The 57,285-nt window shown below is 66.6% G+C and carries 50 protein-coding genes (2 of these 50 running past the window's edge); 17 read left to right on the forward strand and 33 right to left on the reverse strand.

What is annotated here, in order from left to right; translation table 11 throughout:
* Together AZKH_RS19400 and AZKH_RS19405 are read right to left on the reverse strand one after the other, a co-directional pair.
* Positions 1-1,177 carry the 5' portion of a heavy metal sensor histidine kinase gene (locus AZKH_RS19400; protein WP_015437500.1) on the reverse strand. 311 nt of this gene lie to the left of the window's left edge, so the window shows 1,177 of its 1,488 coding nt (coding positions 1-1,177); it begins with the start codon at positions 1,175-1,177; its stop codon lies beyond the left edge, outside the window.
* Complete coding sequence (locus tag AZKH_RS19405; protein WP_041656411.1) at positions 1,177-1,848, reverse strand: heavy metal response regulator transcription factor; 672 nt, start codon at positions 1,846-1,848, stop codon at positions 1,177-1,179. The genes AZKH_RS19400 and AZKH_RS19405 overlap by 1 nt, the downstream gene beginning before the upstream one ends.
* A 205-nt stretch (positions 1,849-2,053) precedes the next feature.
* Between AZKH_RS19405 and AZKH_RS19410 the strand changes: the two genes are divergently transcribed.
* The 9 genes from AZKH_RS19410 (at position 2,054) to AZKH_RS19450 (ending at position 14,981) form a co-directional block, all read left to right on the forward strand.
* Positions 2,054-2,395, forward strand: a complete 342-nt coding sequence (locus AZKH_RS19410; RefSeq protein ID WP_015437502.1) for a copper-binding protein — start codon at positions 2,054-2,056, stop codon at positions 2,393-2,395.
* Between the two features lie 102 nt (positions 2,396-2,497).
* Positions 2,498-3,835: a TolC family protein gene (locus AZKH_RS19415; protein ID WP_015437503.1), complete on the forward strand. Its 1,338-nt coding sequence runs from the start codon at positions 2,498-2,500 to the stop codon at positions 3,833-3,835.
* The gene (locus AZKH_RS19420; RefSeq protein WP_015437504.1) at positions 3,832-5,376 is read left to right on the forward strand and encodes an efflux RND transporter periplasmic adaptor subunit; all 1,545 of its coding nucleotides are present in this window, start codon (positions 3,832-3,834) and stop codon (positions 5,374-5,376) included. The genes AZKH_RS19415 and AZKH_RS19420 overlap by 4 nt, the downstream gene beginning before the upstream one ends.
* A gap of 1 nt (position 5,377) precedes the next feature.
* Positions 5,378-8,542, forward strand: a complete 3,165-nt coding sequence (locus tag AZKH_RS19425) for an efflux RND transporter permease subunit (protein WP_015437505.1) — start codon at positions 5,378-5,380, stop codon at positions 8,540-8,542.
* A 765-nt stretch (positions 8,543-9,307) separates the two neighbouring features.
* Entirely contained in the window at positions 9,308-9,733 is a 426-nt protein-coding gene (locus tag AZKH_RS19430; RefSeq protein WP_015437506.1) for a pilin, read from the forward strand.
* A gap of 64 nt (positions 9,734-9,797) precedes the next feature.
* Positions 9,798-10,133, forward strand: coding sequence for a hypothetical protein (locus tag AZKH_RS19435; RefSeq protein WP_015437507.1), 336 nt, complete (start codon positions 9,798-9,800; stop codon positions 10,131-10,133).
* A 64-nt stretch (positions 10,134-10,197) separates the two neighbouring features.
* Entirely contained in the window at positions 10,198-13,140 is a 2,943-nt protein-coding gene (locus AZKH_RS26415) for a glycosyltransferase (protein ID WP_083903104.1), read from the forward strand.
* Positions 13,141-13,248: 108 nt separating this feature from the next.
* On the forward strand, positions 13,249-14,028 hold the full coding sequence (locus AZKH_RS19445; protein WP_015437509.1) for a TylF/MycF/NovP-related O-methyltransferase: 780 nt from the start codon (positions 13,249-13,251) through the stop codon (positions 14,026-14,028).
* Between the two features lie 308 nt (positions 14,029-14,336).
* Complete coding sequence (locus AZKH_RS19450; protein ID WP_156822133.1) at positions 14,337-14,981, forward strand: hypothetical protein; 645 nt, start codon at positions 14,337-14,339, stop codon at positions 14,979-14,981.
* Positions 14,982-14,992: 11 nt separating this feature from the next.
* Here AZKH_RS19450 and AZKH_RS19455 read toward each other — a convergent pair whose 3' ends face one another.
* The 4 genes from AZKH_RS19455 to AZKH_RS19470 are packed head-to-tail and all read right to left on the reverse strand — an operon-like array spanning position 14,993 to position 19,387.
* The gene (locus AZKH_RS19455) at positions 14,993-16,372 is read right to left on the reverse strand and encodes a sigma-54 dependent transcriptional regulator (protein ID WP_015437511.1); all 1,380 of its coding nucleotides are present in this window, start codon (positions 16,370-16,372) and stop codon (positions 14,993-14,995) included.
* The gene (locus tag AZKH_RS19460; RefSeq protein WP_015437512.1) at positions 16,369-17,922 is read right to left on the reverse strand and encodes a nitrogen regulation protein NR(II); all 1,554 of its coding nucleotides are present in this window, start codon (positions 17,920-17,922) and stop codon (positions 16,369-16,371) included. Before AZKH_RS19460 ends, AZKH_RS19455 begins: the two co-directional genes overlap by 4 nt.
* A 10-nt stretch (positions 17,923-17,932) precedes the next feature.
* Positions 17,933-18,178 carry a PP0621 family protein gene (locus AZKH_RS19465; protein WP_015437513.1) on the reverse strand — a complete coding sequence of 82 codons (246 nt, stop codon included), beginning with the start codon at positions 18,176-18,178 and terminating at the stop codon, positions 17,933-17,935.
* Positions 18,179-18,229: 51 nt separating this feature from the next.
* Complete coding sequence (locus AZKH_RS19470; protein WP_041657609.1) at positions 18,230-19,387, reverse strand: pyridoxal phosphate-dependent aminotransferase; 1,158 nt, start codon at positions 19,385-19,387, stop codon at positions 18,230-18,232.
* Between the two features lie 340 nt (positions 19,388-19,727).
* Here AZKH_RS19470 and mtnA point away from each other — a divergent pair, with 340 nt between their 5' ends.
* Complete coding sequence (gene mtnA, locus AZKH_RS19475) at positions 19,728-20,795, forward strand: S-methyl-5-thioribose-1-phosphate isomerase (RefSeq protein ID WP_015437515.1); 1,068 nt, start codon at positions 19,728-19,730, stop codon at positions 20,793-20,795.
* A complete protein-coding gene (locus AZKH_RS19480; protein WP_015437516.1) occupies positions 20,792-21,451 on the forward strand; it encodes a class II aldolase/adducin family protein in 660 nt (219 codons plus the stop codon). Before mtnA ends, AZKH_RS19480 begins: the two co-directional genes overlap by 4 nt.
* On the opposite strand, the gene AZKH_RS19485 is transcribed toward AZKH_RS19480, so the two are convergent.
* Positions 21,448-22,326 carry an NAD(P)-dependent oxidoreductase gene (locus AZKH_RS19485; protein WP_015437517.1) on the reverse strand — a complete coding sequence of 293 codons (879 nt, stop codon included), beginning with the start codon at positions 22,324-22,326 and terminating at the stop codon, positions 21,448-21,450. The genes AZKH_RS19480 and AZKH_RS19485 overlap by 4 nt on opposite strands.
* Complete coding sequence (locus AZKH_RS19490) at positions 22,326-23,213, reverse strand: 2-hydroxy-3-oxopropionate reductase (RefSeq protein WP_015437518.1); 888 nt, start codon at positions 23,211-23,213, stop codon at positions 22,326-22,328. Before AZKH_RS19490 ends, AZKH_RS19485 begins: the two co-directional genes overlap by 1 nt.
* Before the next feature lie 50 nt (positions 23,214-23,263).
* On the opposite strand from AZKH_RS19490, the gene ybiB reads away from it, so the two are divergent.
* Complete coding sequence (gene ybiB / locus AZKH_RS19495; protein ID WP_041657611.1) at positions 23,264-24,184, forward strand: DNA-binding protein YbiB; 921 nt, start codon at positions 23,264-23,266, stop codon at positions 24,182-24,184.
* Between the two features lie 117 nt (positions 24,185-24,301).
* Here ybiB and AZKH_RS19500 read toward each other — a convergent pair whose 3' ends face one another.
* Positions 24,302-25,195, reverse strand: coding sequence for a pirin family protein (locus AZKH_RS19500; protein ID WP_041656414.1), 894 nt, complete (start codon positions 25,193-25,195; stop codon positions 24,302-24,304).
* Between the two features lie 36 nt (positions 25,196-25,231).
* Positions 25,232-25,831 carry an FMN-dependent NADH-azoreductase gene (locus AZKH_RS19505; protein ID WP_015437521.1) on the reverse strand — a complete coding sequence of 200 codons (600 nt, stop codon included), beginning with the start codon at positions 25,829-25,831 and terminating at the stop codon, positions 25,232-25,234.
* A gap of 210 nt (positions 25,832-26,041) precedes the next feature.
* On the opposite strand from AZKH_RS19505, the gene AZKH_RS19510 reads away from it, so the two are divergent.
* Positions 26,042-26,548, forward strand: a complete 507-nt coding sequence (locus AZKH_RS19510; protein WP_015437522.1) for a disulfide bond formation protein B — start codon at positions 26,042-26,044, stop codon at positions 26,546-26,548.
* Positions 26,549-26,566: 18 nt separating this feature from the next.
* On the opposite strand, the gene AZKH_RS19515 is transcribed toward AZKH_RS19510, so the two are convergent.
* From AZKH_RS19515 to AZKH_RS19540, 6 genes are all read right to left on the reverse strand, one after another.
* A complete protein-coding gene (locus tag AZKH_RS19515; protein ID WP_015437523.1) occupies positions 26,567-26,875 on the reverse strand; it encodes a hypothetical protein in 309 nt (102 codons plus the stop codon).
* Positions 26,876-26,987: 112 nt separating this feature from the next.
* Entirely contained in the window at positions 26,988-27,212 is a 225-nt protein-coding gene (locus AZKH_RS19520; protein WP_015437524.1) for a DUF2892 domain-containing protein, read from the reverse strand.
* Complete coding sequence (locus AZKH_RS19525) at positions 27,209-30,463, reverse strand: efflux RND transporter permease subunit (protein ID WP_041656416.1); 3,255 nt, start codon at positions 30,461-30,463, stop codon at positions 27,209-27,211. The genes AZKH_RS19520 and AZKH_RS19525 overlap by 4 nt, the downstream gene beginning before the upstream one ends.
* A 10-nt stretch (positions 30,464-30,473) precedes the next feature.
* Positions 30,474-31,529: an efflux RND transporter periplasmic adaptor subunit gene (locus AZKH_RS19530; protein ID WP_172642473.1), complete on the reverse strand. Its 1,056-nt coding sequence runs from the start codon at positions 31,527-31,529 to the stop codon at positions 30,474-30,476.
* Between the two features lie 82 nt (positions 31,530-31,611).
* Positions 31,612-31,986 carry a sirohydrochlorin chelatase gene (locus AZKH_RS19535; RefSeq protein ID WP_015437527.1) on the reverse strand — a complete coding sequence of 125 codons (375 nt, stop codon included), beginning with the start codon at positions 31,984-31,986 and terminating at the stop codon, positions 31,612-31,614.
* Positions 31,983-32,804 (reverse strand): ThiF family adenylyltransferase, encoded by an 822-nt coding sequence (locus tag AZKH_RS19540; RefSeq protein WP_015437528.1) that lies wholly within the window; start codon positions 32,802-32,804, stop codon positions 31,983-31,985. Before AZKH_RS19540 ends, AZKH_RS19535 begins: the two co-directional genes overlap by 4 nt.
* Before the next feature lie 98 nt (positions 32,805-32,902).
* Between AZKH_RS19540 and AZKH_RS19545 the strand changes: the two genes are divergently transcribed.
* Positions 32,903-33,595, forward strand: a complete 693-nt coding sequence (locus AZKH_RS19545) for a tetratricopeptide repeat protein (RefSeq protein ID WP_015437529.1) — start codon at positions 32,903-32,905, stop codon at positions 33,593-33,595.
* A gap of 1 nt (position 33,596) precedes the next feature.
* Here the strand turns inward: AZKH_RS19545 and AZKH_RS19550 are convergent, their stop codons facing one another.
* On the reverse strand, positions 33,597-34,562 hold the full coding sequence (locus AZKH_RS19550; protein ID WP_015437530.1) for an MBL fold metallo-hydrolase: 966 nt from the start codon (positions 34,560-34,562) through the stop codon (positions 33,597-33,599).
* A 123-nt stretch (positions 34,563-34,685) separates the two neighbouring features.
* On the opposite strand from AZKH_RS19550, the gene AZKH_RS19555 reads away from it, so the two are divergent.
* From AZKH_RS19555 to AZKH_RS19565, 3 genes are all read left to right on the forward strand, one after another.
* The gene (locus AZKH_RS19555; RefSeq protein ID WP_015437531.1) at positions 34,686-35,852 is read left to right on the forward strand and encodes a MalY/PatB family protein; all 1,167 of its coding nucleotides are present in this window, start codon (positions 34,686-34,688) and stop codon (positions 35,850-35,852) included.
* Between the two features lie 218 nt (positions 35,853-36,070).
* Positions 36,071-37,921: a CHASE domain-containing protein gene (locus AZKH_RS19560; protein WP_015437532.1), complete on the forward strand. Its 1,851-nt coding sequence runs from the start codon at positions 36,071-36,073 to the stop codon at positions 37,919-37,921.
* Complete coding sequence (locus AZKH_RS19565; protein ID WP_015437533.1) at positions 37,896-38,354, forward strand: response regulator; 459 nt, start codon at positions 37,896-37,898, stop codon at positions 38,352-38,354. Before AZKH_RS19560 ends, AZKH_RS19565 begins: the two co-directional genes overlap by 26 nt.
* Here AZKH_RS19565 and AZKH_RS19570 read toward each other — a convergent pair.
* The 16 genes from AZKH_RS19570 to AZKH_RS19645 form a co-directional block, all read right to left on the reverse strand.
* Entirely contained in the window at positions 38,323-39,651 is a 1,329-nt protein-coding gene (locus tag AZKH_RS19570) for a sensor domain-containing diguanylate cyclase (protein ID WP_015437534.1), read from the reverse strand. The two genes, AZKH_RS19565 and AZKH_RS19570, sit on opposite strands and share 32 nt — an antisense overlap.
* 11 nt (positions 39,652-39,662) lie before the next feature.
* Positions 39,663-40,265 carry a YfiR family protein gene (locus AZKH_RS19575; RefSeq protein WP_083903105.1) on the reverse strand — a complete coding sequence of 201 codons (603 nt, stop codon included), beginning with the start codon at positions 40,263-40,265 and terminating at the stop codon, positions 39,663-39,665.
* Complete coding sequence (locus tag AZKH_RS19580; protein WP_083903106.1) at positions 40,237-40,818, reverse strand: spore coat U domain-containing protein; 582 nt, start codon at positions 40,816-40,818, stop codon at positions 40,237-40,239. The genes AZKH_RS19575 and AZKH_RS19580 overlap by 29 nt, the downstream gene beginning before the upstream one ends.
* Before the next feature lie 13 nt (positions 40,819-40,831).
* The gene (locus AZKH_RS19585; RefSeq protein ID WP_041656418.1) at positions 40,832-41,302 is read right to left on the reverse strand and encodes a spore coat U domain-containing protein; all 471 of its coding nucleotides are present in this window, start codon (positions 41,300-41,302) and stop codon (positions 40,832-40,834) included.
* Complete coding sequence (locus AZKH_RS19590) at positions 41,299-43,620, reverse strand: fimbria/pilus outer membrane usher protein (protein ID WP_015437537.1); 2,322 nt, start codon at positions 43,618-43,620, stop codon at positions 41,299-41,301. Before AZKH_RS19590 ends, AZKH_RS19585 begins: the two co-directional genes overlap by 4 nt.
* Positions 43,621-43,642: 22 nt before the next feature.
* Positions 43,643-44,386 carry a molecular chaperone gene (locus AZKH_RS19595; protein WP_051071702.1) on the reverse strand — a complete coding sequence of 248 codons (744 nt, stop codon included), beginning with the start codon at positions 44,384-44,386 and terminating at the stop codon, positions 43,643-43,645.
* A gap of 23 nt (positions 44,387-44,409) precedes the next feature.
* Positions 44,410-44,901, reverse strand: coding sequence for a spore coat U domain-containing protein (locus AZKH_RS19600; RefSeq protein WP_015437539.1), 492 nt, complete (start codon positions 44,899-44,901; stop codon positions 44,410-44,412).
* A gap of 20 nt (positions 44,902-44,921) precedes the next feature.
* Positions 44,922-46,046 carry an HD domain-containing phosphohydrolase gene (locus AZKH_RS19605; protein ID WP_015437540.1) on the reverse strand — a complete coding sequence of 375 codons (1,125 nt, stop codon included), beginning with the start codon at positions 46,044-46,046 and terminating at the stop codon, positions 44,922-44,924.
* A 152-nt stretch (positions 46,047-46,198) separates the two neighbouring features.
* The gene (locus tag AZKH_RS19610) at positions 46,199-46,819 is read right to left on the reverse strand and encodes a response regulator transcription factor (protein ID WP_015437541.1); all 621 of its coding nucleotides are present in this window, start codon (positions 46,817-46,819) and stop codon (positions 46,199-46,201) included.
* A 30-nt stretch (positions 46,820-46,849) separates the two neighbouring features.
* Positions 46,850-47,215: a response regulator gene (locus AZKH_RS19615; RefSeq protein WP_041656419.1), complete on the reverse strand. Its 366-nt coding sequence runs from the start codon at positions 47,213-47,215 to the stop codon at positions 46,850-46,852.
* Positions 47,216-47,226: 11 nt separating this feature from the next.
* Positions 47,227-48,396, reverse strand: coding sequence for a methyl-accepting chemotaxis protein (locus tag AZKH_RS27925; protein WP_015437543.1), 1,170 nt, complete (start codon positions 48,394-48,396; stop codon positions 47,227-47,229).
* A 155-nt stretch (positions 48,397-48,551) separates the two neighbouring features.
* The gene (locus AZKH_RS19625) at positions 48,552-50,159 is read right to left on the reverse strand and encodes a response regulator (protein WP_015437544.1); all 1,608 of its coding nucleotides are present in this window, start codon (positions 50,157-50,159) and stop codon (positions 48,552-48,554) included.
* A 129-nt stretch (positions 50,160-50,288) separates the two neighbouring features.
* The gene (locus AZKH_RS19630) at positions 50,289-52,265 is read right to left on the reverse strand and encodes a response regulator (RefSeq protein ID WP_015437545.1); all 1,977 of its coding nucleotides are present in this window, start codon (positions 52,263-52,265) and stop codon (positions 50,289-50,291) included.
* 107 nt (positions 52,266-52,372) lie between these two features.
* Complete coding sequence (locus AZKH_RS26420) at positions 52,373-55,630, reverse strand: PAS domain S-box protein (RefSeq protein WP_015437546.1); 3,258 nt, start codon at positions 55,628-55,630, stop codon at positions 52,373-52,375.
* 27 nt (positions 55,631-55,657) lie between these two features.
* Positions 55,658-56,797, reverse strand: a complete 1,140-nt coding sequence (locus AZKH_RS19640) for a chemotaxis response regulator protein-glutamate methylesterase (RefSeq protein ID WP_015437547.1) — start codon at positions 56,795-56,797, stop codon at positions 55,658-55,660.
* Between the two features lie 28 nt (positions 56,798-56,825).
* Positions 56,826-57,285, reverse strand: partial view of a PAS domain-containing methyl-accepting chemotaxis protein gene (locus AZKH_RS19645; RefSeq protein ID WP_015437548.1) — the 3' end only. 1,046 nt of this gene lie beyond the right edge of the window; the window shows 460 of its 1,506 coding nt (coding positions 1,047-1,506); the start codon falls outside the window, past its right edge; its stop codon occupies positions 56,826-56,828.

Here is a 57,285-nt window from a genome sequence, read left to right on the forward strand (position 1 = left end):
CGGCCAGCCGCGCCATGCCGTCATCGACGATGTCGATCGCGATCGTCACGGCCGCCCCGGCCGCCGTGTGACGCAGCGCGTTCGACAACAGGTTCGAGATCGCGCGGCGGAGCATCAGACGGTCGCCCGGCACGCGCGCATCGCCCGTCACCATCAGCCGTACGCCCTTCTCCTCGGCCAGCGCCTCGTAGAAATCGACCAGCGCATGCGCCTCGTCGGCGAGCGACAGCGTCTCGGCCGGGCGCGGCAGCAATCCGTTGTCCGCCTGAGCGAGGAACAGCATGTCGGCCACCATGCGCGCGAGGCGCTCGTATTCCTCGAGGTTCGACAACAGCACCTCGCGATACTCGTCGGCGCTGCGTACGCGGCCGAGCGCGACCTGGGTCTGCGTCATCAGGTTGCTGACGGGGGTGCGCAATTCGTGCGCGATGTCCGACGAAAACTCGGACAGGCGACGAAAGCCTTCTTCGAGGCGCGCCATCATCGCGTTGAATTCCGCTCCCAACGCCCTCAACTCCCCGGGCAGCGCCTCCACCGCGATGCGCTCGTGCAGCCGGCTCGCCGAGATCCGTCCCGCCACCGCCGCCATCTTGCGCAGCGGTGCAAGCCCGCCCCGTGCCGCAGCAGCCCCCAGCGCGCTCGTCGCGACGATCGCCAGCGCCACCGCGAGCCATAGCGAGCGCGTGAACTCGCGCATGAAGGCACGGTGGTGCTCGATGTCCATCGACACGACGACCCGCACGTCCGGCGCGCCGGCGACGCCAGTGGGTGCAGCCGCGACGATGCCGCGATAGACGTGTCCGTCCTGCTCCCACACGTGCGGCCCCGGATAGGCCTGCGCCTTCGATACCTCGCGGACGAGTTGGGCCGGGAAGCCGCCACCCGAGGATGCGAACAGGATCTCGCCGCCGTCGCGCACCACCGCGATCGAAAGGCTGTGATGCCCGACGAGTGCGGTATCGAGTTGCTGTGCGACGCCGGCGAAATCATCCTCGCCGCGCACCTGCGCGAGCACCGAGCGCACGAGTTCGAGCTTGCCGTGCAGTTCGACCAGGTCGCCTTCCTCAAAATGGCGCTCGACCGCCAACGAGATGAAGGCCCCGAGCCCGAGCAGCACCGCTGCGCACACGCTGCCGAACAGCAGGGTCAAGCGCAGCGTGAGCGACAGGCGCGGCATCACTGCGCCTCGAGCACGTAACCCATGCCGCGCACCGTATGGATGAGCTTGGGTTCGAACGGCTCATCGACCTTCGCGCGCAGGCGGCGCACGGCCACTTCGATGACATTGGTGTCGCTGTCGAAATTCATGTCCCACACCTGCGAGGCGATCAGCGAGCGCGGCAGCACCTCGCCCTGGCGTCGCAACAGCAACTCGAGCAGGCCGAATTCCTTCGCAGTGAGATCGATGCGCTGGCCAGCCCGCGTCACGCGCCGGCGCAGCAGGTCGAGCTCCAGGTCCGCCACGCGTAGCACCTCCGGCTCCTTCGACTTGCCACGGCGCAGGAGCGTTCGCACGCGGGCGAGCAGTTCGGAGAACGCAAAAGGCTTGACGAGATAATCGTCCGCACCGAGCTCCAGCCCGCGCACGCGGTCCTCGACCTGGTCGCGCGCCGTCAGGAACAGCACCGGGAACTCGCGTCCGGCACGCCGGACCGTCTGCAGCACGCTCCAGCCGTCGAGCCCGGGCAGCATCACGTCGAGGATCATCAGGTCGTACTCGCCGGTCAGCGCGTAATGCACGCCGTCCATGCCGTCGCGCACCAGATCGCAGACGAAGCCCGCCTCGACCAACCCCTGGCGGAGATAGTCGCCCGTCTTGAGTTCATCTTCGACGATCAGTATCTTCATTTCCGTTCCCTGATACCAACGGTCCATGCGGGGCATTGTGCCTGTCGTCGGGCGAGCCGGCCAAAGATTACAAAGATGTAATCGACGTGTCAGCTTGCCGTCCGCCGCCTCGCCGCATCATGCCAAACAGAACCAGCCACAGGGGCGGTTCTCGCGTCGATACGGCAACGCCGGCTGCCCCGACACAAGCCCAGAGGCCACGACCATGAACATCAAGCCCTTCCTCCTCGCCGCCGCGTTGTGCGTCGCCGCCCCCGCCGCCCTCGCAGAGAGCAGCCACGACGGACATCTCGCAGCGCCGACCGCCGCCGCGGGAAAGCCGGCGACCATGTCCAGCGGCACTGTGCGCAAGGTCGACAAGGGCGCCGGCAAGATCACAATCGCCCACGGTCCGCTCGAAAACCTGGGCATGCCGGGCATGACTATGGCATTCCGCGTTGGCGACGCGGCAATGCTGGACCAGGTCAAGGTCGGCGACAAGATCCGCTTCGTCGCCGAACGCGTGGAAGGCGTCTTCAGCGTCACGAAGCTCGAAGTCGCGCAGTAGAGGGGGACGGACGCCTCGGCGCGAAATCCCGCCGCACGGGGGCCAGGCCCGCGGATCTCACCTGTCGTTCAAGAACAACAAATATCTTACGGAGTATCGACGATGATCTCGGCCATGGCGGGCGCCTTCCGACCACGCGTGAGCGTGCCGCTTCTGGTCGCCGCCGTAGCGCTTGCCGGCGCAACCGCACAGGCACAGGATGGCGTTCAGACCTTTCCGGTCGGAGCCGACGCGGTCGCCCTCGCCGCGCCCGCGCTGGGAGCGACCGCTGCAAGCTTGCTCGACCACGCCCGCGCAACGAGCCCCGCCTTCGCCGCCCAGCGCGCCGAAACCGCCGCCGCGCGGGAGCGGATCGAATCGGCCGGCGCGCTGCCCGATCCGAACGTCCAGGTCGAGCTGATGGATTTCACGAACCGGATGCGCGGCGGCAACACGACGCTGGTCCCCGGTCAAGTCGGCGAGACGCGCTACCGCGTGATCCAGCAACTGCCCGGATGGGGCAAGCGCGAGTTGCAGACGCGCGCGGCCGCGGCGAAGGCCGACCAGGCCGCTGCGGGTCTCGACGCCGCCTGGCTGGATCTCGCCGCGTCGATCAAGAGCGCGTGGCTGCGCTACTACGCCGCCGACCGCGAAGCCGCGCTCGCGCGCGAATCGCTGACGCTGCTCGGCGGGCTCGAGGAAGCGGCCCTCGCGCGCTACCGCCAGGGCCTCGCGCCGCAGCAGGCAGTGCTGCGCGCGCAGCGCGAGATCACGAGCCAGCGCCTCGCCCAGGTCGCCATCGAACAGCGCCGCCGCAGTGCCGCCGCCGCCCTCAACGGCCTGCTCGCCCGCGCCCCCGATGCGCCGCTGGCCGCACCGATCGACCCGCCGGCCCTGCCGTCCGCCGTGGACCTGGCGTCCCTGGTGGCCCACGCTCGCGACCGCAACCCGGCGCTCACCGCCGACGAACGCGGCATCGACGCTGCCCGTCTCGAACGCGAGCGCACCTGGGCGGACCGCTATCCGGACTTTTCCGTTGGCCTCACGAACAACCGCGTCCGCGGCGAAGCGCAGACCTGGGACGTGATGTTCGAGGTCATGATCCCCTTGCAGCAATCCACGCGCCGCGCACGCGAGCGCGAGGCCGAACACATGCTCGCCGCCGCGGACGCACGCCGTGAGGCGACCGGCGCCCGCATCGCCGGCGAGGTCGGCACCGCCTATTCGAACTTCACGAGCAGCCAGGAAAGCCGGCGGCTGATCCGCGGCACCCTGCTGCCCCAGGCCCAGGCGACGCGCGACGCCACCCGCGCCGCCTTCGAGACCGGCCGCGCCGACTTCGACGCCGTCCTCGAAGCCGAGCGCCAGCTCGTCGACACGCGCATGAGCCTGCTCCAGGCCGACGTCGAATCGCACATGGCCCTCATCGAAATCGAGAAACTGGTCGGAGAACCCTTGTGAAACCCGTCGTGCAACTCACCATCGCCGCAATCGCGGTCGCTGCCGCCCTTGGCGCCGGCTACTGGGCCGGCACGCGCAACGCAGGCCACGGTGCGGCGCCGGCCGAGTCCTCCACGCCTGCAGCCACGGCCGATGCGGGCGGCAGCCGCAAGATCCTCTACTACCGCAACCCGATGGGCCTGCCCGACACCTCGCCGGTGCCGAAGAAGGACTCGATGGGCATGGACTACATTCCCGTCTACGAGAGCGAAGGCGCGGGCGCCGGCCAGGACGATGCAGGCGCCGTCACCGTCAGCCCCTCGCGCCTGCAGACCCTGGGCGTACGCACCGCGGTCGCGGAGTTGCGCACGCTGGACGAGCCGCTGCGCGCGGTCGGTCGCATCGCCATCAACGAGCGTACGATTGTGGACGTCACCCCGCGCTTCGAAGGCTGGATCGAGCGCCTACACGTCAACGCGAGCGGCGACCCGGTCCGCCGCGGCCAACCGCTGTTCTCGGTCTACAGCCCCGAACTCCTGTCGGCTGGCTCCGAGCTGCAGATCGCCGAGCGCCTGCAGCACGATGCGTCCGCCGATCCCGCCGCGGCCGAATCGGCAAAGCGTCTCGCCGACGCGACCCGTGCACGGGTGTCGAACTGGCAGATGAAGCTGCCCGAAGGCGTCAAAGCGGGCAGCGGGCGGCTCACCTTCACCTCGCCCGCCAACGGCATCGTGCTCGAAAAGAAGGCCGTCGAAGGCATGCGCTTCATGCCCGGCGACGCGCTCTACCGCATCGCCGACCTGTCGACCGTCTGGGTGCTCGCCGACGTCTATGAACGTGACCTCGCCCGCATCAAGCCCGGACAGCCCGCCACGGTCGAGCTCGACGCCTTCCCCGGACGCAGCTTCGCGGCGAAGGTCGCCTACCTTTATCCGACGATCGACGCCGCGACGCGCACGACGCAGATCCGCCTCGAACTCGCGAACCCCGAAGGACTGCTTCGCCCCGGTCTCTTCGCGCACGCCGAAGTCGCGACCGGCAAGGCCGCCCCGGCGCTGACCGTTCCCGCCTCAGCCGTGATCGACAGCGGCGAGCGCCAGGTCGTGCTCGTCGCGAAGGACGAAGGCCGCTTTGCACCGAAGGCGGTCAAGATCGGTCGTCGCGGCGTCGAGCACGTCGAGATCCTCGAAGGCGTCGCCGAGGGCGATCGCGTCGTCGTCTCGGCGAACTTCCTGATCGACGCCGAGAGCAACCTGCGCGCCGCGCTCGCGAGCTTCACCGCCGGCAAGGACACGGGCGCCGCCGCGCAAACCTACTCGGGCGAAGGCACGATCGACTCGATCGACCTCTCTTCCGGCACCGTCAGCATCGCGCACGGCGCCATCCCCGCGCTGCAGTGGCCGGCGATGACGATGGAGTTCAACCTGGCATCCGCCGACCTTGCGAAGACGCTCGCCCCGGGACAGCCGATCCGCTTCGAGTTCGAGCAGCGCACGCCGGGCGAATTCACCGTCACGCGCATCGAGCCCGCTGCCAGCCCCGCCGGACACCAAGGCCACTGACATGCTCAACCGCCTCATCGACTGGTCGGCCCGCAACGTCTTCCTCGTCCTGCTGGCGACGCTCTTCGTCGCCGCAGCCGGCGTCTATGCGCTGAAGAAAACGCCGGTGGATGCGCTCCCCGACCTCTCCGACGTGCAGGTCATCGTCTTCGCCGACTACCCCGGCCAGGCGCCGCAAGTCGTCGAGGACCAGGTCACCTATCCGCTGACGACGGCACTCCTCGCGGTGCCCAAGGCCAAGGTCGTGCGCGGCTTCTCGATGTTCGGCGCGTCCTACGTGTACGTGATCTTCGAGGATGGCACCGACATCTACTGGGCCCGCTCGCGCGTCCTCGAATACCTCTCGTCGGCCGCCGGCCGCATGCCCGCGGGCGTGTCGCCGCAGATCGGGCCGGACGCGACCGGCGTCGGCTGGGTCTATCAATATGCGCTCACCGACAAGGACCGCTCGCTCGCGGAGCTGCGCAGCCTGCAGGACTGGTACGTCCGCTACCAGCTCACGAAGGCGCAGGGTGTGGCCGAAGTCGCGAGCCTCGGCGGCTTCGTCAAGGAATACCAGGTCACGGTCGATCCGCACCGGCTCGCAAGCTACGGCATCCCGCTCGACCGCGTCGCGCAAGTGATCCGCACATCGAACCGCGACGTCGGCGGCCGTGTCGTCGAGATGGCCGAGACCGAATACATGGTGCGCGGCCGCGGCTATCTGCGCAGCGCGCAGGACATTGCCGACCTCGTTCTGAAGAGCGAAGGAGGCACGCCGGTGCTCGTGCGCGACGTCGCCCGCGTCGAACTCGTCCCGGCCGAGCGCCGCGGCATCGCGGAGCTCAACGGCGAAGGCGAAGTCGCCTCCGGCATCGTCATGGCACGTTTCGGCCAGAACGCCCTCGACGTGATCGCCAACGTCAAGGCGAAGATCGCCGAGATCGGCGCCGGCCTGCCGGAAGGCACGTCCATCGTCCCCGTCTACGATCGTTCGGCGCTGATCGAACGCGCGATCGCCAACCTCAAGGGCACGCTGCTCGAGGAAAGTCTCATCGTCGCCGTCGTGTGCGTCGTGTTCCTGATGCACGTGCGCAGCGCGCTCGTCGCGATCATCACGCTACCGATTGGCATCCTCGTCGCGTTCATCGCGATGCGCACGCTCGGGCTCGGCTCCAACATCATGAGCCTCGGCGGCATCGCGATCGCGATCGGCGCGATGGTCGACGCCGCCATCGTGATGATTGAAAACGCCCACAAGCGGCTCGAACAGGTCCCCGACGACGCCCCGCAATCCGCCCGCGCCGAAGCGATGATCCGCGCCTGCAAGGAAGTCGGCCCCGCGCTCTTCTTCTCGCTGCTGATCATCACCGTCTCCTTCCTGCCCGTCTTCACGCTCGAAGGCCAGGAAGGCCGCATGTTCTCGCCGCTCGCCTTCACGAAGACCTTCTCGATGGCGGGCGCGGCGCTCCTGTCCGTGACGCTCGTGCCGGTGCTGATGATGCTCTTCATCCGCGGCCGCATCCTGCCCGAGGCGAAGAACCCGGTGAATCGCGCGCTGATCTGGCTCTACCGCCCAATCATCGCGTGGGTCATGCGCCATCGCGCGCTGACGCTCGTCGCCGCGCTCGTCTCGATGGCGATCACGCTCTACCCGGCAAGCCGCATCGGCGCCGAATTCATGCCGACGCTCAACGAAGGCACGCTCTTCTACATGCCCGCGTCGCTGCCCGGCATGTCGGTGACGAAGGCTGGCGAACTCTTGCAGACCACGGACCGCATCATCAAGACCTTCCCCGAGGTCGAGTCCGTCTACGGCAAGGCCGGCCGCGCGACCAGTGCCACCGACCCCGCGCCGCTCGAAATGTTCGAGACCGTCATCAACCTCAAGCCGCAATCGGAATGGCGCCCCGGCATGACGACTGACAAGCTGATCGCCGAGATGGACGCGGCACTCAAGTTCCCCGGCGTCGCGAACTCCTGGACCATGCCGATCAAGGCCCGCCTCGACATGCTCTCGACCGGCATCCGCACGCCGATCGGCGTCAAGGTCTTCGGCAAGGACCTCGCGACCATCGAACGCCTCGCCCGCGAAGTCGAAGCCGCCGTCCGCGACGTCCCCGGCACGACGAGCGCCTACGCCGAGCGCGTCACCGGCGGCTTCTACCTCGATATCACCCCGGACCGGGCGCAGCTCGCGCGCTATGGCATCACTGTCGACGACTTCCAGATGGTCGTCGCGACCGCCCTCGGCGGCGACCCCGTCACGACCACCGTCGAAGGCCTCGAACGCTACACCGTCGCCGTGCGCTACCCGCGCGACCTGCGCGACGACCCGCGCCGCATCGCATCGGAAGTCTTCGTCCCGCTCCCCGGCGGCGGCAACCTCCCCCTCGGCCAGCTCGCAAAGGTCACGCTCACCAAGGGCGCCCCCGCGATCCGCACCGAGAACGCGTTGCTCACCGCTTATGTATACGTCGACATCCGCGACCGCGACATCGGCTCCTACGTCGCCGACGCCCGCCGCGCCGTCACCGAAAAAGTCGCCTTCCCGCCGGGTTACTACGCCACCTGGAGCGGCCAGTTCGAATACATGGAACGCGCGAAGGAAAAGCTCATCGTCGTCGTGCCGCTGACCCTCGCGATCATCTTCCTGCTCCTCTACCTCAACTTCCGCCGCCTCACCGAAACCCTGATCGTGATGCTGTCCGTGCCCTTCGCGCTTGTCGGTGGCATCTGGCTGATGTGGTGGCTCGGCTACAACATGAGCGTCGCCGTCGCCGTCGGCTTCATCGCGCTGGCCGGCGTCGCCGCCGAAACCGGCGTCGTGATGCTGATCTACCTCGACCACGCCTGGGAGGCGATCAAGGCCCAACGCCAAGCCGAAGGCCGCGTCCCCGACACCACCGACCTCTACCACGCCATCATGGAAGGCGCCGTCGAACGCGTCCGCCCGAAGATGATGACGGTGGTCGCGATCATCGCTGGCCTGCTGCCGATCATGTGGGGCAGCGGCACCGGCTCGGAGGTCATGAGCCGGATTGCCGCGCCGATGGTGGGGGGGATGCTGTCCTCGACGGTGCTGACGCTGGGGGTGATTCCGGCGATTTATGGGTTGGTGAAGGAGTGGAGGCTGACACGGGCGATGGAGTCGGCCAGTAGCGCCTTCGAACCGACCAGAGCCTGACCGCCGGGTTCATGGGAGGCGTCGAGCGATAGCTAAGGTCGCCCATATGCGACTTATCTGATTATTATCGCTTGTCTGTCCCCACCAAATGATAAAGCACTCGACCGGCACGAGCGCCGCAGACACGGGCTCCGACACCAAGTACGTGCCGGCCTCCTGCCGCGGCTAATACTGCAGTTCGAAAAGTGGCCCCTCCTCATGAGGGGCTTTTTTGTTTGTACGAGGTTGAAGGCATGAACCTATTCGGGCTATTCACGAGCGAGCCGGAGAAAGCCTTGGCGCGCAAACTGGGCTGATCGACCAGGGCCGTCAGGTCTTGTCGTCAAACCGGGTGTCGCGTGTGCTTGAGCAGGTTTTTCGAAACCGCAAAGCACCATCAGTCACAGATTGGCATGGATTTCATGAAACGCGCCCACCCGAAACCCTTCTCTGATTCGTCATCATCGATGCTGCTACGTCTGATCAAGAACATTTTCTCGCAGCGCTCTACGAACTCGCGCAGCGGCGTCTGCCGCGAAGTCACATTGTCAACAATTGACATTCCCACCTAGCATCCTGTCGCTTGTTGACGCATTCTGTGACAAATATCACGCGATGCAGCGAGCCGCGACGACCCCGCCCGGCCACATCTTCCTTCAACCAACTGTTTTGATTGCATTTCCGTGAACGCCTTATAGCAAGTGCGGGAATACCGAAAATCTGGCACATACGTTGCGGAAGCATAGCCAAGCGGACAGTCCGTGGTTTCCTCTAAGGAGAAGCATCATGAAAAAGATCCAACAAGGCTTTACCCTCATCGAACTGATGATCGTCGTCGCGATCATCGGCATTCTGGCCGCCGTCGCGCTGCCGGCTTACCAGAACTACACGATCCGGGCCAAGGTTTCGGAACTGGTGCTGGCCGCCAGCGGCGCGCGCACCTGCATCACCGAGGTTTACCAGTCGGTCGGGGGAGCGACGATCCCAACGACGGTTGCAGCGGACTGCGCAGTCTCGACCGTCGGCAAGGTAACCGGTGCGACGGTGTCGACTGGTGGGGTCGTCACGGTCACGGGCACTACTGCCACAAGCTCCGTGGGCGCGGCCGTGACCATCACCCTGACGCCGACAGTCCAGTCGGCCGCAGGCACCCTGACCTGGGCTTGCTCGGGCTCCGACACCAAGTACGTCCCGGCCTCCTGCCGCGGCTAATACTGCAGTTTGAGAGACGGCCCCTCCTCACGAGGGGCTTTTTTGTTTGTACGAGGTTGAAGGCATGAACCTATTCGGGCTATTCACGAGCGAGCCGGAGAAAGCGTTGGCGCGCAAACTGGCTGAGCACCTGGCCAAGAACATTCCGCCAAAGCTGATGGACAAGGGCCGTCAGGTCTTGTCGGCAAACCGGGTGTCGCGTGTGCTTGAGCAGGCTTTCGAAACCGCAAAGGACCATCAGGCACAAACAGGCATGGGTTTCATGAAACGCGCCATCCTCGCCAACAACTTCAAGTGGGAACTCCAGACGAAGGGGTACCCCAAGGATTTCATCAATCTGGCCATCGAGGGGCTGGTGGTGGAGTTGTCGAAAGCACGGCAATCGCGAAACGCCAAGTGAGTCGCAGCGGTCGACGCCCAAGTCCGCATCGCCCCCGAAACCCTTCACTGATTCGTCATCATCGATGCTGCTACATCTGATCAAGAATCTTTTCTCGCAGCGCGCAACAAACTCCCACAGTTCAACAACTGTTTCGGCGCGGGAGAAATGCCACGCGTTGTTTCTTAAGGGGGACTTTCGTTCTGCGATACCGGCCTATCGCAGCTACTTGAAAGAATTTCCGCACGACGTTGCGGCCATGAACGACTTGGGTTGCTGCCTCTCCAATACCGGTGACGACTCAGGCGCAGCGGCAATATTCGATCAGGCTTTTGCGCTGAACGACGCCTACCTGCCGGTCGTCGTCAACCACGCCAAGTCGATCACCGACAGTCAACGGAGTCGCGAGGCGCTGCCGTATCTGCGGCAGGCCAAGGTATACGATGCGGATTTCTACGCTTCCGACGCAGTGCTAGGGTCGATTGCCCTGGCAATGGGTGACGCGGAACTCGCCTGCCGTCTCGCCAAACGCGCTTGGCTGGCGTCCTTTGACAACTTGCGCCTGGCCAATTGTTACCTCCTGAATTGCGCCTATCATGACATTGAAGAAGCGCAGCTCGCAGCCGAACATCGCTTCTGGGCCCAGACTCTTGCTGCCCCTCCGCATATCGCCGACCTCAAAACCTCCGACACGTTGATGGCGACGTTGCCCGAACGCACGTCGAAAATCCGTGTTGGCTATTGGTCACCGGATTTTCGCAATCACTCGGTTCGCTATTTCTTCAGACCCTTGCTCGAGAATCACGATCGCGACCGCTTTGAGATCGTGCTGTATCACGACATTCCGAAGGGCGACGAGTCGACGGAGCGTATTCGGGAAAAAGCCGATCACTTTATTGACGTAAGCGCTCTCCCCGATGCCCAACTTGTCACGCTGATACGCTCACACGACTTGGATGTACTGGTTGAACTCGCCGGACACACGTCGAACAATCGATTGAATCTGCTTCAGGAACGCTTGGCCACACTGCAGTTGAGCGGAATCGGCTATCCGCCGACGACAGGGCTTCGCACGATTGACGCTAAACTCCTCGACGTTCACATTGCCGACGCCGACAGCAACCGCTACTACGCGGAAATGCCGCTGGTGCTGCCTGAATCGTTCTGGTGTTTCGACCCGATGCAGGAAGCTCCGATCGATCCGACGCCTCCGGCGGAGCGTAATGGCTTTCCAACCTTCGCGTGCATCGGAAACATTGCAAAGATTGCTGACCGAACGTTGAAGAGTTGGGCGGAGATTTTGCGGCGGGTGCCGACCGGTCGTCTCCTGCTGCGGTCGATCAGCTTCAACGATCCGGCGGCAGTGGACTCGATGCGCGACCGACTCGGGAAGTTCGGAATTGCGATCGAAAGAGTCGACTTTCGTGGCCCTGCGGGCGGCGACGATTTCTTCGCGTCATACAACGAAGTGGATCTCGTTCTTGATACCTACCCATTCAATGGTGGCACGACCTCATGTTTTGCAGCCTACATGGGCGTGCCGATCGTCAGTTTGGCCGGCAAGTCGCTCATCTCGCGAATGGGGAGATCGATACTGAACAATCTCGATCTATCGGATTGGGTGGTAGCCGATGAAACATCTTACGTCGAGCGCGCTGTCGCCGGCGCAGCCGATCTGTCGTTTCTTGCTCGCTTTCGTGCCGAAGCACGCGAGCGCTTTTCGCGAACCGCCTTGGGCAACGGCAGGCTTTTCGCGGAGCAGTTTGAACGCAGCTGCATCGAGCTGCTTCAAGCCAAGCGCGACGGCACGCTGTGCTACGAGAATGCAGTTGCGCCCTTGCCTGCGCAGGAACTCGTCAGGAGAGCGTACGGCGCGCTTCGTTTCGGCCAATACGAAGCAGCGCAACGGATCGTCGACTACTGCTTGCGCGAGTACCCGGCTTGCGGCACCGGACACATTCTGAATACCCAGCGTTTGACCGCGGACCGCAAATACCATGAAGCCGCCACGTACCTGCTCGACCGCGTCGACGGTTTCGCCCCGACCGACCGGTTTGCAGTATGGGTGAACGTTGCACGGTTCTACCTGCAGCAGAGTCGCTACGAGGAATGCACAAGGATAGTCGCCCTCGCAGCGACGGCCGTCGGCGAGGACACCTGCGACCTGATGCAGTTGCGCATGCTGGAGACTTGCCTGAGCGTACGCGGAGGCCGCCGTCCTCCGGTTACTGCCTCGGGCCCGGCAACGGACCGTGCCGTAAGCATCACGGTCTTGATCGTCATCGACGACCAGGCGGCCTTCGACCGCAAATGCCATGATGTCGCAAGTCAGTGCCCCCTCCCAGCCGGATATAAGCTTAATTTTGTACGTTGCTCCGAGGCGCACAAGGCTCGCGCCTACAGTGCTGCCTTGCGCGAACCGACCACCGACATTCTGCTCATCGTTCACAAGAACATCGAGATTCACTCAGCAAGTTTCTTCCAGGACGTTGTTTCCACCCTGGAAGACTGTGACATGCTCGGTATCGCAGGGGCACGGACTTGGGACCGGCTCGACTGGCGCCTCTCCCCGGCACCCAACAAGGTTGCCAGTTTCATGGTTCCCTCAGACGAACAGGGAGTCTACGAGATCCAACAGATGGGGATGGAGCGAAACGTCGTCGTCCACGGGTTAGGCGTACTGGACGGCTCGCTTCTTGCCCTCAATCGAGCACGAGTCGCTGAAATCGACGGCCTCGCCGAGTTCGATCCGCTGCTTGAGGAGGGTGCAGCGCTGATGGAGGAAGATCTGAGCCATCGCGCACACCGGGCGGGACTTCGCCTGGCAGTCCACCAAGGTCTGGGAGTGGTCATGGACTGGCGGATAGCGCTGAGAAACGATCATCTCGGTGAAGTGCGCTGGCACTTGACGCAACACTACGAATTCGACCCGTTGGTTTTACGGGATGACGATCGGACGATAGTCTCCGCTCCAGTCACGTCGCCCAATGAGGGCGTTGCGGTTCAAGGGCTTCTGTTTGATCTTTGAAGTTCACGCCACATCGACCGACTTCACCCGGGCCATAATTGAGTAATGGTCAAAATAAGACGGAATGCATGAATTACTTCAATTCCCCGAAAGTTTGAGAGGTTCACCATGTTTCTCCCAAAGCTGAAAGCCCTGCAAATGGAACAAACGGTCAATTTCTCATCGCCACTGTCGTGGGGAATTTCCGACCCAATCAAATTCTCGGCTCTAATGGAGGAAGCCAAGAAGCTCGTTGCTCCTGGTTACTACCTCGGTGACAATCTTTTCACATGGGCGCGAAACAACTCTGCGTTGGAAGATGAGGCCTTTAGAGATGCATGGCAAACCAACATCGTCAACGATGCAGACGAAGCGATTCTGTGGCGACGTTATATCCTAGCTTGCGCGGCATATAACTGCGTTCAGCTTCCTGGCGACTTCGTCGAATGCGGTGTGTACATTGGCACTGGCATCAAGACTGTCATGGACTACCTAGGAGGTACGGGCTTTCCGAAGCCCTACTGGGGCTATGACACATTCGACTACAACCCTGTGGAGGGGCATGCATTCGCTGGGCAGGGGGAGGGATTTTACGAACTTGTCCAGGACCGATTCGTAGACTACAAGCAAGTTAGGCTAATCAAGGGGCTTATTCCGGATTGTTTTTCGGACGGCATCCCTGAACAGATTGCATTTCTTCACATTGATCTGAACAATGCCGACGGGGAAATAGCTGCACTGGAGCACCTCTTTCATAGAGTAGTCAGCGGCGGTGTTGTCGTTCTGGACGACTATGAGTGGTCGGGAATTTATCGCCATCAGAAGCAGGTTGAAGACAAGTGGTTTGAAGAGCGCAACTATCGGGTCATCCCTTACCCCACCGGCCAGGGGATGCTGATTAAGCGCTGATGGTTTGGAGTCAAATATCGGGCGAAACAAGAGGCAAGGGGATATCCACGTTTACCTCGGGCTGCTTGAATCTTCGCAACGCATGCCGCTCAGCCATTAAGCGGGGAATTCATGTTAGTCAGCCCGCGAAAAAAAATGGTGCGAAACTCAACTTATTCGGACAGGCTTGGCGCATATCACCCGGCCCGCCTGCCCAGGCAGTCCCCTTTGTCTTGTTTATAGACTCAAGCAGTCACATTCCTACTATGCCTTCGATTCTGCCTCGTTCCGCGCGCTTTCGGACAATTCTGACTCACACCGCGTTCAGCGTGGCACTTGTTGGCGGGCTTGCCTTCTGGGTCCTCACCCATTGGTATCCCGGCGGACTTCTAAGCGTTCAAGGCGGAACGTCCATCCTGATCTGGGTCATCGGGATCACGTTCGTCGTCGGCCCCATCCTGACAGCCATTCTCTTTCGTCCCGACAGGAAGGGAAAAAAGGAACTGCGATTTGACCTTGTATTGATACTCGTACTTCAGCTTTCGCTGTTTGCCTACGGAGCGTGGACCCTTTCAATTCAACGCCCGATTTACCTCGCTTTTGTCTATGACCGCTTTTTCGCGATCACATCTCAAGACGTCATCGGCACCGTTCCAAACGAGGTCACAGCAGTTCCAGCCTGGTCGAATGGTCCCCGTCCAGTGTTCGTCAAGCCTTCGCTCGCAGCACAACTCGAAGCGGTCTCAACAGTTGGGGGATTCGACGAAGCTCCACCGACGGCGTTCCTAGCGGGAGGCTATGCGCCATTGGCTGAAGGCGTACCGAGATTCAATCAAATGCAGCAAAGCCCGGAGTCGGATACGACCGCTCAAACGAGCACGCTTACGGTCCCCGTAATCGGTCGCGCCGGCGAGGCACGCGCAATCCTTGACTTGAAAACAGGCTCGCTTGTTGGTATCGCACCGGTGAAGTAGCCGGTCGAGGGCTACTCCATCCCCCACTTCTGCAACCGGTACCGCAACTGTCTGAGCGTCATCCCAAGCCGACGCGCTGCCTCGCTGCGGTTCCAGCGCGTCTCATCGAGCATGCGCAGCACCAGCGCGCGTTCGTCGCTGTCCGAATCGCTCTCCGCAACATCGTCATGAACATCGCCGCTTGCATTGAAGAAGACTAAGGGCTGCGCTAGCCCCTCTGTCGGATGGAGACTGAGATCGGGGCCAGTGATCTCGTCACCGTCACACAGCGCGCAGGCTCTTTCGAGCAAATTTTCCAGCTCGCGAACGTTGCCGGCAAAGGAATGCTGTGCCAGCAGTTGGCTTGCTTCACGGGTCAGCCGCCGCGGAGCGCCACCCTCGCGCTCAGCGAGTCGGGCAAGGATGTGCTCCGCCAGCTCGGGGATGTCCTCCGGCCGCTCGCGTAGCGGCGGCACACGCAAGGTGATGACGTTGATGCGGAAGTAGAGGTCCTGACGAAACTTGCCTTCGGCGACCAATTGCCCGAGGTCGCGATGGGAGGCAGACAGGATGCGGACATCCACCGGTTCTTCGGCGTGGGCGCCAACGGGTCGTACCGCTCGCTCCTGAATCGCGCGCAGGAGCTTCACCTGCATCGCCAAGGGCAGGTCGGCGACTTCGTCGAGGAACAGCGTGCCGCCCCGTGCAGCCTGGAAAAGGCCGTCCTTGTCGGATACGGCGCCAGTGAAGCTCCCCTTGCGATGTCCGAAGAACTCGCTTTCCATCAGTTCAGGTGCGATGGCGCCGCAATTGACCGGAACGAAGGGGGCATTCGCACGCGGCCCGGACTCGTGAATCAGGCGGGCGATGACTTCCTTGCCGGTACCGGATTCGCCGAGGATGAAGACGGGCGCCTGGTTGCGCGCGAGCTTCGATATCTGGCTACGCAGTTGCTCGAGCGCGGCGGAGCGCCCGATCAGACTGCGGCCGCCGGCGTTTTCTCCCAAGCCCGGCGCGCTCTGCACGTTCAATGCGTGACTGACGATTTCGCGCAGCGCCTTGAGTTCGACCGGCTTGGTCACGAAATCGAATGCGCCACACTTGAGGGCGCGGATTGCCGTCTCGATGCTGCCGAATGCGGTAATCACGGCCACAGGAAGCCCGGGAATGTGCGACTGGATGTGGGCAACCAGTTCCAGTCCATCGCCATCCGGCAGGCGCATGTCGGTGAGGCACAGCCGGTAGGGCTTTTCGTCCAGCAGCCGGCGGGCATCGGCAACGGTCCCGGCGGTATCGCAGGCGAGCCCCATGCGCAGCAGCGAGAGTTCGAGCACTTCGCGGATGTCTTCTTCGTCGTCCACGACCAGTACATCGATCCCCCTCGGGCGATTGCGTCGTTCGGGTTGCGTCATGGCTGGCTCCGTCCGGTCAGTACGAAATGCGCACCCGGGGCATTGTCCAACAATTCGAGGGCGGCGCCGTTGGCTTCGGCAAGTTCGCGCGCGATATACAGGCCCAGGCCGGTCCCCTTCGGATGCGTGGTAAAGAAAGGCTCGAAGATCCGCATGCGATCGGCTTCCGGGATGCCCGGACCGTCGTCGACGACGTGCAGCGCCGTGCGCCCCCCGCTCTCCGTCGCAACGAAGATCCTCACCGAACCGGCTTGTCCCGAACAGTAGCGGCGCGCGTTCGCGATCAGGTTGTCGAGGATCTGGTGCAGATGGGCGCGGTCGACGGCCAGCGTTTCGTCGGGCGGGATGTCGATGCGGTAGATGTCGCGCTCCGTATCACCGCCCATTGCACGTTCGTCGATCAATCCGGATATGAATGCAGCCAGACGCAGCGCTTCCGGCAACAATTCGTCGCGCCGGCCAAGAGCGAGCACGTCGCGGATCATGCGTTCGATGCGTCGCGCATTGTCGTTGATGATCCGGATGAGGCGCACCTGCACTTCGCCGCGCTTTTCCTCGGTCAGCAGTTCGGCGGCCTGGGTGACGGCTGACAGCGGGTTGCGGATCTCGTGGGCCATGCTGGCCGTGAGGCGCCCCAGGGCGGCGAGCTTCAGCTGCTGGATCTGGATCTGGATCTCCTCGTAGTCCGTGAGATACACAAGGATTTCGGTGCCGTCCGTGCGCTCGTCGCAATGAGCACCGATCGCCCGGCAACGCAGCAGCTTCCCCGCGGGGCCGGCGCGCAGGAGCCTGCCCTCCGGGCCGCATTCCCCGCGCACGTCCGCCAGGCTCTCGTCGAGGTCAGCCAGGCGCAGACCTTCGAGCGAGGACACGCCAAGCAATTCGGCGGCGCGCGGATTGGCCTGCAGAACGCGGCCGTCGCTGTCGAGCACGACGACGCCGTCCTGCATGTCACGGATGATGCGCTCGTTGACGGCCTGCTGCTTGGCGAGCGCTTCACCGCGCTGGACCGCCAGAGATTCGTTCGCTTTCGCGCGCCGCGCCAACAGGCGGGCGGTGATCGCGATGCCGAAGAAGCCGGTGCACAGGATTCCGACCTGCAGGAAGTCGGCCGGCTTGCTGTTGGTGAGCAGACGCCAGACGTTTTCGGCGAGCACGGTCACGGTCGCCAGCGCGGCGTAGAACAGGACCATCCGCTCCTGGGCCACGAGACCGGCGCCGGCGAGGATCACCATCATCAGCACGGGCATGCCGCTCGCGTAGCCACCGCTCGCCCACATGATCAGGCCGAGCAGCACGATGTCGATCACGACCTGCAGCGTGATGAGGCGATCGAGTCCGAGTCGTCGCGCCGCGTCCGGGAAACCGAGGGCGAGGACGGCCGCGATATAGGCAATCGCGGCGCCCTTGAAGACGCGGGGCGCGTCGGCGCCGAGATTCAGTTCGAGCCCGGCGACGAGGAACAGGCCGGCGATGATCAGCCGGAAAAGATTCAGGTAGCGCAGCGGTACCCAGCGTGCGGCGTCGAAGCCATCGACCAGCAGGCCCATTGGCTATCGCCTACCGCCGCGCGCCCAGGCGGCGGTGCTCCTCGCTGCAATAGAAGGTCTCGCCGTCACGCACGCATTCGCTCTCGGGCACATGCACACCGCAGTGGGCGCAGCCGACCATCCGTTCGACGTCATCAGCATCGCGCCGACGTGCGCCACCGCCACCGCGGTGCGCGGAGTCATCGGATCGGCTGACGATGCGGCGGACCCACCAGATGGCGACCAGAATCAGAATGAAAATCAGCAGATTACGCACGGCAGGAGATTCGGCAGGAATATCGGCGGGACGAGTTTAGCATGGGGTCCGTCAGACCCGGCGCAAGCGCTCGCAGGCCGCGGCGAGCGTGGCTTCGTTCTTCGCGAAGCAGAAGCGGATCACGCGCTCGTCGCGCCCGTCGGCGAAGAAGGCGGAGACCGGAATGGCCGCGACGCCGACGTCGCGCGTGAGCCGCTGCACGAAGGCGGTATCGGCTTCGTCGGAGATCGCGCCGTAGCGCGCGAGCTGAAAATAGGTGCCGCGCGAGGGCAACAGCTCGAAGCGGGATCCGGTCAATGCGTCACGGAAGAAATCGCGCTTGGCCTGGTAGAAGGCCGCCAGCCTCTCGTGGCGCGACGCATCGGCCATGTAATCGGCGAGCGCGTATTGCACCGGCGTATTCACGGTGAAGACGTTGAACTGATGCACCTTGCGAAATTCGGCCATCAGCTCGCGCGGGGCGACGACGTAACCGACTTTCCAGCCGGTGATGTGATAGGTCTTGCCGAAGCTCGACACGATGACGCTGCGGGCGGCAAGCTCCGGGTGGCGCGCGCAGCTTTCGTGGCGCAGGCCGTCGAAGACGATGTGCTCGTAGACTTCGTCAGAGACGATCACGATGCCGGTGTCGCGGGTAAGCGCCGCGAGCCGCGCCATGTCGTCCGCGGTCCATACCGTCGCGGTCGGGTTGTGCGGGCTGTTGATCATGATCATGCGCGTGCGCGGCGTGATCGCGGCGGCGACCGCGTCCCAGTCCGGGCGGTAGTCCGGTGCCGTCAGTTGCATGCGCACGACGCGGCCGCCCTGCAGTTCGACTGCGGGGGCGTAGGAGTCGTATACCGGCTCGAACACGATGACTTCGTCGCCCGGATGCACCAGCGCCGCGACGGCGGTGAGCAGCGCCTGCGTCGCGCCGGCGGTGACGGTGATTTCGGTTTCGGGGTCGTATTCCGTGCCATACAGGGCGGAGACCTTGCGTGCGATCGCTTCACGCAGCGGCGCGACGCCGCCCATCGGGGCGTATTGGTTGAATCCGGCCCGCATCCAGTGCGAGACGCGCTCGAAGAGGAAGTCCTCGGCGTTGAAATCCGGGAAGCCCTGGGACAGGTTGATCGCGCCGCATTGCTGCGCGAGACGCGACATCACGGTGAAGATCGTGGTGCCGACGTTGGGCAGGCGGGATTCGATGGGGGCGGGGAATTGGGGCATGGCTGCGGGCGGGGTCGAGTTGATGCCGAACATTCTCGCAGAGGGTCCGGTTGATGACCAATGGCGCCGGTATTTCAAGACAATGCAGGATTGTCGAAGCCTCCGCTCGGCGCCTTGTGCCGCGTCCTTCCTCTTCCGGGCAGGCGCTCGCGGCCTTCGGCTTCCCGGCCCGAGCCAGTCCGCGGGGGCGGCGACGCAAACTCGCCCTGCGGGCTCAAACATGCGTCGCCTTGTTTCCCCCACGGACAGTCGCGGCCCGGCGCTCACGGACAGCCCGGAAGAGGAAGGCCACGGCACTTGCGTGCGGATAGGGCGGTTGGTCTCGGGATAGAATAGCCCCATGTTTACTCAGCCTATTCCCACGATCAAGCGCGACGGGGACGCCGTCGTTATTCTTGACCAAACTCTATTGCCGCACCGTTGCGAAGTGCGCCGGTTGACGACGCTCGACGAGGTCGCCGTCGCGATCCATGCGATGCAGGTCCGCGGAGCTCCGCTGATCGGCGCCACGGCGGCCTTTGGCGTTGCGATCGCGCTGATGAGGGATGCGAGCGACGCGCGGCTCGAGCGCTCGCTGGAGATTCTCGGCGCGACGCGTCCGACCGCAGTGAACCTGCATTGGGCGCTTGGGCAGATGGCCGGCCGGTTGCGCCCGCTCGATCCCTCCGAGCGCGTCGAGGCCGCCTGGCGCGAGGCTGAAGCGATCCGCGAGGGCGATGCCGGGATGTGCGCCGCGATCGGCGGACACGGCTACGAGATTCTCAAAGGCCTCGCTGCCGGACTCGACCGTCCGCTGCGCGTGATGACCCACTGCAACGCCGGCTGGCTCGCGACCTGCGGCGCCGGCACGGCGCTCGCGCCGGTGTATGAAGCGCAGGTGCGCGGGCTCGCGGTCGAGGTGTGGGTCAGCGAAACGCGGCCTCGCAACCAGGGCTTGCTCACCGCGTGGGAGTTGCGCGAAGCAGGCGTGCCGCTGCGCCTCATTGCCGACAACGCGGCCGGGATACTGCTCGCGCGCGGTGAGGTCGATGTCGTGATCACGGGCGCGGACCGAGTGGCGGCGAACGGCGACTCGGCGAACAAGGTCGGCACCTATCTGAAGGCGCTCGCGGCGCGCGAGCACGGCGTGCCCTTCTACATCGCGGCGCCTTTCTCGACGGTCGATTTCGGGTGTCCCGACGGTGCGGCGATCCCGATCGAGGATCGCGGCGCGGGCGAAGTGTGCTCGGTGCTCGGTCTCGCCGAGGACGGTGCATTGCGCATGCTGCGCCTCGCGCCCGAAACCACCGCGGCCGCCAACCCGGCCTTCGATGTGACGCCTGCGCGCTGCATCACCGGCATCATCACCGAGCGCGGCGTCTGCGAGCCGGGACGGCTGCGCGAGCTCTATCCGGAGGCGAAGGCATGACCCAGGGCAGCCATTACGACGCTTCATTGCGCGAGGAATTGCTCGCGACGGCGCGGGCGATGACTGCCGCCGGACTCAACACGGGGACCGCCGGCAATGTCAGTGTGCGGATGGCGGGCGGGATGCTGATCACGCCGAGCGGCATGCCACCGGAGGCGTGCTGCGTCGAGGACATGGTGTTCGTCGCCGAGGACGGGACGGCGACGGGTCGTCTCGCGCCGTCGAGCGAGTGGCGCTTTCACCACGACATCTATGCGGGGCGCCCCGAGGCCGGCGCGGTCCTGCACGCGCATGCCCCGTTCGCGACCTCACTCGCGTGCCAGCGGACCGAGATCCCGGCCTTCCATTACATGATCGCGCGCTTCGGTGGCAACACGGTACGCTGCGCGCGTTATGCGACCTTCGGCACGCAGGACCTCTCCGACAACATCCTCGATGCGCTGGAAGAGCGTTCGGCCTGCCTGATGGCGAATCACGGCATGCTGGTGTTCGGCCGCAGCCTCTCAAATGCGCTGGCGCTCGCAATCGAGTTCGAGACGCTGTGCGAGCAGTACTGGCGCACGCGCCAGCTCGGCGAACCGGTGCTGCTGTCGGACGCGGAGATGGCCGAGGTCGTCGAGCGCTTCCGCTGGTACGGCAAGCCGCAAGCGGGTTAATCCCGCCTTCCGCAGCCAGTCTCCAGCACCCGCAACAGGCTCGACGTATCGTCGTGCGCCCCACCCTGCGCCATCAACGCGTTGAGCTGCTGCCAGACTTGCGCGGCGATCGGTAGCGGCGCGCCGAGGCGCGCGGCCTCGTCCATCAGGATGCCGAAGTCCTTGTGATGCAGGCGCGCCTCGATGCCGGCGGCGAAGTCGCGGCGGATCATGCGGTCGCCCATCACGTCGAGCATGCGCGACGATGCGGAGCCGCCCATCAGGGCGCCGCGCATCGCCGCGAGATCGACGCCGTGCGCCTTCGCAAGCAGCATCGCTTCGGCGCAGGCCTGGATCGTCGACACCATCACCATCTGGTTGCAGGCCTTCGCAACCTCGCCGGCGCCGTTGTCGCCGACGTGGACGATGACGCGTGAGAAGCATTCGAGCAGCGGACGCACGCGCTCCAGCACCGCAGCATCACCGCCGATCATCATCGCAACGGTCCCCGCCTCGGCCGCGACCGAGCCGCCGGACACCGGCGCGTCGAGCATCGCCGCGCCGCGTTCGGCCAGTGCTGCCGCGATGCGCCGCGTGGTTCCCGGCGCGATCGTGCTCATGTCGACATGCACCCAACCGGGACGCGCACCTTCGACGAAACCGTCCTTGCCGAGCGCAACCTGCTCGACGTCGGCGCTGGTCGTGATGATCGTAAAGGCGACGTCGGTCGCCGCCGCCAGCGCGGCAGGCGAGTCATGCACGACGGCACCGCTGTCGGCAAACGATGCCAGGCTCTCCGGGCGCCGCGCCCACAAGTGCAGGCGATGGCCGGCGCGCTGCAGGTGCTGCGCCATCGGGCGCCCCATCGCGCCCAGTCCGACGAAACCGACTTCCATCAGGCCTGCTCCTCCTCGCCGCCGCTCATCCGTTCGAGGAGCTTCAGCATCGCGATCGAGTCGTTCTCGCCGAGGCCGCTACCGACCATCGCGTTGAGCATCTGCGCGGTCGCGGCCGACGTCGGCAGCGCGAGGCCGAGGCGGTGCGCCTCTTCCATCACGATGCGCAGGTCCTTCTGGTGCATCCAGGCCTTGAAGCCGGGCTTGAAGTTGCGGTCGAGCATGCGTTGGCCGTGGTTTTCGAGCACGCGCGAATAGGCGAAGCCGCCGAGCAGCGCCTCGCGCACCTTCGCGGCATCGACGCCGCTCTTCTTCGCGAAGTTCATCGCCTCGGCCACCGCCGCGACCCCGACCCCGGTGAGGATCTGGTTGCACGCCTTCGCGACCTGGCCGGCCCCGCTCGCGCCGATCAGCGACACGGTCTTGCCCATCGCCTCGAATGCGGGCTTCACGCGCTCGAAGGCCGCGGCGTCGCCGCCGACCATGATGGTGAGGTTCGCATTGATCGCGCCGATCTCGCCGCCCGACACCGGCGCATCGAGCATCTCGATGCCGCGCGCCTTGAGCTTCGCGGCGATCGCCTGTGCGGCGGCCGGTGCGATCGTGCTCATGTCGACGAAGATCAGGCCGGGACGCGCCCCTTCGGCGAGGCCCTTCGGTCCGAGCGCGACCTGCTCGACGTCGGGCGCATCGGCGACCATGCTGATGACAACCTCCACGCGCGAGGCGAGCTCGGCGGCGCTCGCGCAGTCGCCGGCGCCCGCATCGAGCAGCGGCTGCATCGATTCGCGCCGGCGGCTCCATACATGCACCTTGTGCCCCGCTTTCATGAGGTTCAGCGCCATGGGGCGCCCCATCAGGCCGAGTCCGATGAATCCGACTTCCATTCTTGCAATCTCCTGTGGCTGGAACATGCATGGCGACGCATAATCGCGCCATGACCTACGCCCCCATCATCAAGGAAATCGGGCGCGGCGCCAAGGGCGCGCGCGACGTGGACGCCTCGCACGCGGAACAGCTTTTCGGCGACATGCTGGATGGCAAGGTGCCGGACCTGGAGCTCGGCGCCATCGTCATCGCGTTGCGCATCAAGAGCGAATCGCGCGACGAACTGCTCGGCTTCAAGCGCGCGATGGACGCCCGCTGCCCGCAGGTCGCGGTGCCGCCGGGGCCGCGTTGCGTGATCCTGCCGACCTACAACGGCGCCCGCCGCCAGGCGAACCTGATGCCGCTCGTCGCGCTGCTGCTCGCGCGCGAAGGCGTGCCGGTGCTGATCCAGGGGCGGCATGACTTCGAATCGCGCGTGAGCCCCTTCGAACTGCTCGCGGCGCTCGACATCCATCCGGCGCTCGGTGTCGGCGAAGCGCATCGCGAACTGACGGAAAAGCGCGTCGCCTGCCTGCGCCTCGATGAGCTGCTGCCTGGGCTGGACCGCCTGCTGAGCCTGCGCCTGCGGATGGGCGTGCGCGGCAGCGGGCATACGATGGCGAAGCTGGTCGATCCCTGCGTCGGGCGCAGCGTGCGGGTCGTCGCGGTGACGCACCCGGAGTACCTCGAACGCATGCACGAATTCCTCGTCGCGGACGGCGGCCGCGCGATGCTGATGCGCGGCACCGAGGGCGAGGCCTACGCGAATCCGCGCCGGCGTCCGGCGATTCAGGTGTTCCGGGAGGGCGTCGCGGACATCGCCTGGCCGGCGGAGGAAGGCGGCGCGCCGCCGCTGGAAGGATTGCCCGATGCGCCGGCGGTCGCCGAGAACGCGGCACTGATCCGCGCGATGCTCGCGGGCGACGTCGCCATACCGCAACCGATTCTGGACCAGGTCGCAACGCTCGTGCAGCTTGCGATGGAGTCTTGAAAGAAGAAACCTGCCGTCGGCATCCCGGCAGGAGAGGCTTCAACCACGGATGGATGTGGAGTGTTGGGGAGAATACTCTCCCGTAGTTGAAGCCTCTCCTGCCGGGACGACGCCGTGTCAGGAAGCGCTCGGAGCGAAACGTCCGTCGCGATAGTCCGCGACGGCCTGCAAAAGTTCCTCTTGCGTGTTCATTACGAAGGGGCCGTACTGGGCGATCGGCTCGCCGAGCGGACGGCCGGCAATCAGCAGCACGCGCGACGGCGCGGCGCCCCCTTCGATCACAACGCCGTCGGCGTCCGCCGCGTTGACCAGAATTGCCATGCGCTTTTCCGGCACGGTCTTGCCGGAAATCGACACCTCGCCGCGATACACATACGCAAAGGCGTTGTGCCCCGGGGGGATCGCCTGCGTGAAATTCGCGCCCGCAGGCAGGTGGATGTCGAGATACAGCGGTGCCGTCGCGTCGCGCGTCACCGCGCCGACGACGCCATGGCTGAGGCCTGCGATCACGGAGACCTCGACCCCGGTTTCCGTTCGAAAATCCGGCAGATCTGCTGCCGCAAAGTCGCGATACCACGGCGCGCACATCTTGTCCCGCCCCGGCAGGTTCAGCCACAGCTGAAAGCCTTCCATCACACCATCTTCCTGCTCGGGCATCTCCGAATGGATCAGGCCGCGCCCGGCGGTCATCCACTGCACGCCGCCGTTCTCGAGCAGGCCTTCGTGGCCGGCGTTGTCGCGATGGCGCATGCGGCCGGCGATCATGTAGGTGACGGTCTCGAAGCCGCGGTGCGGATGATCGGGAAAGCCCGCGAGATAGTCGCCCGGATTGTCGCTGCGGAAGGCATCGAGCATCAGGAAGGGGTCGAGCCGGCGCTGCAGCGGCTGGGTCAGCACGCGCGTGAGCTTGACGCCGGCACCGTCGGAGGTGGCCTGCCCGGCCACCAGACACTCGACGGCGCGCGGCTTCGCGACGCGTTCGGGCTGCTGGGTGTGGGACTTTTCGGACATGAGACCTTCCTCCATCGGTGGGTTATGCAGCTTCGATCAGGCGAACGCGGCCTCGATATCGCGTTGAGCTTCGGCGAAGGCCTGTTGTTCCGCTTCGGGGCCCATCGCCAGGCCTTCGGCGAAGGCGAAGCGCACGTCGGTCATGCCGAGGAAGCCGAGCACGGCCTTCAGATACGGGACTTGCGAGTCGAGCGGGCTGTTGCGGTAACGGCCGCCGCGGGTCAGCGCGACATACACCGTCTTGCCCTTCAGCAGGCCTTCGGGCCCGTTCGCGGTGTATTGGAAAGTGACCTTCGCACGGGCGATCGCATCGATCCAGTTCTTCAGTTGCGCCGGCACGCCGAAGTTGTACATCGGCACGCCCAGCACCACGGCGTCGGCGGCCTGGATTTCGGCGATCAGCGCGTCATCGAGCGCGACGCGGGCTGCCTGTTCCGGCGTGCGCTGCTCGGCCGGCGTGAAGAGTGCGCCGAGCGTGGCTTCGTCAAGCACGGGGTGCGGATTGCGAGCCAGGTCGCGGACGACCAGCGCCGCGCCCGGATTTTCGTTCTTCAGGCGCTCGACGATCGAGTTCGCCAGACGGGTCGATTGCGAACCTTCGCTACGGGCGCTGGAGTTGATCTGCAGGATGTTCATGTCGCTCTCCGTTAAATGTGTGAGTCAGTGGAGGCAACTCTAGGGGAAGCATTGTTGCGGAAAAAGCCTGAACTTTGCACTACACTATTTCAGGTATTGCACCAATGCAAACAGCATAATTTGGAACTTCTGCAGCGCAACAACGACGAAGTCAGCTGACTATCCTACAATCGCGTTTCAATCGCCCTTTGGCATTCAAGCCCTGCTTCCATGATGAATCCATCTTCGCCGTCCCCCCGCTTTCTTTTCCTGGCGCTGTTCGCAGCCTGCTTCGCCCTGCTCGGCTTCGGCCTCTACCTGCAGCACGTGAAGGGGCTGGAGCCCTGCCCGATGTGCATCATGCAGCGCTATGCCTTCATCGCCGTGGGCCTGACCGCGCTGGTCGCGGGACTGCATAATCCGGGACGGACGGGAACGCGCGCGTATGCCGTGCTCGTGCTGCTGATGGCGCTCGCGGGCGGCGGCGTCGCGGTGCGGCAGACGTGGATCCAGATCTACCCGCCGCAGGTGTCCGAATGCGGGCCCGACCTCGAATTCATGCTCGGCAGCTTCCCGCTGGCCGATGCCTTGCCGATGATTTTCCGCGGGGCGGGCGATTGCTCGGTCGTCGACTGGACCTTCCTCGGCCTGTCGATCGCCAACTGGTCGCTGGTGACCTTCACGCTGGTCGTGCTGTTCGCGATCGCGATCTTCCTGCGCGGCAAGGCCCGCGCCTGAGGACCGTCGGCGGCGGCCTCAGCCGACCACGCGTACGGTCGTGCCGCCGATCTCGTAGAGCCCCTGGCCCAAGGCGTGGCAGCGCTTCACTTCGAGGCGCGTCACGAGCGGGGGGCGGGCGACCTGGCCGCCGGGCGAGGCGATGATCACCTCCAGCACCTCGGCTTGCCCCGGGACATAGGACGAACGCAGCGTCATCCCGCCGACGCTGATCTCGACGCATTCCGCCGGGATCGACTCGCCGCTCTTCAGACGGATGGTCGCCTGGCAGCCGAGAGGGATGCGCCGGTCGAGCCGCCGTTCGATTTGGGATACGCGATCGTTCATGATGGCGGATGCAGGTCGGATTTCTGACAGCCGGATTGTAGCCCTCCCGGCAGCCGAACGTCGCATCCTTTGCATCGTCATGAGCGCAAATAATTACGCTACGGTCGATGCTTCAGCGGCAGCTTGGCCCGTCCGGCACACCGGCCTTGCGCAGGAAGATCTCCAGCGGGCAGAAGCGCGTGAAGCCGCTCTGGAAGAGATTCGCGCCGACGAAGACCGTGAACCACAGGAAGTTCTTGTTCACGAAGAGCGGCGAGCCCTCGACGCCGAGCGCGAGCGAGATCAGCACGAAGGCGCCGGCAAAGATCCGGACGAACTGGTTGACGGTGAGCGTCATGAGGTTTCTCCCTTGAGTTGCGCGACGCGGCCCCGCATCGCGGCGAAGTACAGCACCGGGATGACCACCAGCGTCAGCACGGTGGACACGAGGATGCCGAAGATCAGGCTGATCGCGAGCCCGTTGAAGATCGGGTCGTCGAGGATGAAGAGCGCACCGATCATCGCGGCGAGCGCCGTGAGCCCGATGGGCTTCGCGCGCACCGCGGCGGCACGGATCACCGCTTCGCCGAGTTCGACACCGGCTCGCACCTGCTGATTGACGAAGTCGACGAGCAGGATGGAGTTGCGGACGATGATGCCGGCGAGCGCGATCATGCCGATCATCGAGGTCGCGGTGAATTGCGCGCCGAGCAGCGCGTGGCCGGGCATCACGCCGATGATCGTCAGCGGGATCGGCGCCATGATGATCAGCGGCACGAGGTAGCTCCGGAACTGCGCGACGACGAGGACGTAGATCAGGATCAGCCCCACGGCGTAGGCCGCGCCCATATCGCGGAAGGTCTCGTAGGTCACCTGCCACTCGCCGTCCCACTTCACGCTGTAGCCGGCGTAGGCATCGTCGGGCGAGCGGATGAACCATTCACCCAGCGCGCCGGCGAGACCGGGACTGCCTGCAAGCGGCAGCTCGCGGATCTGCGAGCGCACGTCGAACATGCCGTAGAGCGGCGAATCGAGCTTTCCGCCCATGTCGCCGGTGACATACACGACGGGCAGCAGGTCCTTGCGGTAGATCACCTGCTCGCGCGTCGTGTCCTCGACGGTAACGAGCTCCGACACCGACACCAGCGTGCCGTCGCGCGCGCGGACCTTGAGCGCGAGCAGCGCATCGACGTTCGACTGGCGTTCGGACGGCAGCTGGATATGCACCGGGATCTCGTACTTGTTGTCGCCGCCGTGGATCGGCGTGACGTTCTCGCCCGCGAGACCCAGGCGCACGACCTCGACGATATCCGCCTGCGCGACGCCCATACGGGCCGCCTTCGCCTGATCGACGCGCAGCACCTGCTTCGGTGCGGCCTCGTCGACGGTGTCGTCGACGCCGACGACGTCGGTCGTGCCTTCGAAGGCCGCGCGGACCTTGCCCGCGACCGCGGTCTGCCCCGCGTAATCCGGGCCGTACACTTCGGCAACGATCGGCGAGAGCACCGGCGGGCCGGGCGGGACCTCGACGACTTTCGCATTCCCGCCGGCGGCGCGCGCGATGCGCGCGACCTCGTCGCGCACCGCGACGGCGATCTCGTGGCTCTTGCGGTGGCGATGCTTCTTGTCGACGAGATTCACCTGGATATCGCCCTGCTCGGGCAGGCTCCGCAGGTAGTACTGACGCACCAGACCGTTGAAATTGATCGGACTCGCGGTGCCGGCATAGGCCTGCCAGTCGCTGACCTCCTCGACCGCGGCGAGACGCTCGCCGATCTCGCGCAGCACGCGCGCGGTCTCCTCGACCGGGGTGCCGACCGGCATGTCGAGCACGACCTGGAATTCGCTCTTGTTGTCGAAGGGCAGCATCTTCAGGACGACGAGTTTGACCGCCGGGAGCGCAACCGAGGCAAGGATCAGCACCAGCACGGCGAGCCACAATTTCAGGCGCGCGCGTCCGCCTTTCGCGGGGTCGAGCATCGGAGTCATCGTCCGCCGGAACAGGCGATCGAGCCGGGCGGTCAGCTTGTCCTCGCCTCCGTGCGTGTGGGCATCGACAGCCTTCAGCAGGCGCTGCGCGAGCCAGGGCGTGACGACGAAGGCGACCGCGAGCGAGATGAACATGCCCATCGACGCGTTGATCGGGATCGGGCTCATGTAGGGGCCCATCAGGCCGGTGACGAAGGCCATCGGCAGCAGCGCGGCGATGACCGTGAAGGTCGCGAGGATCGTCGGCCCGCCGACCTCGTCGACGGCGCGCGGCACGAGCTGCCACAGCGGCGTGTCAGGTTCCAGCGTGTGCCAGCGGTGGATGTTCTCGACGACGACGATCGCGTCGTCGACCAGGATGCCGATCGAGAAGATCAGCGCGAAGAGGCTCACCCGGTTCAGCGTGAAGCCCCAGGCCCAGGACGCGAAGAGCGTCGCGGCGAGCGTGAGGCCGACCGCGACGCCGACGATCAGCGCCTCGCGCCGGCCGAGCGCGAAGAAGACGAGCAGCACGACGGCCGAGGTCGCGAACACGAGCTTGCCGATCAGCGTGTTGGCCTTGTCGTTGGCGGTCTGGCCGTAGTTGCGCGTGACGGTGAAGTCGACGCCTTCGGGGATCAGCTCGCCGCGCAGGCTCTCCGCGCGGACGAGCACGGCGTCGGCGACGTCGGCCGCGTTCGCGCCGGGCTTCTTCGAGATGGCAAGCGTCACCGCCGGAAAGGCGCCCTGCTCCGCGATGCCCTTCTGCGCCGCAGCGGCACCTGTGCCGAACCACACGTATTGCGTCGCCTGATCGGGGCCGTCTTCGATACGCGCGACATCGCGCATGAAGACCGGCCTGCGCTCGACGACGCCGACGACCAGACTCCGCACGTCCTCGGCCGATTCGAGGTAGGTGCCGGTCTGCACCAGCACTTCGCGGTTGCCCGCGACGAGCGTGCCAGCGGGCTGCGAGGCGTTCGCGAGCTGCAGCGCCGCGCGCACGTCCTGAGCGGTCACGCCGTGCGCGTTCATGCGCTCGGTGTCGAGCAGGACTCGGACGACGTGGCCGGGTCCGCCGATCGTCGTCACGTCGCGCGTGCCGGGAATGCGCTTGAGTTCGAGCTCGACTGCGCGCGAGACCTGCTGCAGCTCGAAGCCGCTGCGCGCGGCGTCAGCGGTCCAGAAGGTGAGGCTCACGATCGGCACGTCGTCGATGCCCTTCGGCTTGACGATCGGTTCGCCGACCCCGAGCTGCGGGCTCAGCCAGTCCTTGTTCGAATGGACGGTGTCGTAGAGCCGCACGAGCGCCGTCTGGTTCGGCACGCCGACCTTGAACTGCACGGTAATCACGGCCATGCCGGGGCGCGACACGGAGTAGACGTGTTCGACGCCCGCCATCCGCGACAGCACCTGCTCTCCGGGCCGCGCGACGAGCGCCTCGACGTCGCGCGCCGACGCGCCCGGGAAGGGGACCAGCACGTTCGCCATCGTCACGTCGATCTGCGGCTCTTCCTCCTTCGGCGTGACGAGCGTCGCGAACACGCCCATCAGCAGCAGCACGAGCGCCAACAGCGGTGTCAGCGCGTTGCGCTGGAAGGCGCCGGCGATGCGGCCGGCGATACCGAGCGGGGTGTCCATGGCCGGCCCCTCAGCGTTCCGCGACGGCGCGCGGCGCCCGTGGCGCACGCGACACGATCGCCGCCTGCACCGGGTCGAGCGCGATCGTTTCGCCGCCCGCGAGGCCTGCCAGCACGTCGACGCTGCCGTCCGCCTGCGACTCGCCAGCGCGGATCTGGCGCAGCGCGAAACCGCCCTTTCCGTCGGCGACGTAGACGCCCGTCAGTTCGCCTCGCCTCAGGATCGCCGTCGCCGGGACGGTGACGCGCGCGCCTTCGCCCGTCGTGAAATGGACTCGCGCGAACGTGCCGGGCACGAGTCCCTCGGTGTTTGGGGGCAGATCCACGCGCACGCGGACGGTGTGCGTGCGAGGATCCGCAGCCGGCAGCACGGTCGCGGCGACACCATCGAGCCAGCGCCCCGACTCCGGCAGCTCGACGCGCGCCGCGAACTTCGTCCCGGCGAGCGCCGCGAGGCGCTGCTGCGGCACATCGACGACCGCGCGCATCGCAGACGGATCGAAGACCGTCACCAGCTGCCGCCCGGGCTGCGCCATCTCGCCGGCCTCGACGTGGCGCGCCGCGACGAGGCCCGCCAGCGGCGAGACGATCACCGCATAACCCTGCGCCGTCGCCGCCTGCCCGCGCCCCGCCTGCGCGGCCCGCAGTTGCGCCTCGGCCGCGTCATAGGCGGCCCGCGCCTGATCGAGCGCAGCCTGGCTGACGAACTTGCGCTCGACAAGGCTCTTCGTGCGCTCGTACGCAGCCTTCGCGTTGATCTGGTTGGCCTGGGCCTGGGCGATGCCTGCCTCCGCGCCCGAGACCGCCTGCGCGGCCTCCGCGGAGTCGATCCGCAGCAGCACCTGCCCCTTCACGACGCGGTCGCCGGCATCGACATTCAACGCGACGATGCGCCCCGGCACCTGCGCCGCGAGCGTCGACTGACGCACGGCCTCGATCGTCGCCTCCGCGGGCTGCGTCGAGGCCACCGTGCGCGCCTCGACCTTCATGGTCGGCACGTCGGCAAGCGCCGGCGCAGCGCATATCGACAGGAACAGGGTCAGCAGGAAAGGAGTAGCTACACGCATGAGTATTAGCATACTCTAATACTCATGCGTGTCAAGAATTCCATCGTTGAATTCAGGGGAATTGCGTCAGCTCATGCCGGGGTCAGTCCAGGCAACGTCCGGCATAAGCCGCCATCGCCGCGATGACGCTGTCGTCCTCACCCACCGGCAATGCCAGCCTGACTTCGCATGCGGGGTGCCGCGCGCGCGCCGCGGTGATCAGCACCGGCACGTCGCTCTTCACGTGCCCGCCCTGAGCGATGAACATCGGCACGACGACGACCCGACTGGCGCCGCGCGCGATGACGTCGTCGATCGCCTCGGCGAGCGTCGGGCGCATCAGTTCCAGGAAAGCCAGTTCCACTTGCAGGCCGGGCGACAGCGACAGCAGCTGTTCGCGCGTGCGCTGCAGCGGCCGCGCCCATTCGGGATCGCGCGCGCCGTGGCCGAAGAGAATCACCGCGTCCTTGCCGCTCATACAACGCTCTCCATGATTTCCTTGCTCGCGTCGACCGGCACCGCGAGCAGGCGTTCGATCGCGCGGGCAGCGGCAAAGAGGCCGACGGAGGCCGTCACCATCATGCTCGACCCATAGCCCGCACACGCCAAGCCCTGCGGTCCGTGCGGCAGGTCGCAGGCGAGATCGCCGAGCCGCAGCGGCTCGGTGGAATACACCGCCTCGATGCCGAAGGGGCGTTTCGGATTGCGCGGAAAACCGTGTTCGGCGCGCAGCCGCTTGCGCACCTTCGCGAGCAGCGGGTCCTGCTCGGTGCGCGACAGATCGGCCACGCAGATCGCGCGCGGATCGGTCTTCCCACCCGCTCCGCCCGCCACGATCAACGGAATGCGCCGCGCACGGCACGCGAGCACGATCGCGACCTTGGCGCGCACGTTGTCGATCGCATCGACGACGACGTCGAAATCCTCGATCAGCGCCTCGGCGTTGTCCGGCGTGACGAAGTCGTCGATGGTGACGACCTTCGCCTCCGGATTGATGCCGCGGATGCGCGCCGCCATCGCCTCGACCTTGGCCTGCCCGAGCGTCGCGTCGAGCGCGTGGATCTGACGGTTGATGTTCGATTCGGCGACGTGGTCGAGGTCGATCAGCGTGATCCGCCCGATGCCGCTACGCGCGAGCGCCTCCGCAACCCACGATCCGACGCCGCCCACGCCGATCACGCAGGCATGCGCCGACTGGAGCCGCGGCAGCGCGGCCGGGCCGTACAGGCGCGCCATCCCGCCGAAGCGGCGCTCGCGATCGACTTCGGGAACAAGCTCGGGGGAAATACCGGACATGGCTTCTGGCAAGGATTCGGGAAGCCCCGATGTTACCGCAGCCCGCCCGTCCTGAACTCGGCGGCGCGAGTCCGCTCCAATGGGCGAACGGAGGATCCATGATGCGCCGCAAGGCATACAAGCCCGCTTGCAAGCTTGCTTTCTGCATCGCGCTCGCAAGCGCGCTTCCCCTCGTCGCGACCGCCGGCCCGGCCGCGGCCGACCTCGCCGAAGGCGGCGTCACGGCCTACCAGACGGGCCGCATGAACGAGGCGGCGAGACTCTTCGAACAAGCCGCCCGTGGCGGCAACCGCCTGGCCCAGTTCAACCTGGCGATGATGATGTACCGTAAGGAAACCGCCGCGCCCGATCCGGATGCCGCCTGGCGCTGGCTGCGGCGTGCGGCGACGGCCGGACTGCCGCAGGCGCAATTCACGCTCGCCGTACTCTACGACCACGGCGAAGGGGTCGTGAAGTCGCTGCCCACCGCCGTCGAGTGGTACCGCCGCGCGGCCGAACAGGGCCACACCGAAGCACAGGTCAGCCTCGCGTCGATGCTTTTCATCGGACAGGGGATTGCTCGCGACGACCGCGCCGCGGCGCGCTGGTACCTCGCCGCCGCCCAGGCCGGGCACGTCGGCGCGCAATACATCATCGCGACGATGTATGAACGCGGCGACGGGCTGCCGGCAGATCCGCGGCAGGCGGCCTACTGGTACCAGCAGGCCGCCCAGCAAGGCGACGTCGTCGCACGCGAACGCTACCAGGCGCTCATGTCGGCGCCCGACGGGGCGGCCGCGCCGGCGCGTTGAATCAGGCCGACGCCAGCTCCTTCAGCGCGACATCATCGAGCCACACGCCCAGCCCCTGCGCATTGAGTTCGAGATCGTTGCGCAGCAGATCGAAGATTTCCTCTTCCGGCAGGCACCAGCCCTGGCGCTCCGCCTCCTCGCGCACAATCTGCTCCAGCCCGGCGAGGATCTCGACGTGGCGCGCCACGCCCTCGCCGCGCGCAGCCCGGGCGACCGCGACCTGGGTGTCGATCAGGCGATGCAGATCCGCTGCGAGGCGCTCGACCTCGGTGACGCGACTGTAGTGAGCCAAGTACATCGCCTCGGGATGGAAGCTCATCATGCGGTCGATCGACGCGTGCAGCGCGTCCGGATCGAACTGGGTCGGCGTCGTCGTCGGAAAGATGAAGGCGCGGCCTTCGACGTCGAGTTCGCGATACGACAGCCCGAAGGTGTCGCCGGTGAAGAAGGCCCGGGCGGTCTCGTCCCAGATGCAGATGTGGTGGCGCGCATGGCCCGGCGTCTCCAGCACACGCAGGCGACGCCCGGCGAGCTCGACCTCGAGCCCGTCGTAGGCCTCGACGATGCGCTCGGCCTCGATCGGGGCGAGGCGTCCGTAGAGCGCGAAGGCGCGCTCGGCGCCATACACCGCGGATGTCGCCTCCCACAGCTTCGACGGGTCGACCATGTGGCGCACGCCGCGCGGATGCACCAGCAGCTTGGCGTTGGGGAAGGCGCACATCAGGCTTCCGGCGCCGCCCGCGTGGTCGAGATGGATGTGGGTCAGGATCACCCAGTCGACCTGGTCGGGCGCGATGCCCGCTGCGGCGAGCGCGGTCAGCACGCGCGGGGCCGAGGCGTTGGTGGCCGTATCCACGACCGCCGCGCGCCCCTGGTGAATGATCAGATGAATTGCCGCTAGGCCGGGGCGGCAGTAGCCGGAATCCACCGCGAGAATGCCGTCCGGGTGGGCCGTGAGGTGTTGCACGATCGTCTTCCTCCAACATGAAGCGCGTTGTCTTTTTCCGCAATTGTATCCCGCGCGAGCCCCTTCGACCCGCGCAACGTGCCGGCAAGGCACAATTGCGGCTTCGCCCTCCGGAACGCCGACATGAGCCCCGACACGTTCGCCTTCGACTTCGACCGCACGCCCGACCGCCGCACGGTGCCCGGCGAGAAATGGGGTCGCTACGCCGGCCGCGACATCCTGCCGATGTGGGTCGCGGACATGGAGTTCGCGGCTCCGCCCGCCGTCATCGACGCCCTGCACCGCCGCATCGACCACGGCGTGCTCGGCTATACGGACGCCTGGCCGGGCCTCGTCGAGGCGGTCGTCGAAGGCATCGCCCGCGACCACGGCTGGCGCATCGAACCCGACTGGCTCGTGTGGCTGCCGGGGGTCGTGACCGGTTTCAACATCGCGTGCCGCGCGGTCGGCGAAAGCGGCGACGAGGTGTTCACCGCGACACCGGTCTACCCGCCCTTCCTCACCGCGCCGGCCAACAGCGACCGTCGTCTCGTCAGACGCCCCCTCGTGCTCGCCGACGGGCGCTGGGGCTGGGACCGCGCGGACGTCGAGGCCGCGATCACGCCGCGCACCAAACTACTGATGCTGTGCAACCCCCACAACCCGGTCGGCCGCGTCTTCGACCGCGACGAACTCGCCTGGCTCGCCGATCTCGCCGAGCGGCACGATCTCACGATCTGCTCGGACGAGATCCACTGCGGATTGGTTCTCGACGCCGCGACGCCGCATGTGCCGATCGCAGCCCTCGACGAGCGGGTCGCCCGCCGCACGATCACGCTCATGGCGCCGTCCAAGACCTGGAACATCCCGGCGCTGTATTGCGCCTTCGCGATCATCCCCGACCGCGAGCTGCGCCGGCGCTATCGCCACGCGATGCACGGCATCGTCCCGCACCCGAACGTGCTCGGCATGGTCGCAACCGAAGCCGCCTACCGCGACGGCGGACCGTGGCGGGAAGCGCTGATCGACTACCTGCGCGGCAATCGCGATCTCGTCATGGAAGCGGTGGCGGCGATGCCGGGCCTCACCGCGACGCGCCCCGAAGCGACCTACCTGGCGTGGATCGACTGCCGTGCAAGCGGCATCGCCGAACCGGCGGCGTTCTTCGAAGCGGGCGGCGTCGGCCTGTCGGACGGTGCCGCGTTCGGGCTGCCCGGCTTCGTGCGCCTGAACTTCGGCTGCCCGCGCAGCCAGCTGCGGGAAGGGCTCGCACGCATGCAGCGCGCGCTCCAATCCTCCATCAGCGCCTGAAGCGATGGAGCACACTCAGTGGCGCCCCGCGCGATCCTTCAGGTGGATCGCGGGAGGGGTGTTTTCCACGAAACCACAGGTACCGTGGCGTCAATCAAATCTGCCGCTCGCACAGGAACCACCTCCTCCGGACACGATCTAGAGGAGGATTCAGCTTCGCGGGCGGCGCGCATGTGACCGATGTATCGCAGGACCGTCAGCTTTCGGCAGGAGGGCGAATGGACTCGCCGCGAACACCCGTCGCACCGTCCACGATCGCGGGGCCGCCACGCCATGCGCTGCGGCCCTGGCCGCGCAGCGCCGCCCTCGCCCTGGCGGTCCTGCTCATTTCGCTCCTCACTTCGCTTGCGGCGACGCGCATGGTGCAGACCCAGATCGAGGAGATCGCCCGCCAGCAGTTCGTCACCGAAACCGACGACATCGGCGCCGCAATCCTCGACCGCATGAATGCGATCAACCAGATCCTGCAGGGGGCGGCCGGCCTGTTCGACGCGTCGAACTACGTTTCGCAGAAGGAGTGGCAACAGTATTACGCCGCCCTCACGCTGCAGGAGAACTACCCCGGCATCCTGGGCCTCGGATTTGCACGCTCCCTCACACGGCAGGAGCTGAACTCGCACGAACGGCAGTTGCGCCAGGACGACGCGCGGGCTTACTCCGTCTGGCCGGAGGGCATGCGCGGCGCCTATGCGCCGATCACCTACCTCGAACCCGCGACCCTCCCCAACCGGCATGCGACCGGCTACGACATGTATTCCGAACCGGTGCGGCGGGCCGCAATGGATGCGGCGCGCGACCGAGGCATGGCAGCGCTGTCCGGAAAGGTGGAGCTGGTCCAGGAAATCACGCCTGGCGACGTGCAGGCGGGAACCCTGATGTACATGCCGGTCTATCGCGGCGGCGGCATCCCGCCGACAGTGGGGGAGCGCCGGGCGCGGCTCTTCGGCTTCGTCTACTCGCCGTTCCGCATGGCCGACCTGATGCAGGGCATGCTCGGCCGCAAGCCGGACGCCATCCGACTCGAACTCTACGACGGCCCGGAACGTGACGAAGGAGCCCTGCTCTACCGCAGCGAACCCGCGCAGCGCGGGTATCTTCCGTCGCTCTCCCGCTCGCAGCAACTCGAAGTCCGCGGCCGCGCCTGGACGGCGTATTTCGAGACCCTGCCCGCCTTCGACGCCCGCCGCGACCGCAGCAAGCCGCTGCTGACCTTGGGAGCGGGCGTGATGGCGAGCCTGCTGCTCTCCGCCATCGTGTGGCAGGCCGGCGCGACGCGTGCACGCGCCGAAATGCTCGCGATGACCATGACCGAGGCCCTGCGCGATGCGATGGCCCAGCTCGAACAACACTCGACCCAGCTCGAAGCGGCAAACCGGGAACTCGAGAGCTTCAGCTATAGCGTCTCGCACGACCTCAAGGCGCCCTTGCGCGTGATCGACGGCTTCTCGCGCATCCTCGAGGAGGACTATGGCGAGCGTCTCGACGCGGAAGGCATCCGGCTGCTGCATGTGCTGCGCGAGAACACCCATCACATGGAGACGCTGATCGAGGACCTCCTCGCGCTCGCGCGCCTCGGCCGGCATGCCTTGCGGCTGGATGCGATCGACATGGACGAGCTGGCCACAGCAGCGTGGGAGAAGCTCGCCGCCGGTCTCGCGCCGCGTCCCGAGTTCGTCCTCACCCCGCTGCCCGGCGCGGTCGCCGACCGCAATCTGCTGTGGCAGGTGTGGACCAACCTCCTCAGCAACGCGACCAAGTTCAGCGGCCGCAGCGCCGCGCCGCGGATCGAGGTATCCGGCCGCGAGAGCGCCGACGCCGTGGAATACTGCGTGCGCGACAACGGCGTGGGCTTCGACATGGCGCACGCGGACAAGCTGTTCGCCCCCTTCCAGCGCCTGCATCGCGTCGACGAATTCCCCGGCACCGGCATCGGGCTGGCGATCGTCCAGCGAATCGTCGCCAAGCACGGCGGTCGGGTGTGGGCCGAAAGCCGCCCCGGCGAGGGCGCGGCCTTCCATTTTTCCTTGCCGAAAGGAGGCAGGCATGGGACTGCCGGACGAAGCGGTTGACCTGCTGCTGGTCGAGGACAACCAGTACGACGCCGAGCTGGCGCTGCGCGCCTTCCGCCGCAATGCCACCGCCCACCGGGTGCAATGGGTGCGCGACGGCGAGGAGGCGCTGGACTTCATGTTCCGCACCGGAAAGTTCGAGCAGCGTCCGGCCGAGCAGCAGCCACGGCTGATCCTGCTCGACCTCAAACTGCCGCGCGTCGATGGTATCGAGGTGCTGCGCAAGCTGAAGACCAATCCGCGCACCCGCGAAGTGCCGATCGTCATGCTCACCTCGTCCGCCGAGGAACGGGACCTCGCGGAGTGCTACCGGCTGGGCGTCAACAGCTACATCGTCAAGCCGATCGATTTCTCGCAGTTCATCGACCTCGTCGCCGACATCGACAGCTACTGGATGCGCATCAATCGGCTACCGGCGCCGCATCTTCCGTGAGCGGGGAGTCCGCGGGCGGCGGCACAAGCGGGTCGCCGTCCGCTGTGGCCATCTCGGGGAAATACATCTGGAAGCCGTTCCTACCCGCCTCCTTGATGCGGTACATCGCCAGATCGGCGTTTCGCACCAGCTCGTCCGCATCGACCCCGTGCTCGGGATAGCAGCTGACGCCGATACTCGACGAGATTTGCAGCTGCCGACCTGCAACGTTGAAGGGCTCGGCGAGCGAAGCAACGAGGTTGCCGGCGATCTTCGTCGCAATCTTCGCCGCGATCGACGGCGACGACAGTCCGTCGAGCAGCACGGCGAACTCGTCGCCTCCGAGGCGGGCGACGAGGTCGCTCTCGCGCACACACTGCCGGATGCGTTCTGAGGCCGCGCGGAGCAACTGGTCGCCGACGGCATGTCCGCAAGTGTCGTTCACCGCCTTGAAATGGTCGAGGTCGACGAACATCACGGCACCCGCGCTGCCCTGCCGTTTCGCCCGCGCCAGCGTCTCGAGCAACCGGGTTTCGAAGCGGCGGCGATTGACGAGCTGCGTCAGCGCGTCGTGGTGCGCGAGCTGCTGCAACTGCTCGTCGCGTAGCCGGATCTGGTCCAGCATCTCGTTGAAACCGTCGATCAGTTGACCGACCTCGTCCGTGCCCGTGCCCGCCACGCGGTGCGCATAATCCCTGACCGCCGAGACGTGCTTCATCGTCGCTGCGAGGCAGCGGATCGGCTCGGAGACAAGTTTCTGCAGCCGCGACGCGAAGAAGAAGGCGACGAGCCCCGCCACCACCACGATACACAGCAGGCCGACCGCGTCGACCAGCAAGCCGGCACGCAATTGCTCGAGTCCTGCCACAAGCACGATCGTGCCGATGCGCTCCTCGTCGAGGACGATCGGCTGCACGACGCGCAGGCTGTCCGCCAGCAGCAGCAGGCCGGTGGGCCGGGCGTCGCCCGGGGATGCCGGATCGAGCGCCATATCCCCTTGCCGCGCGCAGCGGGTCCGGAAGCTTGCGAACACCTTGCCTTCGGCATCGAAGACGTCGGCCGCGCACACCTCCGGTTCCGCCTCCAGCGCCGCCAATGCGCGGCGTGCCCATTCCTGATCGCCGAACGCGAGGGCGGACGTCGCGTTCGTCGCCACCATGCGCGTGAGGATCGCCATGTGGCGGGTGAGGTTCTCCTGCTCGGCCGCGACGTAGCGCAGCGCCAGCGCGGCCACGCCCAGTACGACGGCCACGCCGCAGGTGAGCATGATGATCAGCGTGAGCTTCCATTGGATCGGGGCGTCGCGAAGGAGGCGCATGGTCAGGATCCTTATGGGCCGTCGCCGGCGGGGGTCGCGAGCTTGAGCAGTTGCGAGCTGAACTTCAGCCCCGCGCGCTCGCCGGTGCTCCGGGCAATCTCGAAGCGCAGGCGGTTGTCCACCCTGACGAGGTTGATCATTCCGCCGCTGCGCAGGAAGTCGCCGGACTCGCCGACCGTGAGCACCGGCACGGCAGCGACGGGCGCGGACGACAGGTGTCCCGCGCCTGCGCCGACGAACAGCAGCTGACAACCCTCCGCGCCTGCGGGGCTATTCAGCGACCGGATGACCAGCGGCAGGCCGCGGATGCGCTTGCCCGCGAGCGCCTGCTGCATGACGTGGTAGGGCAGCTCGCCGACGATGCATAGCGTGAAAGCGGTGGCATCGACCCCGCCGTCGGCCGGCCACTCGACGAACTTCGCGAAGTTGTAAACGAAGGCCGCCTTGAGCTGGTATTCGACGACAAGCGCATCGTCGGCTTCGGCTCCGTAGGTGGCGAGCCCCGCGCCCGGCAGCGTGAACACGAACGCGAGGGCGAGCCGCAGCCATCGGCGGACGTCGCCGAGTCCGCGCGAGCGGCGCGGCTCAGTAGAAGACCGTCGCGACGATGACATCGACGTACCTGCCGCTGCGGACCGACTGACGCGCCGGGATGCGCCCGTATACTTGGTGGATCACCGGAAAGCCCGTGCCCACGCCCGCCACCGAATTGCTTCCGACCTGATCCCCCCAGACCTGCGAGCGGGCAGCGTCCCGATAGATGGAATAAGTCAGCGTCTGCCCTTCCTGGCTCATCCGCCGCGCCGCCAGCGTGGCCCCCGCCCCCATGCCGGCATTGAGACCGAGCTCGTAATGCGCGCCGGCCGTGCAGGTGACGGAGATGTCCGACACCCCGTCGGTTGCGGCAAGCAGCAGCGGGTCGTAGGAGCCGAAGGTCAGGCCCCTCGCCCCGACGATGCAGGACTCGACCGCCGTCACGGACACCAGCAGCTCGGCGGTCGCCGAGCGGGCCGGCAGCTCGACGCCCATCAGCGCCTCGAGGCCGAGATCCGTGAAGTCCTGCGCGGCCTGCGCACGGGCAGGGGCGGCGAGCGCGGCGGCGCAAGCGAGCGCGGCGAGCACCGCGCGTCGCTTCATGCAGCCTTCACTTGCCCGAAATGCGCTCATGCCCGCCCATGCCTCAGTAATTGACGGTTACGACGATGGTGTCGCTGTAGCTGCCCGGCGGCACGTTCTGCCCGGCGACGATCCGCCCGTAGACCGGATAGTTTTTCGCCGTCGTGAGCAGGCCGAGCAGGTAGCCGTCGCTGACGGTCGAAGTGCCGCCGCTGCCGTCTCCCCAGATGGCCGTGCGGCTCACATTCGTGTAGAGGTTGTAGTTGAGCGAGGCGCCCGGTCCCGACAGCGTCCGGCTCGCCGACGAGCCGCTGGTGCCGGCGCTGAGCTGGATCTGGTAGCTGACCAGGATGCTGATGACGCCGAGCAGGCTGCAGCTCACCTGGACGTTTCCCGTGCCGTCGAGGGCGGACGGGCTGGTCGGGCTGTAGGTGCCGAAATTGGTCGCGCTCGCCGAGGCCGTACAGGTGCTCGTCTGGCCGAAGGCCGGCCCACCCGCCAACAGCAAGATCAGCACGAGGGCATGCAGCCTCATATCCGCACCCCGCTGCACGTCAGCGGCCCGATCACGGGCAAGGGGCCGGCATTCTTCGGCATCGTCACCTCGACCATGCAGCTGCGGCCCTTCCAGCGCGCCTCGAAGCGGCTTTCCTTGCCGAGTCCCTTGACGTAGGCCTCGCCGCGCAAGCCGACCGGGAAGACATCCGTTCCGCCCTCGGGCGTCAGCGTCGCGCCGGCCGGCATCGGCGAACCGTCCTCCAGCACGATGCGGAGCAAGGCTCCGCGCACCGCGCGCACCGGGAACCTGACCATGCCGGCGCTGTGCCGCGACAGCGACAGGCTCATGCGCAGCGCACCGACCTCGGCGTCGAGCGGCAGATCCTCGGGCCGGATCGTGATGCTGTTGCTTTGATACGGGCGCAGCCCGGTGACGAGCGCATAGCCCTCGCGGGTGCGCGCCATGGGCTGGTTGTCGAGGTAGATATCGACGTCGTCGTAGTCGCCGACCTGCACCAGGGCGAAGGCGTCGTCGATGCGGCGCGACGGGTAGGCCTTGCCGTCGACAATGGCGACGCCTCCGCTCGCGCCCACGCGGTAGCTCGTCGAACCGGCCGAGCACACGGCCTCGAGGCTGTAGGTGCCGACCTCGTTACGCAGCAGCAGCGCGGCATTGGTCCGCGCGTTCGCCCCGGCCTCGGCCGCGACGCGGTATCCGACGCCGCTGCCGGGCGGCAGGCTCTGCTGCAACTGCAGCGACGAGGCGCTGCCGGAGCCGTCGCGGTTCCAGCCGGCACTCGCCGTGGTCTGCGCGCCGAGGACGTAGGTGACGTTGAGCCCGATGGCGTAGCTGCGATCCCCGCCGAGCGTGCGCAGCCCGAACAGCGACAGATGCACGTTGCCGGGCAGGCTCACGGAGTAACCCGACGTGAGGAGCTTGGTTTCGCCCAGCACGCGGTCGGTCTGCCGCAGATAACTGACGAAGAACGACCCCGCGTGATCCGCGGCAAAGCTTGCGCGCGCGAGCTGGACGCCGGTCGGCACGCGATAGTCCGGCGCCCCGCCGAGCTGCGCGAAGCGCGGCGTCGCCCGCCGCGCCTCCACGCCAAAACTCAGCGGCCGTCCCTGGCGTTCGATGCCCAGCGACAGGAAGCCCCCTTCGCCCAGCTCGCTATGGCTCGCCGCCGTGGAGGCGGAGATCACGCCGAGCGACGGGATCAGGTAGTTGGCCGCGATGCCGACCGTCTGCTGCTTCGCCAGCAGCTCGCCGCGGAATTCGGTCGTCAATTGGTCGCTCAAGCCCGTGCGGTGGGTGCCGGCGACGAAGAAGTCGCCGTAGTCGTTGCTCTGCACAGCAAAGCGCCGCCGCTGGAATCCGGCCTCGTAGGTATAGTCGTGGAGGCCGGCCTGCAGCAGGCTGGCGCTGACGTAATAGGGCTGCGTGACGACGACTTCCTTGCCCATCACGTCGCGCATGACGAGCCGGACCTGGCCGTCGCCGGTGACGAGCGGGGCGCGCGGGATCTCGAAGGGGCCGTAGGGGACGCTGCGGCTCATGCGCAAGGCGTTGTCGACGTAGAGATCGACGGTCGAGGGCACGGCCGCCTCACCACGGAGCGTCGGCAGCGGAAAGGGCACGAAGTCCGGGCGCGTCGCGAAGTTCGTGCCCCATTGCAAGCCGCCGAAGCGCACCGCCCGCCCCCAGGCCCCCGGCCGGCCGATGCTGTCGCCGAAGGTCGTGGTCGTGTAGGCCTCGGTGTCGTCCCGCGTCCAGGCGGTCTCCAGGCGCAGGAAGCGGCCCGGCCCCTCGCCGGCGTGGCCGAGAAAGGTCGAGGAGCCGAAACCGGCCGGGCTCGACAGGCCGGCCTCCAGCAGGCCGTCGAAGCCATGACGGCCGTCTTGCGCGACGCCGAGCAGGTCGTAGTTGAGGAAGCCGCCGATCGCGCCGGGGTCGTTCACGTTGAGGCCGGCGCGGCGCGGTGCGATCGTCGTCAGCGCGAAGGCTTCCGGACGGCCGTCGAGCACCAGCGCCTGTTCGCGTTCGTCGATGCGATGGTCGAGGCCGGGCACGGCGTCGAGCGGGAAATACTCCTTGCCCTTGAACGCGAGCGGCGGCACGTCCGGCAAACGCAGGCGCCAGCGCGAAAGGTCGGCGGCGGTCGCGAACACACGGCCCGCGTCGCCGAGCACCACGCGCGTGGGCAGATCCTGCAGGCCGCCGTTGATCCGCACCGCGAGCCAGGCCTCGACGTAGGGAGCGCGCAGCCGCGGCGCCATCGACGCCGCAGCGCCCGGAGCCGGGACACTGTCGTCGGCCGTCGCAGGACCACTCATCGCCAGCACCACGCTGCTCATCAGCCCTCCCAATACGCGCGCCCTATGGGACCTGCAAGTCAAGATCCGCCTCGGTCACACCCTGATCCGTGGCCGCAGAGACGCGCATTTGACGGCCCTGCCACGGCTTGGCGAGCTTCAGGCTCAGCTCGCGGGATTGCCCCGGAAGGAAGTAGCCCGCCGCGGTATGCGTCGCGAGCGGCTCGCTCTCGCCGGACGCGCTCAGCTTCACGCTCAGGACCTGTGCATGGGCGGTCCCGATGTTGTTCAGGCTCAGGGAGACTTCGTCGCTGCCGGAGCGGACGGCGCTCCACTGGAACTTGGGACGTGCCGCCTGCAGCGGCTCGACGAAGAGCGGCAGGCCGATCCGCAGGGCGACCTGCAGTCCCTGGTAGTCCGCAGTCGGCGGCGGCGGGACTTCCTCGATGAAGAGGCGGTAGGCCAGCTCGCGCGCCGGATCGGGATCGGCGCTCAGGCCCACCCTGACGATCTGCGATCCGCCCGGCACGATGCTGACGATGGGCGGCGTGACGATGACGTCCGCGCTCGGGTCGTATCGGTCCTCGCCCGAGACCGCGGTCCACTTCGCGACCTGCATCTGTACGACGATCGCAGCGCTCCCGGTGTTGTTCAGCGTGATCGCGGCGGTCGGCCGGGCCGCGGAGAGCGCGACCCGGATCGGATTGACGCCTAGGCTGCCGGCGACGGCAGGCAGGACAGCGGCGAGCAGCGCAGAGAAAACACCGAAGCGGACAGCAGCGCGGACCACGGCGCGGACGAAGGGCATGGCGGGCACGGGATCATCCCTGTTCAATAGTTGACCGAGACGACGATGGTGTCCGAGTAAGACCCGGCGTTGACGTTCTGCAGCGCGGGAATCTGGCCGTAGACGACGTGCGGCACGGCGAGCCCGGTGCCGACGCCCGCGATCGTGTCCGTGCCGATCGAGTCGCCCCACACCAGCAGGTGGGCCGCATCCTGGTACAGCGAATAGGCGAGCGTGTCGCCGCCCTTGGTCATCTTGCGCACCGCGACCGTCGCGCCGCTGCCCGAGCCGGCACTGAGGCCAACGGTGTAAGCGGCGAGCAGCGTGCACTGCACCGTCACGGTCGTCGTCACGCTGGTCGGCAGCAGCGCCAGGGGGTTGTAGGTGCCGTAGTCGAGATTGGCCGCCGAGACGGTACAGGCGGTGCCGACCGTCGCCGTCACCTGGAAGCTCGTCGAGGTGCTCGCCGCATGGGCGTTCGTCAGGGACAGCGCCAGGGCGAGGATGCCGCTGAGTGTGCGTATGGGCTTTCGCATGATTCCTCTCTCCATGTCGACTAGTCGCGGAACTTCCGGGCGATGGCCCGGAACTCCAGCCTGATTTCCAGAAGCGCGTCGACCACCGCCGGGTCGAAATGCGTACCGCGCCCTTCGACGATGATGCTCAGTGCATTTTCATGTGAATACTCGGGCTTGTAGACCCGCTTCGAAATCAAGGCGTCATAGACATCGGCAACGGCCATCAGGCGAGCTGACAGCGGGATCGCCTCGCCCGCGAGCCCCTGCGGATAGCCGGTGCCGTCCCAGCGCTCGTGATGACAGTAGGCAATCTCGCGCGCATAGCGCAGGAAGGACGTTTCGGCATCGCCAAACTCCTCTGCCGCGCGATCGATCGCGTCGCGGCCGTATTCCGGATGCCGCCTCATGACTACCCACTCCTCGTCGGTCAGCTTGCCGGGCTTGTTGAGGATGGACTCGGGGATCGCGACCTTGCCGATATCGTGGAGCGGCGCCGACTTGAAGAGCAGCATGATGGCTTCGTCATCGAGTTCGTGCCGGAAGCGAGGATGGTGCTGCAGTTGCCGCGCCAGCGCACCGACATAGTTCTGCGTGCGCCGGATGTGGTTGCCGGTCTCGTTGTCGCGCGCTTCGGCCAGCGCGCAAAAAGCGCTGATCGTCGCGTCCTGGACGGCAATGATCTCCTGCTTGGTGCGCATGACCTGAGCGGACCGTTCGGCCACGACGCGCTCCAGATACTCGTTGCGCTTTCGCAGCAGGCGCGTGGCACGGGCGAACTCGAGGTGGTTGCGCACGCGGGCCAGCACGACCGGCAGGGAGAACGGCTTGTGGATGAAGTCTCCGGCGCCGGCGGCCAGTCCTTCGGCCTCGTCCGCAGCGCCGTCGAGGCTGCTCAGGAAAAGCACCGGGATGTCGCGGCTCGGCGGCGCGGCCTTGAGGCGCCGGCAGACCTCGAAGCCATGGAGTTCGGGCATCACGGCATCGAGCAGGATCAGGTCGGCGCGGCCGCCTTCGGCGACGTATTGAAGCGCCCGCGCGCCGCCCGTTGCCGTATGCACCTCGTAGTGCTCCCCGAGGAGTTCCTCGAGAATCAGCAGGCTGTCCGGCTGGTCGTCGACGACTAACAGATGCGGCCGGGGGTCATGCTCAAGTCGCTTGCTCATGCTGGGTGCCTCTGTTCAAGAACGGCGGGCGAGTCGGAACACGCGGAGACTTTCGACCTGCCGCAGCGGGCCGCTCAACGCATGATTTCGCTGGATTGGATTCGAATCGCGGCGCCGCGGGTTCCTTCAGGCGGCGCGGGATCGAGGGCGCATCAGGGGCTGCGGGCCTGGGTGAACAGGAGCACCAGTTCGATCGCCGAATGCACGTGAAGCTTCTCCATGACGCGACCACGATGGTTGTCTACCGTGCGCGGGCTGATCCCCATCACATCGGCGATCTCCTTGCTCGACTTGCCGGTGGTCAGCAGCTTGAGGATGCGTGTCTCGGTCGGCGTCAGCAGCGACAAGCGCGCCTCGTTGGTCTTCGCCTTGCGCGCTTCCTCGTAGATCGTCCGGCTCTTGTCGAGCGCCCGCTGCACCTTCTCGAGGAAGTCGTTGTGCGAGAACGGCTTCTCGAGGTAGTCGAAGGCGCCCTGGCGCATCGCTTCGACCGCCGAGCCGACTTCGGCGAAGCCCGAGATGAAGATCACCGGCAGCACGTGACCCCGCTCCTTGAGCTCGCGCTGGAACTCAAGCCCGCCCATGCCCGGCATGCGCATGTCCGACACCAGGCATTCGCAGGGGCCGGGCACGTAGGAGTCGAAAAACTCCTCGGCCGAGGTGAAGGTCACCGCGCGGATGCCGACGCTGTCGAGCAGTTCCGCCAGCATCCTCAGCATCGACGGCTGGTCGTCGACCGCATACACCACGCAACGCTTGTCGTTCTTTTCCATGTCCGGGTACCGGGACCTGCAGCAAATGATTCAGGAAATCAGTTTCGAGACGGCCGAAAGCATCTGCGCCGGCAGGAAAGGCTTGGTCACCCACGCCTTGGCGCCGGCAGCCTGCCCGGCGGACTTGCGGTCTTCGCCGGATTCGGTCGTCAGCATGATCACCGGCGTGAACTTGTAGGCCGGATGGGTCTTCAGCTGACGCACGAAGGTGATGCCATCCATATTAGGCATATTCACGTCCGAAATGACGAGATGGATGCGCTGTCCGTCCGCCTTGCTCAGCGCATCGCGGCCGTCGCAGGCCTCAATCACGGAGTAGCCGGCACCCGTGAGCGCGAGCTTGACCACCTGGCGCAGCGAGGCGGAGTCATCGACGACCATTATCGTTTTGCTCATGGCGTATGCCCTCAGAAGAATTGGACTTCGGACGAAGCGGCCTTGCCGTTGGTGCGCATGTCCCGCTGCTCCAGCGTCACGTACTTGCGCTCCATTTCTGCGATCCACGCGCCGATGTCGATCGGCTGCGGCGTGCCCTGCACGGCACCGGACAGGCAGGTGGCGAGTCTTTCAATGTCCTGCCGCGAATGGGCGAGGATCTGCGACACGCGGTCCTGGAACTGCAGGCTGACGAGCACGTTCTCGACCTGCTGCCGCACGGCGTCGCTGCTCGTCGCCAGTTCCTCGGTCGCCGCCTGCATCCCCGACGCCGATTTGTCGAAGCGCTCGACGACCTGCGCGACCTTGTCGCGCGACGCGTCGATCAGGATCCGGTCCTGCTCCTCGAGCCCGGCGACGGCCTGCGAGGTCGCGACGATGGAGGCGGTGATGCTCTCGATCCTGGCGCCGATCTGCCGCCCGATGTCGCCGGACGCGGTGGAGAGCTTGCGCACTTCGTCGGCGACGACGGCGAATCCCCGTCCGGCCTCGCCCGCGCGCGCCGCCTCGATGGCCGCGTTGAGTGCGAGCAGGTTGGTCTGGCTCGCGATCCCCGCGACGTCCGCCGCCATCTTGCGCAATTCGCCGATGACGGAAGACAGGTCGCGGATTTGGTCGAGCAAGGGCTGCTTCGCATCGAGGCCGGCCTTCATCTCGCCGAGCAGGACGCCGAGGTCGGACTGGCTCGTGGCGATCACGTCGACTAGGCCGGTCCCGGCGCCCAAGCCTTCCTGCGCCTGGCGCGAGGCGTCGAGCGCCGACTGGATCTGGCCCAGGATCACGGTGAACTGCTGCGTCAGGTCGGTGATGCCGGTCTCGACCTGCTGCGCGGCGATGTCGATATGCGTCGACCAGCGCGGCAGAATCTCGCCGCCGGCGTCTGCGACGCTGCGCACATAGTCCCCGAGCTGCCGGCTCTGCGCCTGCTCGTCGGCAAGCCTGCGATCCTCGTCGGCGCGGCTCGCCCGCAGGGACCGTAGCTCACCATCAAGCAGGACGGCGGCGATCAGGGTCGCGACAGCGACGCCGCCACCCAGCAGCAGCGAGCTCGCCGAGGCATTCCCGACGAACGGCAGCGCAACGGCGCCCACCGCTCCGGGCAGCACGCATCCGGCCCACACCAAGCGCGACGGGGTCGTCATTGCCCGCTCCCTATGCGAACGGCAACCGATTGCAGCGCCATGCCATTCTCCTTGCCCTTTGCCTTTGTCCTTTGCCCGTTGCATGCAGACTAGGCCGCTTCTACCGCAAAGGGCAGTGTAAAAACACACAAGTCTCCCGTGCGATATTCCCTTCGTCAGCGGGCGGCCGGCACGTCCGGGGTCGCGGCGCGGCGGGCCATGTCCTGCTCCGCGCGGGCCGCCTCGATCAGCGTCCACACCTCTTGGAAACGGAAGTCTGCGGTCATCACAGCGAGCGCTGCGACCAACCCCGCCTGATCCGGCCCGATCGTCGCGAGCACCGCTTCGACCTTGGTGCCGTTGACCTCCTGCACGGCGGCGTATAGCGCATCGAGCGCCGCGGGCGGCAGGCCGGCGAGCGCCTTGGCGCTCACGGTCGGCGCAGGTGCTTCCGGCTGCGGCGGGGAGCCGGTTTCCGCGCCCGGCGATGCCTCGCCCCCGGCGCGGATGCCGAGATACCTTTCCAGCACGGCATACAGCGCCTGCTCGTCGAGCGGTTTCGTGAGGAAGTCGACGGCGCCCGCGGCCTGCGCCTTTTCGCGCACGTCGTCGCCACCGGTCCCGGAGAGCAGCACGATCGGCACGGCGGGGTCGGCCCTGCGGATGCGACGCGTGGCCTCGAAGCCGTCGAGCTCGGGCATGCGCGCGTCCATCAGGATCAGGTCCGGGCGGTGTCGCTGCCATTGGGTGACGGCGACGGCGCCGTTCTCGGCCTCGACGACCTCGACGCCGGACGGCTCCAGCACACAGCACAGCAGCAGGCGGCCTTCCGGCGCATCGTCGGCCACGAGGATCTTCCGGCCGCGGCCAGTCGCAAACGGCTCGACTTGCGGCGCAGCGGGTTGCGGCGCGATGGCGGCTGGCGCCTCGCAGAGCGGCAGCGAGAGATCGAATGCGAGCGCGTTGCCGTTGGCCGCCTGGCGATCGATGACGATCTCCCCGCCCATCAGGCGCAGATAGCGCTGACCCAGCGTCATTGCCAGGCCGGCGCCCTGCAGAGGCATCTGGCTGCCGGCAGAGCTGAAGGGCGCGAAGAGCGCCATCAGCGCTTCGGACGTTAGCCCCGGGCCGGAGTCGGCGATGCTGAATTGCATCGGCACCTGCCCCTCGGAGGCCGGCCTCGCGTGCGCGGCCACGGTCACCTGCCCGCCGGCAGGAGTGCGGCCGATCGCATCCACGGTCAGCGCCTGCAGCACCCGCCGGAGCTTTCCGCGATCGCAACGGACCCAATCCGGCCCGATGACATCGACGGCCAGCGTCACGCCATGGCCTTCCGCGACGGCGCGCAGATTCGCGACCACGTCTTCGACGAGGCTCTGCACTCGAACCTCCTCGTCAGCGAGCGGCAGACAGCCTGCCTCGATCCGCGCCAATTCGATGAGATCATCGACCAGCGCAAGCATGCGTTCGCCCGCCCCCTGGATGCATTCGACGCTGCGCCGCGGCCCGGCGTCGAGCGTCGCCGACTCGAGCATCAGGCGCGAAAAACCGATCACGGTGTTGAGTGGCCCGTGCAGTTCGTGACTGACGGCGGAGAAGAAGGCGGCCCCGGCAGCGGGATCGACTTGCGCGGGGGCTTCGTCCTGCGCCGCACGCAGCGCCCCCCGGAGCCGGCGGTTGTCGAGCCACAAGGCGACGATGCCGACTGCGCACAGGGCGACGACGACCAGCTCGATCACGAGGCGATCCCCGCGCAAGCGCGCGCCCGTTGCGGCAATCGGCAATCCATCATCGCCTCCCAGTGCTCGGTTAAGGATCGGAACCCCCACCGTGCGAAGCGGGAGGACGTCACCTGCGATGACGGATGATAGTTTCAAAAAGCATGTGCAACCAGACATTTCCGGCTGCAGGACTCAGTGCGCGACCTCCGGCAACAGCTCGCCGACGATGCGCAACAACTCATTCCCCGACACGGGCTTCACCAGCACGCGGCGGATGCCGGCCGCGGCGTCGGGCGGAACGTCGCTGCCCGAACACATGACAATCGGAAGGTCAGGGCGCCGCGAAAGGAGTTCCTGTGCGAGTTCGACGCCGGATAGGCCGGGCATGACCTGGTCGATCAGCGCGAGGTCGAAGCGCGCCGGGTCGGCCCGGACCATTTCGAGCGCAGCATCAGGGTCCGTCGTCGCGACGACCTCACAGCCAGCCGACTCGAACAGGCCCTTTTCGAGTGCGGCGATGCTCTTCTCGTCATCGACGACCAGAACACGCCCCGACAGGCGGCGGCGCACCGGAAGCTCGTCGCCCGCCGCGGCATGCTCGCTGCGCACGCCGCAGCCCGGCAGGTAGATGTCGAAGCGCGTGCCGCGGCCGAGATGCGACTCGACCTGGATGTGCCCCCCCGCCGAATGCACGATGCCGTGGATCACGGAGAGTCCGAGTCCCGTCCCCTTGCCGACGTCCTTCGTCGAGAAGAAGGGGTCGAAGATGCGCGGCAGGTTCTCCGGCGAAATGCCGGGCCCGTCGTCGACCACCGTCAAGCGCACGAACTCGCCGTCGAAGTCCATGTGGCACGACGCGCAGCGCCGCAGCGCGGGCAGGCGCTCGAGCGTCACGCGGATATCGGCGTTGCCGCGCGAGCGGCAGGCGTCGCGGATGTTGATGCCGAGGTTCATCAGGATCTGGTGCAGATGCACCGGGCGTATCTTCACCAGCGGCAGCAACGGGTCGAGGCGCAGGCGCACCGGCAGGTCGTCGCCGAGCGTGGAGCGCAGCAGGCGGACGACTTCGGTCACCAACGGTCCGACATCGATCGGCGCGGCCTCGGCCGTCTCGCTGCGGCTGAAGCTCAGCAACTGCGCGACCAGGTCCTTGCCGACGCGGCTCGCCTGCAGGATCTCGGTGACGTGGCCGCCCAGCTTCTCATAGCGCCCGGCCTTGACCGCCGTCTCGGCGAATTCCGCAAAGCCGAGGATCACCGCCAGCAGGTTGTTGAAATCATGCGCGATGCCGCTCGCGAGCTGCCCGATGGCCTCCATCTTCTGGGCATGCCACAGCTGCTCCTCGAGCTCCTGCCGCGCGCGCTCGGCCAGACGCCGCTCGGTGATGTCGTGCCGCGAGCGCAGGATGCCGAAGACGCTGCCGTCCTGGTCCAGCATCGGCCCCGAGTAGGTCTCGTAGATCCGCTCGCCGCCGTGCAACTCGGACCACCGCGTCTCCTCGGCGCGGACGGTCTCGCGGGCGAGGATCCGATCGTCGTCCGGCTCCGGGCCGCAATCCATGCCGATCATGTCGCCGGGCTGCATGCCGTGCTCCGCGGCCATCGCGCGATTGACGTGCAGGTAGCGGTTGTCGGTGCCCTTCACGTACACCGAGCCGGGATAGGCATCGACCACGTGCTGCAGCAGCGCGCGGCTGCGCTCGATCTCGGCCGTGCGCTCGCGCACCCGCGCCTCGAGGCTCTCCTGCTCCTGACGCAGCGCCAGCTTGACGCGCGCGAGGGTCACGTGGGTCCGCACGCGCGCGAGCACCTCCTCGCGCGCGAAGTTCTTCGCGATGAAATCGACCGCGCCGACGCGCAGCCCCTCCACGCGATCCATCGTTTCGTCCTGCGCGGACAGGAAGATGATGGGAACGTCCTCGCTGTGCGGGTCGGCCTTGATGCGCCGGCACACCTCGAAGCCGTGCATGCCCGGCATCCGCACGTCGAGCAGCACGAGGTCGGGGCTGCGGGCCTGGATCGAGCGCAGCGCGAGTTCGCCGCTCTGCGCCTGCCGCACCGCATAGCCGGCCTCGTGCAGCCACAGCGACAGCAGTCTCAGGGAGGCGGCCGAATCATCCACCAGCAGGATCTCGCCGCGGTCCTCGCTGCTCGCAGGTTGTTCAGCCATCCTTGCCCCTCGCAGGCATCAAGATTCGGTTTGCCATGGATACGCGGGCCCAGTAGACCACGCACAAAACCCGTGCCACAAGAGAGGAAATACTCAGTTCGGTCCCCTCAGACGACAGGCAGCGCCTCCTCCTCGAGCCAGGCTTGGAGCCCCTCCAGCACGATGCCGAGCCGCCCGTCAAATTCCGTGAGCGCGGACTCGAGCGCGTCGTCCTCGCCGGCGCAGAGGACCGCCTCCAGCCGCCCCGCAGCCGACGACAAGGCCTCGGCGCCGATAGAAGCCGCAGACGACTTCAGCGAATGCGCGAGACGCGAAGCGGCTTCCGTGTCGCCGCGGCGAAGCGCGTCGCGCAATTCGCCGCTCGTGCCGGAGCGCGTCTCGTGGAACATGCGCAGCAGCTTCGCGTGAAGCTCCCGCCTGCCGAAGCAGTGCTTCAGGCCGGTTTCGACCGAGATTCCGGCGAGCGCACGCGGCGAAGCACAAGCGGGGACGGCAGGCGGCGCCGAAGTCTCGCACCGCTGCCCCCAGGTCGCGAGCTTCGCGAACAGCTCGACCGGGTCGAAAGGCTTGCTGATGTAATCGTTCATGCCAGCCGCGAGACACTTCTCCCGATCGCTCGCAAGCGCATGGGCAGTCATCGCGATGATCGGCAGCTCGCCGTCCGGCCGGTCGCGCCGAATCAGGCGCGTCGCGTCGTAGCCGCTCATGCCCGGCATCTGGATGTCCATCAGCACGACGTCGAAGGCTTCGCGGCGCACGCGCTCCAGGGCTTCCTCGCCGTTGCCGGCGGTGACGATATGCCCGCCCGCGACCTCGGTCAGGAGATCCCGCGCGAGCTGCTGATTCACTTCGTTGTCCTCGACGAGCAGCACACGAAGGCCGGCGAGCTTGGGCTGAATGCGCGGCGCAGGTTCGGCCGGGGCGGGAGGCGCGGCAGGCAGCGCTTCGGCATGGCCGACGCCGAAGCGCGCCGTGAAATGAAAGTCGCTGCCCTGGCCCGGCTCGCTCGCGACGCCGATCTCGCCGCCCATCAGCTCGACGAGCCGCTTGCTGATCGCGAGGCCGAGCCCCGTGCCGCCGTGCTTGCGCGTCACTGATGCGTCGGCCTGCGTGAAGGGCTGGAAGAGCTGCGCTACCTGCGCCGCCCTCATGCCAATCCCCTGGTCGCGCACGGAAAAGCGCAGCATGACATCGCCGTCCACCATGGCTTGCGGAGCGACCACGACGACGACCTCGCCGTGCTCGGCGAACTTCACCGCATTGCCGCCCAGGTTGATCAGCACCTGGCGCAGGCGCAGCGGATCGCCGACGAGCACCGGCGGCACGTCCGCGGCGACGTCGAGCCGGATATGCAGCCCCTTCTCCTCGGCGCGCGGGCCGATGATGTCGACCATATCGCCAAGCACCTCGTCGAGGGCGAACTCGCAGGATTCCAGGTCGACCTTGCCGGCCTCGATCTTCGACACGTCGAGGATGTCGTTGATGATGCCAAGCAGCGAGTTCGCCGCGCCCTTGATCTTCCTGAGGTAGTCGTCCTGCTTGGGGCTCAGCTCGGTGTAAAGCGCGAGGTTGGTCAGGCCGAGGATTGCATTCATCGGCGTGCGGATCTCGTGGCTCATGTTGGCGAGGAACTCGCTCTTCGCCTGTGCGGCGGCCTGTGCCGCATCGCGCGCGCTGACGAGTTCCGTCGTGCGTTGCGCCACCAGTTCCTCCAGATGCTTGCGATGGCGTGTCAGCTCGTCCGCGTTGCGGCGCTTCTCGGTGATATCCTCGCGCACGGCGACGAAGTGCGTGATCGCGCCGGCCGGGTCGCGTATCGGCGTCGCGATGACGTATTCCGGATAGGTTTCCCCGTTCTTGCGCTTGTTGATCATCTCCCCCTGCCAGTGCTCGCCGCGACGCAGCGTCCCCCAGAAACTCGCGTAGGTCGACGGCGGCGTCAGGCCGGACTTCAGGAATCGGGCGTTGCGGCCGATCGTCTCCTCGCGGCTGTAACCCGTGGTGCGCACGAAGGCTTCGTTCACATACTCGATGTTGGCCTCGACGTCCGTGATCAGGATGCTCTCCGCGCTCTGCTCAACGGCGCGCGACAGCTTGCGCAGCTGATCCTCGGTCCGCTTGCGCTCGGTGATGTCGATCCGGTTGCCGACGATGTAGCCGCTCGGGGTGCGGTTTTCGACGATCAGGATCCAGCGCCCGTCGCCCAGCTCCTGCTCGATCGGTCGCCCGGTCGGATTCTGATGCTCCTGCACGCGCCGTCGCACCCAGGCGTCGATGTCGCCCATCGCGTCCTTGTACTGGCCGCGCTCCGCCCCCTTGCGGACGATCTCTTCGAAGGTCGCGCCGGGAACGATCAGATCACGGCTCAGCGCGTACTTGTCACGATAGGCGCTGTTACAGATCACGAGCCGATCCTGTTCGTCGAAAATCGTGAACCCGCTCGCAACCTGCTCGACCGCTTCGCGCAGCAACTGGTTGGCGCGCTCAGCCGCCTCCGCGGCCGCCTTCTGCGCGGTGACGTTCTGTCCGACCCCGCGATAGCCGGTGAAACGCCGCTGGGCATCGAAAATGGGCAGTCCGCTGACCGAAACCCACACCGTCGCCCCGGTCGCATCACGCATCGCATACTGGAAGTTGCGGAAGGGCTCGTGCCGGCGCAGCAGCGCCATATGGGCGCGCGACATTTCCGGGGCGTTGAGATCGTCCTCGGCAAACACTTCGGCACGCGTCCGACCGAGCATGCTCGCCGCCGAGCGGCCGCAGGCGCGTTCGAAGTTCTCGGACAGGTAGCACAACCTCAGGTTGGCATCGAGTTCCCAGAACCAGTCGGCCGAACTGAGCGAGAAATCGCGGAAGCGCTGCTCGCTGACACTGCGGGCGCCGTCGACCTGGCGGCGTGCGCTGATGTCCTCGACGGTCGACCAGATGTAGTTCCTGCCGTCGCGCCCGACGATCACAATGCCGCTGACGCGGACGGGCACGAGGCTGCCGTTGCGCCGCAAATACTCGCGTTCATGAGGCCCATAGCGGCCGACTCGCAGGACTTTGCGGACGTCGGCCTCGGACAGCCGGCCCGGCCTCGGCACCCGCGATTCCGGATCATGCAGTTCCGCAGCCGAGCAGCCGCAGATGCTGCGGTAAGCCTCATTGAATTCGACGAAGCGCCCTTGCATGTCCGTGAGCGCGATGCCGAGCGAGGACAGCTCGAAGAGCCCCTTCAGTTTCTGCTCGCTTTCCCGCAGGGCTTGGGACCGTGGCCACATGCCATGGGTGATGAAGCGGGCGATGCCGCGCCACATCCGGGCGAAAAGACCTCGCTCCTCCCGCGCGCGCCACCCCGCGCTCGTCCCGCCCGGACCGTCCATCTCCCGCTATCCCCTTCGTCTCCCCGATTATTGTTTGATGATATGACACTCCGTACGCTCGCGGGGCGCGGCGCTCATGGCCCGCAGAGGAAGCTTCGTCGGCCCCTGGCCCCACTGCACGACGGCAGACGGGATCGCCGACAGCGCGACCACCTCCGCCGCCGCACCGCGCCGGATCGCCTCCTTCGGCATCCCGAACACGACGCAGGACTCCGCGTCCTGCGCCAGCGTGTGCGCGCCGGCGTTGCGCATCTCGAGCAGCCCAGCGGCGCCGTCGTCGCCCATGCCGGTCATGATGATGCCGAGCGCATTCTTCGCGGCGCACTTCGCGACGGAGCGGAAGAGCACGTCGACCGACGGCCGATGGCGATTCACGAGCGGTCCGTCGATGACGTCGACGTGATACTGGGCGCCGCTTCGCCGCAACAACATGTGCTTGCCGCCGGGCGCGATCAACGCACGGCCGGGGATCACGCGGTCGCCGGAGGCGGCTTCCCGCACCTCGATCTCGCACAGGCTGTCCAGCCGCCGCGCGAAGGACGCGGTGAATTTCTCCGGCATGTGCTGCACGATCACGATACCGGGGCTCACGCGCGGCAAGGCCGAGAGCACCGCCTCCAGCGCGAGCGTGCCGCCCGTCGAAGTGCCGATCGCGACGATGCGGTCGGTGGTTTCTGCCATCGCCCCGCTCGCCGGCGCGAGGATCGCATCCGCGCTGAGCTTTGAGGGCGCTCCGAGCGCAGTCCCGCGGCGCAGGTTGCGCAGGTTCGCGCGCGCGGCGCCCTTCACGGCACCAATCAGGTCTTCCGAGGCGTCGCGCAGGAAGGACTTGATGCCCAGCGTCGGCTTCGTGACGATCTGCACGGCGCCGGCTTCGAGCGCCTGCATCGAGGTCGTCGTGCCGGCCTCGGTCAGCGACGAGCAAATCACGACCGGTGTCGGGCGCTCCGCCATGATCTTGCGCAGGAAGCTGATGCCGTCCATGCGCGGCATCTCGACGTCGAGCACGATCACGTCCGGCCATTGGCGCGCCATATGGTTGAGCGCGAAGATCGGGTCGGACGCGACCCCCGTCACCTCGATCGCCGGATCACTCTCCAGCACGCCCTGCAGCACCTGGCGGACGACCGCGGAGTCGTCGACGAGCTGGACCTTGATCTTTGCCATCGCCCTATCGTCCTTTGGCCCTCTGGCCTCAGCGCAGCGAGAAGAAGCCCATCGTCCGCTGCAGCTTCTCCGCCTGACCGTTCATCTCGTCGGCGGTCGCGGCGAGCTCCTCGGCGGCCGTGGCGTTCTGCTGCGTGATCTGGTTCAACTGGTTCATCGCGGCGTTGATCTGCGCAACCCCCGCCGACTGCTCTTCCGACGCGGCGGCGATCTCCTGCACGAGGTCCGAGGTCTTGCGGATCGACGGCACCATCGCGTCGAGGAAGCCACCCGCCTTCTCCGCCAGCCCGACGCTGCCCTTCGCGACTTCGCCGATCTCGCGCGCCGCGACCTGGCTGCGCTCGGCGAGCTTGCGCACTTCGGTCGCGACGACCGCGAAGCCCTTGCCGTGCTCGCCGGCACGCGCTGCCTCGATCGCGGCGTTCAACGCGAGCAGGTTCGTCTGGTAGGCGATGTCATCAATGATGCCGATGCGCTCGGCGATGCTC

Origin of the sequence: Azoarcus sp. KH32C, from assembly GCF_000349945.1 — a bacterium.
Lineage (GTDB): Bacteria > Pseudomonadota > Gammaproteobacteria > Burkholderiales > Rhodocyclaceae > Aromatoleum.

Excerpts from the sequence above, each read along its gene's own strand:
- AZKH_RS19405 (WP_041656411.1), bottom strand. The coding sequence starts at position 1,848 with ATGAAGATACTGATCGTCGAAGATGAACTCAAGACGGGCGACTATCTC.
- AZKH_RS19410 (WP_015437502.1), top strand. The coding sequence starts at position 2,054 with ATGAACATCAAGCCCTTCCTCCTCGCCGCCGCGTTGTGCGTCGCCGCC.
- AZKH_RS19415 (WP_015437503.1), top strand. The coding sequence starts at position 2,498 with ATGATCTCGGCCATGGCGGGCGCCTTCCGACCACGCGTGAGCGTGCCG.
- AZKH_RS19425 (WP_015437505.1), top strand. The coding sequence starts at position 5,378 with ATGCTCAACCGCCTCATCGACTGGTCGGCCCGCAACGTCTTCCTCGTC.
- AZKH_RS19430 (WP_015437506.1), top strand. The coding sequence starts at position 9,308 with ATGAAAAAGATCCAACAAGGCTTTACCCTCATCGAACTGATGATCGTC.
- AZKH_RS19435 (WP_015437507.1), top strand. The coding sequence starts at position 9,798 with ATGAACCTATTCGGGCTATTCACGAGCGAGCCGGAGAAAGCGTTGGCG.
- AZKH_RS26415 (WP_083903104.1), top strand. The coding sequence starts at position 10,198 with ATGCTGCTACATCTGATCAAGAATCTTTTCTCGCAGCGCGCAACAAAC.
- AZKH_RS19445 (WP_015437509.1), top strand. The coding sequence starts at position 13,249 with ATGTTTCTCCCAAAGCTGAAAGCCCTGCAAATGGAACAAACGGTCAAT.
- AZKH_RS19455 (WP_015437511.1), bottom strand. The coding sequence starts at position 16,372 with ATGACGCAACCCGAACGACGCAATCGCCCGAGGGGGATCGATGTACTG.
- AZKH_RS19460 (WP_015437512.1), bottom strand. The coding sequence starts at position 17,922 with ATGGGCCTGCTGGTCGATGGCTTCGACGCCGCACGCTGGGTACCGCTG.
- AZKH_RS19470 (WP_041657609.1), bottom strand. The coding sequence starts at position 19,387 with ATGCCCCAATTCCCCGCCCCCATCGAATCCCGCCTGCCCAACGTCGGC.
- mtnA (WP_015437515.1), top strand. The coding sequence starts at position 19,728 with ATGTTTACTCAGCCTATTCCCACGATCAAGCGCGACGGGGACGCCGTC.
- AZKH_RS19480 (WP_015437516.1), top strand. The coding sequence starts at position 20,792 with ATGACCCAGGGCAGCCATTACGACGCTTCATTGCGCGAGGAATTGCTC.
- AZKH_RS19485 (WP_015437517.1), bottom strand. The coding sequence starts at position 22,326 with ATGGAAGTCGGTTTCGTCGGACTGGGCGCGATGGGGCGCCCGATGGCG.
- AZKH_RS19490 (WP_015437518.1), bottom strand. The coding sequence starts at position 23,213 with ATGGAAGTCGGATTCATCGGACTCGGCCTGATGGGGCGCCCCATGGCG.
- ybiB (WP_041657611.1), top strand. The coding sequence starts at position 23,264 with ATGACCTACGCCCCCATCATCAAGGAAATCGGGCGCGGCGCCAAGGGC.
- AZKH_RS19500 (WP_041656414.1), bottom strand. The coding sequence starts at position 25,195 with ATGTCCGAAAAGTCCCACACCCAGCAGCCCGAACGCGTCGCGAAGCCG.
- AZKH_RS19505 (WP_015437521.1), bottom strand. The coding sequence starts at position 25,831 with ATGAACATCCTGCAGATCAACTCCAGCGCCCGTAGCGAAGGTTCGCAA.
- AZKH_RS19510 (WP_015437522.1), top strand. The coding sequence starts at position 26,042 with ATGATGAATCCATCTTCGCCGTCCCCCCGCTTTCTTTTCCTGGCGCTG.
- AZKH_RS19515 (WP_015437523.1), bottom strand. The coding sequence starts at position 26,875 with ATGAACGATCGCGTATCCCAAATCGAACGGCGGCTCGACCGGCGCATC.
- AZKH_RS19520 (WP_015437524.1), bottom strand. The coding sequence starts at position 27,212 with ATGACGCTCACCGTCAACCAGTTCGTCCGGATCTTTGCCGGCGCCTTC.
- AZKH_RS19525 (WP_041656416.1), bottom strand. The coding sequence starts at position 30,463 with ATGGACACCCCGCTCGGTATCGCCGGCCGCATCGCCGGCGCCTTCCAG.
- AZKH_RS19530 (WP_172642473.1), bottom strand. The coding sequence starts at position 31,529 with ATGCGTGTAGCTACTCCTTTCCTGCTGACCCTGTTCCTGTCGATATGC.
- AZKH_RS19535 (WP_015437527.1), bottom strand. The coding sequence starts at position 31,986 with ATGAGCGGCAAGGACGCGGTGATTCTCTTCGGCCACGGCGCGCGCGAT.
- AZKH_RS19540 (WP_015437528.1), bottom strand. The coding sequence starts at position 32,804 with ATGTCCGGTATTTCCCCCGAGCTTGTTCCCGAAGTCGATCGCGAGCGC.
- AZKH_RS19545 (WP_015437529.1), top strand. The coding sequence starts at position 32,903 with ATGATGCGCCGCAAGGCATACAAGCCCGCTTGCAAGCTTGCTTTCTGC.
- AZKH_RS19555 (WP_015437531.1), top strand. The coding sequence starts at position 34,686 with ATGAGCCCCGACACGTTCGCCTTCGACTTCGACCGCACGCCCGACCGC.
- AZKH_RS19560 (WP_015437532.1), top strand. The coding sequence starts at position 36,071 with ATGGACTCGCCGCGAACACCCGTCGCACCGTCCACGATCGCGGGGCCG.
- AZKH_RS19565 (WP_015437533.1), top strand. The coding sequence starts at position 37,896 with ATGGGACTGCCGGACGAAGCGGTTGACCTGCTGCTGGTCGAGGACAAC.
- AZKH_RS19570 (WP_015437534.1), bottom strand. The coding sequence starts at position 39,651 with ATGCGCCTCCTTCGCGACGCCCCGATCCAATGGAAGCTCACGCTGATC.
- AZKH_RS19575 (WP_083903105.1), bottom strand. The coding sequence starts at position 40,265 with ATGTCATCGTCGCGACGGTCTTCTACTGAGCCGCGCCGCTCGCGCGGA.
- AZKH_RS19580 (WP_083903106.1), bottom strand. The coding sequence starts at position 40,818 with ATGAGCGCATTTCGGGCAAGTGAAGGCTGCATGAAGCGACGCGCGGTG.
- AZKH_RS19585 (WP_041656418.1), bottom strand. The coding sequence starts at position 41,302 with ATGAGGCTGCATGCCCTCGTGCTGATCTTGCTGTTGGCGGGTGGGCCG.
- AZKH_RS19590 (WP_015437537.1), bottom strand. The coding sequence starts at position 43,620 with ATGAGCAGCGTGGTGCTGGCGATGAGTGGTCCTGCGACGGCCGACGAC.
- AZKH_RS19595 (WP_051071702.1), bottom strand. The coding sequence starts at position 44,386 with ATGCCCTTCGTCCGCGCCGTGGTCCGCGCTGCTGTCCGCTTCGGTGTT.
- AZKH_RS19600 (WP_015437539.1), bottom strand. The coding sequence starts at position 44,901 with ATGCGAAAGCCCATACGCACACTCAGCGGCATCCTCGCCCTGGCGCTG.
- AZKH_RS19605 (WP_015437540.1), bottom strand. The coding sequence starts at position 46,046 with ATGAGCAAGCGACTTGAGCATGACCCCCGGCCGCATCTGTTAGTCGTC.
- AZKH_RS19610 (WP_015437541.1), bottom strand. The coding sequence starts at position 46,819 with ATGGAAAAGAACGACAAGCGTTGCGTGGTGTATGCGGTCGACGACCAG.
- AZKH_RS19615 (WP_041656419.1), bottom strand. The coding sequence starts at position 47,215 with ATGAGCAAAACGATAATGGTCGTCGATGACTCCGCCTCGCTGCGCCAG.
- AZKH_RS27925 (WP_015437543.1), bottom strand. The coding sequence starts at position 48,396 with ATGACGACCCCGTCGCGCTTGGTGTGGGCCGGATGCGTGCTGCCCGGA.
- AZKH_RS19630 (WP_015437545.1), bottom strand. The coding sequence starts at position 52,265 with ATGGCTGAACAACCTGCGAGCAGCGAGGACCGCGGCGAGATCCTGCTG.
- AZKH_RS26420 (WP_015437546.1), bottom strand. The coding sequence starts at position 55,630 with ATGGACGGTCCGGGCGGGACGAGCGCGGGGTGGCGCGCGCGGGAGGAG.
- AZKH_RS19640 (WP_015437547.1), bottom strand. The coding sequence starts at position 56,797 with ATGGCAAAGATCAAGGTCCAGCTCGTCGACGACTCCGCGGTCGTCCGC.